This window comes from Pseudoalteromonas sp. DL2-H2.2 (genome assembly GCF_021532535.1).
In the GTDB taxonomy this organism is placed as follows: domain Bacteria; phylum Pseudomonadota; class Gammaproteobacteria; order Enterobacterales; family Alteromonadaceae; genus Pseudoalteromonas; species Pseudoalteromonas rubra_A.
Map to the genome: position 1 here is coordinate 1 of NZ_JAKGBD010000023.1, position 47,353 is coordinate 47,353.

At 50.4% G+C, this 47,353-nt stretch carries 37 protein-coding genes and 1 other RNA gene; 20 read left to right on the top strand and 18 right to left on the bottom strand.

Annotated features, from left to right (window positions below):
* The coding region (locus tag L1285_RS22665; RefSeq protein ID WP_235414436.1) for a transposase at positions 1–812 on the bottom strand (812 nt) is incomplete at its 3' end.
* 452 nt (positions 813–1,264) lie between these two features.
* Here L1285_RS22665 and L1285_RS22670 point away from each other — a divergent pair.
* Complete coding sequence (locus L1285_RS22670) at positions 1,265–1,669, top strand: hypothetical protein (RefSeq protein ID WP_235414437.1); 405 nt, start codon at positions 1,265–1,267, stop codon at positions 1,667–1,669.
* Positions 1,670–1,779: 110 nt separating this feature from the next.
* Positions 1,780–2,268 (top strand): YcxB family protein, encoded by a 489-nt coding sequence (locus tag L1285_RS22675; RefSeq protein ID WP_235414438.1) that lies wholly within the window; start codon positions 1,780–1,782, stop codon positions 2,266–2,268.
* 96 nt (positions 2,269–2,364) lie between these two features.
* Here the strand turns inward: L1285_RS22675 and L1285_RS22680 are convergent, their stop codons facing one another.
* Entirely contained in the window at positions 2,365–3,027 is a 663-nt protein-coding gene (locus L1285_RS22680) for a cupin domain-containing protein (RefSeq protein ID WP_235414439.1), read from the bottom strand.
* 25 nt (positions 3,028–3,052) lie between these two features.
* Entirely contained in the window at positions 3,053–3,826 is a 774-nt protein-coding gene (locus L1285_RS22685) for an SDR family NAD(P)-dependent oxidoreductase (RefSeq protein WP_235414440.1), read from the bottom strand.
* A 106-nt stretch (positions 3,827–3,932) separates the two neighbouring features.
* On the opposite strand from L1285_RS22685, the gene L1285_RS22690 reads away from it, so the two are divergent.
* Positions 3,933–4,274 (top strand): winged helix-turn-helix transcriptional regulator, encoded by a 342-nt coding sequence (locus L1285_RS22690; RefSeq protein WP_235414441.1) that lies wholly within the window; start codon positions 3,933–3,935, stop codon positions 4,272–4,274.
* Positions 4,275–4,500: 226 nt separating this feature from the next.
* Here the strand turns inward: L1285_RS22690 and L1285_RS22695 are convergent, their stop codons facing one another.
* The 3 genes from L1285_RS22695 to L1285_RS22705 form a co-directional block, all read right to left on the bottom strand.
* On the bottom strand, positions 4,501–5,589 hold the full coding sequence (locus L1285_RS22695; protein ID WP_235414442.1) for an alkene reductase: 1,089 nt from the start codon (positions 5,587–5,589) through the stop codon (positions 4,501–4,503).
* Between the two features lie 31 nt (positions 5,590–5,620).
* Positions 5,621–6,544, bottom strand: a complete 924-nt coding sequence (locus L1285_RS22700) for an EamA family transporter (protein ID WP_235414443.1) — start codon at positions 6,542–6,544, stop codon at positions 5,621–5,623.
* A 541-nt stretch (positions 6,545–7,085) separates the two neighbouring features.
* Positions 7,086–8,231, bottom strand: a complete 1,146-nt coding sequence (locus L1285_RS22705) for an acyltransferase family protein (RefSeq protein ID WP_235414444.1) — start codon at positions 8,229–8,231, stop codon at positions 7,086–7,088.
* 277 nt (positions 8,232–8,508) lie between these two features.
* On the opposite strand from L1285_RS22705, the gene L1285_RS22710 reads away from it, so the two are divergent.
* Positions 8,509–8,811 carry a hypothetical protein gene (locus L1285_RS22710; protein WP_046007224.1) on the top strand — a complete coding sequence of 101 codons (303 nt, stop codon included), beginning with the start codon at positions 8,509–8,511 and terminating at the stop codon, positions 8,809–8,811.
* Between the two features lie 61 nt (positions 8,812–8,872).
* Here the strand turns inward: L1285_RS22710 and L1285_RS22715 are convergent, their stop codons facing one another.
* From L1285_RS22715 to L1285_RS22735, 5 genes are all read right to left on the bottom strand, one after another.
* A complete protein-coding gene (locus L1285_RS22715; RefSeq protein WP_235414445.1) occupies positions 8,873–10,168 on the bottom strand; it encodes a sensor histidine kinase in 1,296 nt (431 codons plus the stop codon).
* On the bottom strand, positions 10,168–10,848 hold the full coding sequence (locus tag L1285_RS22720) for a response regulator transcription factor (protein ID WP_235414446.1): 681 nt from the start codon (positions 10,846–10,848) through the stop codon (positions 10,168–10,170). The genes L1285_RS22715 and L1285_RS22720 overlap by 1 nt, the downstream gene beginning before the upstream one ends.
* The gene (locus tag L1285_RS22725) at positions 10,826–13,975 is read right to left on the bottom strand and encodes an efflux RND transporter permease subunit (protein WP_235414447.1); all 3,150 of its coding nucleotides are present in this window, start codon (positions 13,973–13,975) and stop codon (positions 10,826–10,828) included. The genes L1285_RS22720 and L1285_RS22725 overlap by 23 nt, the downstream gene beginning before the upstream one ends.
* Positions 13,968–15,167, bottom strand: a complete 1,200-nt coding sequence (locus tag L1285_RS22730; protein WP_235414448.1) for an efflux RND transporter periplasmic adaptor subunit — start codon at positions 15,165–15,167, stop codon at positions 13,968–13,970. The genes L1285_RS22725 and L1285_RS22730 overlap by 8 nt, the downstream gene beginning before the upstream one ends.
* 218 nt (positions 15,168–15,385) lie before the next feature.
* A complete protein-coding gene (locus L1285_RS22735) occupies positions 15,386–17,656 on the bottom strand; it encodes a cytochrome c peroxidase (RefSeq protein ID WP_235414449.1) in 2,271 nt (756 codons plus the stop codon).
* 305 nt (positions 17,657–17,961) lie between these two features.
* Here L1285_RS22735 and L1285_RS22740 point away from each other — a divergent pair, with 305 nt between their 5' ends.
* Entirely contained in the window at positions 17,962–18,120 is a 159-nt protein-coding gene (locus L1285_RS22740; protein ID WP_235414450.1) for a hypothetical protein, read from the top strand.
* 483 nt (positions 18,121–18,603) lie between these two features.
* Here the strand turns inward: L1285_RS22740 and L1285_RS22745 are convergent, their stop codons facing one another.
* From L1285_RS22745 to rapA, 3 genes are all read right to left on the bottom strand, one after another.
* Positions 18,604–18,840, bottom strand: a complete 237-nt coding sequence (locus tag L1285_RS22745) for a hypothetical protein (protein WP_235414451.1) — start codon at positions 18,838–18,840, stop codon at positions 18,604–18,606.
* A gap of 27 nt (positions 18,841–18,867) precedes the next feature.
* Positions 18,868–19,485, bottom strand: a complete 618-nt coding sequence (locus tag L1285_RS22750; protein ID WP_235414452.1) for a hypothetical protein — start codon at positions 19,483–19,485, stop codon at positions 18,868–18,870.
* Positions 19,486–19,697: 212 nt separating this feature from the next.
* The gene (gene rapA, locus L1285_RS22755) at positions 19,698–22,592 is read right to left on the bottom strand and encodes an RNA polymerase-associated protein RapA (protein WP_235414453.1); all 2,895 of its coding nucleotides are present in this window, start codon (positions 22,590–22,592) and stop codon (positions 19,698–19,700) included.
* A gap of 386 nt (positions 22,593–22,978) precedes the next feature.
* On the opposite strand from rapA, the gene L1285_RS22760 reads away from it, so the two are divergent.
* The 3 genes from L1285_RS22760 to L1285_RS22770 all read left to right on the top strand — a co-directional run bounded on the left by L1285_RS22760 (position 22,979) and on the right by L1285_RS22770 (position 29,108).
* The gene (locus L1285_RS22760) at positions 22,979–24,379 is read left to right on the top strand and encodes a PhoH family protein (RefSeq protein ID WP_046005540.1); all 1,401 of its coding nucleotides are present in this window, start codon (positions 22,979–22,981) and stop codon (positions 24,377–24,379) included.
* A 117-nt stretch (positions 24,380–24,496) separates the two neighbouring features.
* Positions 24,497–28,201, top strand: a complete 3,705-nt coding sequence (locus L1285_RS22765; RefSeq protein ID WP_235414454.1) for a response regulator — start codon at positions 24,497–24,499, stop codon at positions 28,199–28,201.
* Between the two features lie 4 nt (positions 28,202–28,205).
* Positions 28,206–29,108 (top strand): GGDEF domain-containing response regulator, encoded by a 903-nt coding sequence (locus tag L1285_RS22770; RefSeq protein WP_235414455.1) that lies wholly within the window; start codon positions 28,206–28,208, stop codon positions 29,106–29,108.
* Between the two features lie 42 nt (positions 29,109–29,150).
* Here the strand turns inward: L1285_RS22770 and L1285_RS22775 are convergent, their stop codons facing one another.
* Together L1285_RS22775 and L1285_RS22780 are read right to left on the bottom strand one after the other, a co-directional pair.
* A complete protein-coding gene (locus tag L1285_RS22775) occupies positions 29,151–29,513 on the bottom strand; it encodes a DUF3192 domain-containing protein (protein WP_046005542.1) in 363 nt (120 codons plus the stop codon).
* Positions 29,514–30,152: 639 nt separating this feature from the next.
* On the bottom strand, positions 30,153–31,100 hold the full coding sequence (locus L1285_RS22780) for a D-2-hydroxyacid dehydrogenase (RefSeq protein WP_235414456.1): 948 nt from the start codon (positions 31,098–31,100) through the stop codon (positions 30,153–30,155).
* A gap of 138 nt (positions 31,101–31,238) precedes the next feature.
* Between L1285_RS22780 and zntR the strand changes: the two genes are divergently transcribed.
* The 3 genes from zntR to L1285_RS22795 all read left to right on the top strand — a co-directional run bounded on the left by zntR (position 31,239) and on the right by L1285_RS22795 (position 34,090).
* Complete coding sequence (gene zntR, locus L1285_RS22785) at positions 31,239–31,652, top strand: Zn(2+)-responsive transcriptional regulator (protein ID WP_235414457.1); 414 nt, start codon at positions 31,239–31,241, stop codon at positions 31,650–31,652.
* Positions 31,639–32,859 carry an SO_0444 family Cu/Zn efflux transporter gene (locus L1285_RS22790; protein WP_235414458.1) on the top strand — a complete coding sequence of 407 codons (1,221 nt, stop codon included), beginning with the start codon at positions 31,639–31,641 and terminating at the stop codon, positions 32,857–32,859. Before zntR ends, L1285_RS22790 begins: the two co-directional genes overlap by 14 nt.
* 133 nt (positions 32,860–32,992) lie before the next feature.
* The gene (locus L1285_RS22795) at positions 32,993–34,090 is read left to right on the top strand and encodes a lysophospholipid acyltransferase family protein (RefSeq protein WP_046005546.1); all 1,098 of its coding nucleotides are present in this window, start codon (positions 32,993–32,995) and stop codon (positions 34,088–34,090) included.
* A 101-nt stretch (positions 34,091–34,191) separates the two neighbouring features.
* Here the strand turns inward: L1285_RS22795 and ssrS are convergent.
* Positions 34,192–34,374, bottom strand: a non-coding RNA gene (gene ssrS / locus L1285_RS22800) — 6S RNA.
* A gap of 220 nt (positions 34,375–34,594) precedes the next feature.
* Between ssrS and L1285_RS22805 the strand changes: the two genes are divergently transcribed.
* From L1285_RS22805 to L1285_RS22820, 4 genes are read left to right on the top strand one after another with little or no spacing between them, the layout of a single operon-like run.
* Positions 34,595–35,152: a UPF0149 family protein gene (locus tag L1285_RS22805; protein WP_046005547.1), complete on the top strand. Its 558-nt coding sequence runs from the start codon at positions 34,595–34,597 to the stop codon at positions 35,150–35,152.
* Between the two features lie 5 nt (positions 35,153–35,157).
* Positions 35,158–36,474 carry a Xaa-Pro aminopeptidase gene (gene pepP / locus L1285_RS22810; protein ID WP_235414466.1) on the top strand — a complete coding sequence of 439 codons (1,317 nt, stop codon included), beginning with the start codon at positions 35,158–35,160 and terminating at the stop codon, positions 36,472–36,474.
* 19 nt (positions 36,475–36,493) lie between these two features.
* Complete coding sequence (gene ubiH, locus L1285_RS22815; RefSeq protein ID WP_235414459.1) at positions 36,494–37,666, top strand: 2-octaprenyl-6-methoxyphenyl hydroxylase; 1,173 nt, start codon at positions 36,494–36,496, stop codon at positions 37,664–37,666.
* Positions 37,667–37,675: 9 nt separating this feature from the next.
* Positions 37,676–38,842 (top strand): FAD-dependent oxidoreductase, encoded by a 1,167-nt coding sequence (locus L1285_RS22820; protein WP_235414460.1) that lies wholly within the window; start codon positions 37,676–37,678, stop codon positions 38,840–38,842.
* A gap of 426 nt (positions 38,843–39,268) precedes the next feature.
* Here the strand turns inward: L1285_RS22820 and L1285_RS22825 are convergent, their stop codons facing one another.
* Positions 39,269–40,114 (bottom strand): LysR family transcriptional regulator, encoded by an 846-nt coding sequence (locus tag L1285_RS22825; protein WP_235414461.1) that lies wholly within the window; start codon positions 40,112–40,114, stop codon positions 39,269–39,271.
* A gap of 129 nt (positions 40,115–40,243) precedes the next feature.
* Here L1285_RS22825 and L1285_RS22830 point away from each other — a divergent pair, with 129 nt between their 5' ends.
* From L1285_RS22830 to L1285_RS22850, 5 genes are all read left to right on the top strand, one after another.
* Positions 40,244–40,834 (top strand): hypothetical protein, encoded by a 591-nt coding sequence (locus tag L1285_RS22830; RefSeq protein WP_235414462.1) that lies wholly within the window; start codon positions 40,244–40,246, stop codon positions 40,832–40,834.
* An 80-nt stretch (positions 40,835–40,914) separates the two neighbouring features.
* Positions 40,915–41,997, top strand: coding sequence for a glycine cleavage system aminomethyltransferase GcvT (gene gcvT / locus L1285_RS22835; protein WP_235414463.1), 1,083 nt, complete (start codon positions 40,915–40,917; stop codon positions 41,995–41,997).
* 62 nt (positions 41,998–42,059) lie between these two features.
* A complete protein-coding gene (gene gcvH / locus L1285_RS22840) occupies positions 42,060–42,449 on the top strand; it encodes a glycine cleavage system protein GcvH (protein ID WP_054016478.1) in 390 nt (129 codons plus the stop codon).
* Positions 42,450–42,638: 189 nt separating this feature from the next.
* Positions 42,639–45,536, top strand: a complete 2,898-nt coding sequence (gene gcvP, locus L1285_RS22845; protein WP_235414464.1) for an aminomethyl-transferring glycine dehydrogenase — start codon at positions 42,639–42,641, stop codon at positions 45,534–45,536.
* 452 nt (positions 45,537–45,988) lie between these two features.
* Positions 45,989–46,954 carry a hypothetical protein gene (locus L1285_RS22850; RefSeq protein WP_235414465.1) on the top strand — a complete coding sequence of 322 codons (966 nt, stop codon included), beginning with the start codon at positions 45,989–45,991 and terminating at the stop codon, positions 46,952–46,954.
* The last annotated feature ends 399 nt before the right edge of the window (positions 46,955–47,353 follow it).

Consider the following 47,353-nt stretch of genomic DNA (forward strand, 5'->3'; position numbering starts at 1 on the left):
CTGGCGAGGGTAGGCTGGGCATCGCAGATATGGCCTCGCTTGTCTGCACGAATACACCGGCCTGTTAGCTCAACCAGTTCAATATAGTATTCAAGCTCAAAGGGTAATCCTTTGGGCATGTTTTGCCTGGGGTTCCCGGCAAATCGCATAAGGCTCTTTGGTTGTTTGCCGTGCTGTACGTGTTCAATGCGTTTTTTGATGCTGGTGAATTCAGAGGTTTCTGGTGTGGCGGCCATTTTGGCCCGGACAGGGTTGAGGTCAACGTAGGCCATGCAGGCTGCCAGGGCTGCTTCATCGAGCAATGCCTGAGACTTAAATCGACCTTCCCAGAAGCGGCCTGTACAGCCATCTTCTTTATTCGCACGACGAGCAATGTCTTCATTCAGTACGCGCATAAACCAGCTAATGCTCGCCAGCCGTTCGCGATATTTGTTGAGAATATCGTCGAGCATCATACGCTCGGACGGAGTAAGTTTGTTATTTTCAACGAACTTGTGCGTCAGCCAATTTCCCTTAAACAGTTTATGCCAGCGTATGACGATAGCTTTGTCATGCAATCGATTGGCTTTTTTATCGTCCACATACAAAACAAGGTGAGTATGGTTGCTCATCACAGCGTAAGCGCAAATATCAATGCAGAAAATGCTTGCTAGCAGAAGTAGTTTTTCTTCAACCCATTCACGACGATGTTCATAAGATTGGCCTGTTAGCGGGTCTTCACCGCATAAAAAGGCACGCCTTACACAGCGAGAGATGCAATGATAGTATTTTGTGTCAACTAAGCTGACCTGGCTTTTCCGTGCCGCTGGCATTTGCTTCGTCCTTATCCTTGGAGCTAATGAAAAGCATAGGCGAGGGTTGTATGACAGACAAGTTTTGGAGTGGGTGTCTTCAATTTGGTGTTTTGATGTTACGTTGCAGCGCTCACCGCTCGGGTTCTGTTTATTTATACAGGTATAAGTGAATGCGGCTATTTATCAAGTCAAATTTCTCGTTTTCTTCGTGCTTGAAGGTCTCGTTTAAGCCAGTCATCATTTTTAGTTTATTAGATTCAAAAGGTTAGTAGCTTTACATAACGAGACCCCCAAGTCTCGCTATGATCACGGCTCGGTTTTAACAGCGCTGTTTTGGCTTGAGCAACTAGTAAAATAGTGGTAGGTTATTGTTCTTAATATGAATAAAATAATTTAGCTGTGGATTTTTACGGTTTTAGGAACTGGATCTAACCGGTATTCACGCTAATACACTGTTAGGCATCTAGAGTATGGAACTACAAGAAGTCTGTGAATCTCTTTTAGACAATGCTGATATGAGTATCGACTTAAGTGCTTATCCGAAAGTTACTCTGGATATATTGGTACAAGGCACAGTAAACGATAAATTCTGGAAAGTAGTATTTGAGTGTGGCCAAGTGGTGTACATGGATGCAGAGTTCGATGACGACTCATCAAATAATGATCTGTTTATGGTTTTAGAAGCAAGCGTTAAGGAAACAATCAAAAGTAAAGTAACGCCTGCTGTTCAACATAGAATGGAGGGATTAAACGATAAAGATCCTGTTTGGAACGTGCATCTTTACGGCAGTATGTCACTCACAATGGTTACAACAAGGTTTAATTGGCAGCTCATTGAGCTATCTGAAAAAGAGTACGAGGCGGTCTATGCCTAACAAGGCAATTATATGCGGACAAATTTTACTGTGTCGCTTTTTGCAATCCCGCTTCGCCGGCAAAAATCAACCCAATAAAATTTGCCGTATATTGCGGCGTTAGCAGCCAAATGAATATGCGTAAGAATTTTAATATTACAAAATCAAGTTATTACTTAGCATATCGTGAATTGTTTCATGCGAATAATGTAAGCTGGACAATCTATGGTGTAATGGCCTGCTGTGGTCTATTTATTGGGGCAGTGCTTTATTGGTTCAACTTAGATTACATCTTTCCTAATTGGTTAATTGCTTTAATGTTTCCGGCTTTAATGTATTTAGTTATTTTGTTCGTTCATAAACTCACTGTGAATGCATCATTTAAAGAAAACCCAGAACGTTTTGGTGAAAAGGTGTTTGAATTTTCAGATTCTGGTATATATCAAGGTGGATCTAATCAGCTTATAAGTTGGGGAAAAATTAATAACTTTAGAAAAAGTAAAAACTATATACTCCTGTATGGAGCGAGTGAGGAAGCATTTATCATACTACCTAATAAGATTTTCAGTGCGTCTGAAATTTCGAAAATAGAAAATTGGGTTGGTGGTAGAGGCTGCTAACAAGGCCGTTAAACAAAGGACACAAAACAGCAGGCTGTGCTCCTTCGTCGCTAATTTTAGCCTGCTATTTTATGCCGTTTACGGCAAGCGTTAAACTTACAAATGACCCACCTTCACATAAATCAATGCGCCATCCTCTTTCGTAAAAGGCATATGCTGGCTCATGTGGGGGCTACGAAGCCAGGTGCCTTTGGGGTATTGGCCATGCTCATCATAAAATGTGCCTTCCAAAACAAAGATTTCCTCTCCTCCCCAGTGGGTATGCAATTGAAATTGAGTGTTAGGTGACCACTTTACTAAGGCGACCTTCTCACCTTTAAACTCATGCAACGGCATTACCGTGAGCCCATCAACAAGCCCTTGGTGCCAAGGGGGGTTCTGAGTGTCTATCACTTTTTGTTCTGTGTCGTCCTGAGCAAATTGATGTAGCTTTACCAATATAGTTGCGCCTTCTTTACCTATATTGGGTGTGTGAGACGTACCAATTGGATTGCGCACATAGCTCCCCTTTGCGTAGTTTTGATGCTCGTCCGAAAACACCCCATCAAGGACTAAGAATTCTTCGCCACCACTATGAGTGTGTGACGAAAACGTAGAGTATGGGGCATAACGCACGATAGAGGTCGCTCGTGCGACTTCATCTCCAATGCGATCAAGCATCATGCGCTCAACGCCAGGCATCGGAGAATCAACCCACTTATAGTCGGCGGGTCGAATTACGATACGTTGCTTGAAATCAGCATTGATTAAAGTAGTCATATTGACCTCCAGTAAAGATGGTTGCCTAATTTCTGCCAGCCATAACACCGCCGTCAACGTCCCAAATCGCGCCTGTTATCCAGCTTGCACTCTCGTTCAATAGAAACATAATAGTGTTGGCAATGTCATCTGGTGTGCCAATACGACCAATGGGATGGAAACTGTCAAATCCTGCAAGGGCATCGTCCACTTCTGCCGGATCGATAAAAGTTTCGTAAATTGGGGTTTTCACTACCGCTGGTGACACTGCATTTACCCTAATATTATGGTCGGCCAGTTCCATTGCCATATGCTGCGTTAGCGCGTGTAATCCTGCTTTTGCCATGGAATAAGCAGACGAAGGGGTTGCTTTGATAGCCTGCTTAGCCCACATTGAACCAATATGAACAATGGAACCTCCGCCGTTGTTACGCATATTCTGGGATACGGCTTGGCTTATAAAAAAGGTAGCCCGATTCAGTGCAGCATAAGCATCATAATCCTCAAATCCGTGCTCTAAATAAGGCTTTGGATTGAAGTAACCTGCCGAATTAACAAGGTACTGGATATGTCTTTGATCCGCGTTTATCGCTTGAATGACTCTATCAACATCTTGTTGCTCATAGAGATTGGCTTGTAATGTCTCAATAATAATGTCATTGCTCGCTATTGCGGTTAACTGAGACTTGGCCGACTCCAGCTTGTCAACGTTGTTGCCTAAGATAATAACACTGGTTCCTTGAGCGATGAGTTGTTTTGCTGTTGCCAAACCCATTCCACTTGAACCGCCGATGATTAATGCAATATTTGAAGTTGTCATGGATTTTCTCCGATATATGTTAAGGTACGGAGATAATTTATCGAACCACTGTCGCGTTAAAAAGTAAGTACAAATTGGTAAGGTAGGTACTTTTTGGTACATCTTTATGAAAGATAGAGAAAAAAAATATTTGAGAAAAACTGCACCGACTGAAAGTGCAAAGATAGTGGAGACTATTTATGGCTGTAAATGGTCTCTTACGGTTTATCAGCTCTTGGCAGATGGGATCAATCGCCCTGGTGAAATGGTCCGCAGCATTGAAGGTTTAACCACGAAAGTTCTGAACCAGTGCCTGCGTAAAAATACGGAGTTTGGGATCCTGGAGCGAGTTTCTTACAGCGAGGTGCCACCGAGGGTAGAGTACAAAGTAACTGACTTCGGGACTAAATTTATGAAAGTCCTCGATGAGCTTGAAAAACTACAACATGAAATTGAAAACAAGATATAAGCAGAATACGGTCAGTTAATTATGAATTTTGAAAAACAAGACGAAGTATTTGCGTATATTGGCTTGTAACAAAGGCCCCAGAAAACCCAAAACACCAAACCCCCTTTATTCGGCGATTATGTCGCACTTATTATCTGAAATCAGGTTCTTGTTTTTAAGAGCAAAACAAAAAGGGTGATAAATCACCCTTGCGGTCGGTAAAGGAGAGTCAGACCGTTAATCAGACTCAGGCGGTCATTGCTGCCTCTTCCAGTGTCGGGTAGTCGGTATAGCCTTCGGCTCCGCCACCATAAAACTTGCTGTCATCCACTTCGTTATAGTCGGCGCCCACTCTGGCTCTTTCTACCAGGTCGGGGTTGGCAACAAACAGGGCGCCAATTCCTACGCCATCGCACAGATCTTGCTGTAAAACCTGAGTGGCAATGGCTGGTGTTGTCGGGCCGTCTTCCCATGACTGATGCGGGTTAAGGATCAGAGGGCCTTGCCACAGATCACGGACCATTATACTGGTGTCACGGCAGGCCGCTTCCATAATGTGCAGGTATGCCAGGTTTGTCGGTAATGCTTTAATCAGCGCCTGATATAGCGGCTGAGTATCGGTTTCGTTAATGTCATTGAACTGGTTATGCGGTGAGAGCCTAAGGCCCACCTTGTCTGCGCCGATGGCATCAGTAACCGCTGCAATCACTTCCAGCGTAAAGCGGATGCGGTTTTCTATGCTGCCGCCATATTCGTCGTCGCGCAGGTTGGTGTTGCTGGCTAAAAACTGATGCGGCAAAAAGCCGTTACCAGCGTGGATCTCTACGCCATCAAATCCGCCGAGAATGGCAAATTTAGCGGCCTGCGCAAAATCAGCAATAGTGGCCTGGATCTCTTCATATGTTAGTGCTCTTGGCGGCGCAAAATCTTGCATGCCCTCAGGAGTAAATGTCTGGCCATTTGCGGTGACGGCGGATGGCGCAACGGACTGGTGTGCACTTGGATACAAGCTGGGGTGGCCAATGCGGCCGCAGTGCATAAGCTGGGCAACAATTTTGCCGCCTTTTTCGTGCACTTTGGTTGTGACTGGTAACCAGCTTTGCGCCTGTTCATAGGTGTGCAGGCCGGGTGAGTTCATGTAGCCCTGGCCAACCTGGTTCGGTTGTATGCCTTCAGTAATAATCAATCCGGCCGTGGCCCGCTGGCTGTAATACGTGGCCATCAAAGGGGTGGCCAGACCAAGTTCAGTGGCGCGGTTGCGGCTCATCGGAGCCATTACAAAACGGTTGCTGGCTTTAATGCTGCCGTATTCAGTTGCGTCAAATAGAGTATTCATCGTTATGTCCTTAATGAGTTTGAATTCTGAGTTACGCTTTGGATAGCGCTTTATTAGTTGCCGGGCTTGCAAGTGCCCGGTTAAACAGCTGTTGTTGTGAAATGGTGATGGCCAGCACGATGACACAGGTCCCCAGTATTTGACTTAAGGTCAATACTTCCCCGAGTACCAGGTAGCCCAGTAACGTGGCCGATAAAGGGCTTGCAAATGAGATAAAAGACACAGTGACCACAGGCAGTTTTTCAATTGCGTTAAACCACACTACATAAGCGACCAGCGCGCCAATCAGGCTCAGATAGGTGTAACCGATCAGATTGTTGAGCGTTAATGCGCTGGGAAAGCCCTCCTGGACAAGCGCAATGGGCAGTAAAAACAAGCCGCCGACCACCAGCTGCCAGCCGGTGAAGGTGTACACAGACACATCTGCCGGTTTACCCCATTTTTTAGTGAGCACAATGCCGGTTGCCATAGAAATTGCCCCTGCCAGTCCAGCCTGTACACCGGCTGTGGGGAGCGACATATTTGGCTCTAGTACCAACAAGGACACACCCAGCGCACCTATCAGGCAGGCGACAAACTGTCGGGCCTTTAGTTTGTTCTTTAACAGCAATGCGCCAAGTAACATCACTATGATGGGCTGGCACGACATGATCAGTGCAGCAACCCCTCCTGGCAGCAGGTACGCGGCAACAAACAGGCAGTAAAAGAAGCCACCAATATTAAGCAGGCCAAGTACAATTGAACGCATCCACCACACGCCTTGTGGCAGCTTGCGGCCCAGTAGAACCAGCAAAATACCTGCAGGCAGAGCCCGTAAAACCGACGCGATAAGCGGCTTGTCGGCCGGTAACAGTTCAGTGGTCACAATGTAAGTACTTCCCCAGATTATGGGGGCTATCATTGCAATCATCATCCAAAAAATCAGTTGTTTGTTACTTAAATTTATTGCGGGCATGGTTTCTCTCCTTAGTGATAAAAGTCAGGCGCGTTAAATTGCCACCTGGCGCAGGCTAGTGGCGTAAGCTTTGGTTTGTGCAAAAGCGCTTTGTTCTTCAATGTTAAGCGTCCGGGCTTTAGCCGGGTTTTATCAATCACTTGGATCTGCCTGTACATCATTCTACAAAGTTAAGCTTATGCAAAGAATCTTGATGTAAAGGTATTGGTTATTTATGGTGTCGTCAAGTATCTTTGTGTAGAGATACTTGTTTTTTTAACCGTGCTTTTTTCTTTTTTTTTTATATTCAATAGGTTGTGTGTTTGCAGGGATAAAAAAGATCCGTCACGAATTGACGGCGATAACGAGGGCGTAGCGGATTGATCGTAGCTAAGCCTACTTTTTGTGCCACAAAACTAGGCGAGATGTAAAGGGTAGTGCGGCATCTGTAAAGCACTGGAGATATTTGAAAGCAAGCGGGGCTATCAGAATAAAAGGGGTGATAGCCCAAATTATGTGTGTCATAACAATCAGTCCGGGTGTACCTATGTGCCGGTTGTGGTCATCGCTCTTCAGACACTGCGACGCTTTGCAAAGGTTTTGGTTTGGCGGTCTTTAAGCCAAACAGGTAGCGCGTCAGGTTAAACGGCCTGATAACAAAGAGACAAATAACAACGCAAATGAGCAGCGACGAGCATAGCAGGCTGAGTGATTTAGTCGCAATGCCGGCATCCCACTGCACAATGTAAAAGGCAAGCGCAACAATCACGGTCTGATGCACAATATAAAACGGATAAATCAGTTCATTGGTCACGTGCAGCCATTTGGGGGTTTGTTTGCACCATGCACTGGCATAACCGACTAAGGTGAGTAAGCCGGTCCAGGACACGAGTGCACTGATAAGCCACCATAGTTGCCAGCGCATATCCAGCGATACATAGTCGCTAATGTCAGGTTTGTAATACCAGGCGTAAAATGCGATAGAGCTGGCTATCAACCACTTAAAATTGGTGGCGCGGTTGTCTGCCAGCGCTTGCCAGATTTTAGGGTTTTTCATAAAACACATACCCGCCACAAAAAACAGTAAGAAGAACAGCGAAACAGACAGATTGAATAAGCTTGTATCTTGAGAGCGCATAACGCTTTTGAGGCACAATCGTATCCCTATGACCACCAATCCCAGTAACAGCAAGCCGTGTTTTCGCACCGCGATGCGCTGCATCACCTGAAGTAAAGCGTGCCCTGATGACGTGCCAAGCATCACATTAATAGGCACAGCCAGCAGCATAAAGATAAATAGAAACTCCACAAACCAGAGATGGTTTGCATTAAAGGCAAACATCAGGCTGCTATATGCCTGAGCTAAATTTTGATATTCCTGAATGTTTTCAAAGTAATTCTGTGGCGGTACCACAATCATCATCGCGAAGATAAGCGGAATAAACAACCGATGCACTTTGGTAGTAAGGAATGCGCTTGCCGATACTTTGTGGAGCAGTAACACCGACCCGGCACCCGCGATGAAAAAGAGGGTGTGGAGCCTGACTTGCTCAAAATACACCATAATATCATCAAGCACCTTACTCGATTCAGAGTTCATTATGTGCCAGCCATCTCCGTTAAACGGCATAAACACATGGTGCAGAAATACAGCAAAAATCAGCAAAACTCTGAGCCAGTCGAGCTCCGAATATCTGGATTTATACATTTAAATTAGTCCTTTATAATTAAGTTTCCCAACAGTCGGCTATTCATATTCATGTGCTGAGGCGGCGTCATGTTGTTGCAGTGATTAGCATATTATGAAAAAGCCAGTGGAGCAAAACCGAGATTGTAACGGTCTATGTACTCGAGTCAGGCACATAGCCAGGTCAAAATGCCTACAAATGCGAGTATTTGTGCGCTCAGCCAGCTGTGATTTTAAGATCCAAACTGCAACCGCACTCGTAGTAAAAAATGAACTATTTTCTGACCCAGAGGTAGCTATGAAACAGTTCGCACTCAAAGTATATGACGGTTACACCTATATCTTTGACTCCACCAGAAACCCGCTTCGGCACATTCCAGATCCAGTGAGCCGCTTCCACATTATGACTGTATTAGCCTGTATGTGGAGCTTTGCCTTTGCCACCTACATCGGCAGTATGATTGTGTTTGGGGTAAGCCTTGCTGCACACATTATTTTGCTTTTGATGTTCTTTTTTACCATGTCTGTGTTCTATGATGCGCAGAAGAATAAGTCGTCATGGCTGTTAAAGTTGCGCCGCGAAAAGCTGAAACAGGGCTAAAGCCCTTTGTCGATAGAGAGTATGGCTGCAAACAAGGTCGCGCACCTTGCTTGCAACAGCCTCAGTAGCGCTGCGACAAAATTAAAGTTACACAAAAACGCTGCGCATCATGGGTGATATTCAGCTGCCAGCCGAGCTCGTCGCACAGCCTGCGCGCCAGGTCCAGGCCCAGGCCGTAACCAGAGGCATTATTTAACTCGTCCGGTGCGTGCGTGTTTTGCGCATTATCCTCAGTGCTATGATCATACTCGCGGTTTTCAATCTCCAGGATATGTTGCGTCTGGGTCACTGAAATCGCGCCATGATGGGTGTGCTGAATGGCATTTCTCAACAGGTTGCCAATCACAATGGTGGCGCCAGAGTGGGACAGCTCGCAGTGATAGTCGTCGGTATGCATCGCGACATCAACCTGCTTGCCCTGTTTAAGGTAGGCCAGGTCCTGCATCAGTGCGTCTATTAGCTCGGCCAGTTTAACCGGTTTTAAATCCCGCAGTGGTTGCCCCTTGCGGCTTAGCCACAATAGGGTTTCGGTGAGTGCGACCATGGCCTGGCTGGCGTGGTCTATGCGCATTAGTGCTTTTTGGCCTTTGTCGTTGCGGGGGTCGTCCAGACGGTGCAACAGCTCTACGCTGCTGCGGATCACGGCGATGGGCGTGCGCAGTTCGTGGCTGGCGTAGCTAACAAACTCCTGCTCTCTGTCGAGGCTATGTTTGACCTGTTGCAGGCTTTGCTGGATAAGTTCCGCCAGTGTGGTCAGCTCGCGATATCTGAATACCGGTGGTGGTTCGTCGAGCGAGTGATGATCCAGCTCGGCCGCCCATGCGTGCAGCTCTGCGACGGGCCGGGTCACGGTGCGCATTAGCATCACCAGGATCGCAGCAAACAATGCGAGCGTGCCCAGCGCAAAGAGTATTCCCAACATTTCAGGCCCCTGAAACCAGGATTTGGGCGGTGTTTTTGGGGCGGTAAAATGATGAGCCACAAAGCCGGACTGGCCATTGGGCGTTTCAAAAAACATTACAAAGCGGGCTTCGCTGGGCCTTGTCAGCATATTATCCCGGGTAACCAGCTTGTGTAATGTGTTGGTCTCTATTTCCTGGCGGGTAAACGCCGCACGGATGGGCTCGGGTAAATCCTGCCACTGACTGGCCACCACAAAGTTGTGCGCCTGGATCGGATAACCGGGCTGCGGATGATGGGCCTGAGCCATATTCAGCATAGTGCCTTTCATCATGTCATCGAGCCCGGTAAAAAAACTGTTGGTCCAGAGCACTGACAACAGACTGATCACCAAAGTGGCCAGCACCAGCAGGGCGGCAAGGATATAGCGGCGCAAGCTCATATGTATGGGGGCCATTAAACTTTCTCCTCATGGCAATGCAGCTTAAAGCCCTGTCTGGGAATGGCGTCGAGGGTGATATGGGTTGTGCATGCCGCCAGCGCTTTGCGCAGGTGGTGAATATGCACTTTAAGCGCGTTGCTGTCGGGTTGTTCATCGCCCCAGATAGCCTGTAACAGCACTTGCCTGGTAACCAGGTTAGGGTGGGCACGCAGCAGGGTTTCAAGTATTACCATGCCGGTGGGGCTGAGCTTAAGTCGGCTGCCTTGATACGTGGCGTCACGGCCATCTATATCCAGGCACAGCCCGGCCAGCTCCAGCCGTTTTATTTCGCCGCTTTTGCGTTTGGCCAGGATTTTTACCCTGACCACCAGCTCCATCATGGCAAAGGGTTTGACTAGGTAATCGTCGCAGCCGGTGGCAAAACCGGCCAGTTTGTCTTCGAGCTGATCTCGCGCGGTGAGCATGATCACTGAGGTATCGTCGCCTTCGTCGCGCAGTGCCTGACAAGTCTGCAGGCCATCCATCCGTGGCAGGTTTAAATCCAGAATGATCACCTGATAGTGGTTGTCGCGGATCAGGTTGAGCGCGGCGACCCCGTTGGCTGCGTGGTCGCAGATGATGTTTTCCAGCTCAAAGTAATCAATGATGTTACCGGCCAGTGCCAGGTCATCCTCAACTAAAATGACGTTGATCATGGGGGACATGCTCCGTACGAATGGGGCTGGATCGGCTCATCAGGTTGGCAATATCGTGGCTGATCAGCAGTAAAACAGGAATTAAAAACAAGGTGATGGCAGTGGCAAACAAGATGCCATAGCCCAGCGATGCCGCAGCGGGGATCAGAAACTGCGCCTGCTGCGAGGTTTCACCCAAAATAGGATACAGTCCGGCAAAGGTGGTCAGTGACGTCAGCAGTATTGCGCGCAGGCGACCCGTGCAGGCTTCAAGTAGCGCATTTTGCATGGTTTTCCCCTCATTGCGATAGCGATTAAACTGGCTGACCAGCAGCAGGCTGTCGTTGATCACCACGCCACTGAGCGCCAGTATGCCATTTAAGGATAGAATACTGAGCGTTAAACCTAAGCCCCAGTGTCCTAAAATCGCGCCCACAAAGCCAAACGGGATCACCGACATGATGATCAGGGGCTGCCAGTAGGATTTCAGTGGGATAGCCAGCAATGCATAGATGGCCAGCAGCGCCAGCAGGTAAGCCGAGCTCATTGAGTCGGTGGCTTCTTTTTGGTGCTCGGCTTCTCCGGCAAAGTGCAGCGTCAGTGTAGGGTACTGCGCACGTAGCTCTGGGACCACGCTTTGTTCGAGTTGGGCCACTAATTCAGTGGGGGTCAGCTGGGTTTTATTCACCGCAGCGGACACAGTGACCGCTCTGACGCCGTTGATACGGGTAATGGACTGTACTTCGCTGGTGTAGATCACTTTAGCAACGTTGCCCAGCGGCACGGTTCGTCCGTCCGGGGCACGCACCCGGGCTGCAAGCACATCCCCTTGTTCGCTGCGCTCATCCAGCGGGTAGCGAACCCTTACTTTCACTTCATCTTTGTTGCGCATATAACGTTGTACCACTTCTCCGCCAAAGGCTTGCAACAGCTGGCGTGCCAGTAGCTGAGTGGTAAAACCGCGCATTTCGCCTTCTTCGGTGACTTCAAAGCGCATCGTCGCTTCGCCCGGTGCCAGCGAGCTGTCGATGCTGTGTACGCCACTGATATCGCGCAGCGCCTGTTGCAGGGTCGCTTCGGCGGCCTCTAACGTTTCGTCGCTGGTACTTTTTAGCTCCAACTTAAAGTTGGACACGCGCGCCAGTTGCGCCTGAATGTGCAAGGTTTTACTGGCCTCCGGGGTGCCTGCGATGGCGCGCCAGCGCTTCGCCAGTTCGCTCAGGGTGTAGGGCTGGGTGCCGGCCAGCTCCACATTGAGTGTGCCGCTCTGATCGCCGGTGGCGCTGACCGACACGCTGGCGATGTGGCTGATGTTTTGCTCGTCCAGTAATTGCTGCTCGGCCTGATATAGCTGGGCTTCCAGCTGATCCAGGTTGCGGGCAGTCTGGCCAAAACTGGCGTCGTTGTATAATGTCATGGTGGCGGTGATGGTATCGGCTGGCAGTCCGGGGAAAAAGCCCACTCTGACCATGCCCTGGGTGATCAGGCTGATGGCCAGAAAAAACAGTGCAACAAAGCCCATCAGTGCGGCGTAGCGAAAATGCATCACGTGCTCCAGTGCCGGCTTGTACAGGCGTTGATTAAAGCCGGTCAGTAGACCGTCTGCCTTTTGTTGCACGCGATGCCACAGCATCGCGATGCGGTTTGGTTGTTGCTGGGTTTTTTGTCGGGTGCGAACGTGCGCCAGATGCGCCGGTAAGATCAGTTTAGATTCCACCACAGACAGCAATAAACATAAGGTGACCACAGTGCCAAACTGCGCATACAGAACGCCCAGCCCGCCCGAGATATTGGCTAGTGCCGCAAAGGCTGCAACGGTCGTTAATACGCCAAACAGGGTAGGGACTGCGACCAGGTGGGTGCCTTTGATGGTGTTACTGAGGGTGTCGCCAAAGCGTTTTCGGGTGGTGTAAATGCTTTCACCCACCACCACGGCATCGTCCACGACTATGCCCAGCGCCATAATAAAGCCAAAGGTGGTCATTTCGTTGAGGGTCATGCCCGTGTAGGGCTCAGTCATAAAATACAGGCTGCCAAAGAACACAAAAGGCAGGCCCGCAGCAACCCAGAAAGCCACCTTCAGGTTTAAAAATAGTGCCAGAACCATAAACACCAGGGCAATCCCGCTCAGCGCGTTCAGGCTCAGCAGGCTCAGGCGCTCGGTGATCAGCTTAGAATTGTCGTACCAGGTGATAAGCGAAGCGCCTTCAGGCAGCTTGCTTTGCCACTTGGCCACCACGGCTTTGGCCTGCGCCACGCTTTTACTCATATCGCCATATTCGTCCATCACTATGGTAATGCCGTAGGTGGGATGACCGTTAAAGCGGGCCAGATGAAAGCTGTCATCGGCAAAGGTGTCTTGTAATGTGGCAACGTCACTGAGTCGAATGCTTTTGCCCGCAGCTGTAGTCGCGACCACAATCGAGGCAAAGTCGCTGGCATAAAGCGCCTGCTCGGCAGCTTTGAGGCGCAGTACCTTATCCGGGTTACGCAGGCTGGTGGTCAGTGCCGTGCCGGAGTACTGATTAATGGCCTCGGCCACGTCGCTGAAACTGAGCTGATAGGCTTGCAGGCGTGCCTCGTCGATTTCAATGGCCACCAGCGGATCGCGGTGATCGTTTTGGTTGAGCGTGGCGATATTGGGCTGAGCCAGTAAGTCGTCGGCAAGCTGGCTGCCCAGGGTTTGCAGTGTCTGAGTCGACAACTCGCCAAACAGCTGCACCCGGATCACTTCCTGCTCCCGCTGGGCCGTGGTGATCACGGGTTTTTCGGCATCTTCTGGCAGGTTGTAGATGGCATCAACCTGGTTTTTAATGTCTCTTTGTAAGGTATCCAGGTCATGTTGCGAGGTTTTTTCTACCAGTACCTGCACACTGCTGGCGCTGGCTGTGGTGGTAACGCGTTTGATCCCTTTGACGGATTCCAGCGCGTTTTCTATGGCGATTGCAATGCCCTGCTCAGCCTGAGCGGCGCTGCCGCTTGGGTAGGCTACGCTGATCTGTATTGTGTCCGGGTCTTGTTGCGGAAAGCCTTCTTTGCGCAGACTACCGGCGCTGCTTAGCCCCAGCAGGATCACTGCCAGCATAAGCAGGTTGGCCGCAACCGGGTTTTTGGCAAACCAGGCAATGATTAAAAAACGTTCAGTCATGGGCGTGCTCCTCTGTTACTGGGGTGACCTTCATGCCGTCGAGGTAGGCACTGAGCGGGCGTAGCACAATGTTAGCCTGGTGCATGCCTTTACGCGCCTTGATATAAACGGCGCCGTGCTGGCGAAACTGGAGCTGCGGGGTAAAGTGCGCCAGACGATTTTCTTCATCGACATACCAGACATGATTTTGCTGCGACAAGGCTGACGCGGGAATGCGCCACAGGTCGTTTTGCTCCGCGCCCTCAATGTGCACCTCCACATAGCTGCCAAAGTACAACGGCTGAGCCTGATCTAGGGGGTTGTCTACGCTGACAATGGCCAGACGCTGGCGCGACTGAGGGTCAATGTGCTGGCTCAGACGCGTCACTTGGCCATGCCATTGTGTATCTGCGGTAGCGCTTGTGGCATCGTTGAGAGTAACCGACCAGCCGCCCTCGGGCATCGCCTGAGTGGGCAGGTGCTGCCATTGCTCGGCGCTGAGTTCGACGGACACTTCGGCCTGCGCTGTGCTGTAAAGTGTGGCAATGGGGCTGCCCGGTTGCACATAACTGCCAGGCTGCACCGAGCGCGTGACTATGGTGGCATCAAAGGGCAGGGTAAACTGGCTGGCAGCCAGGTTGTACCGGGCACTTTGCAGCTGCGCTTTCGCTAAACTTAGCTGCGTGGCCACAACGTCTTGCTGCGGTGCACGTAAAGAAGACAAGATCCCATTACTGTCGGTGCTGGCCAGCTGGCGCCATTGCGCCTTGTTTGGTGAGCTCTGTAGCTTTTCTTCCTCCGCATCCAGTTTGGCTTGTGCCAGTGATACTTCGGCACTGGCCAGCGCCTGTTGCAACTGGGTGTCGTCTATACGTGCCAGTACGGTTCCCGTCGGCAGGCGTGCGCCTTGCTTAAAGTCTGGGTGTAGCTGAGTCACCCGGCCGCCCACTTCGCTACTGAGCGTCAATGCGTGAGTGGCCTTGACTGTGCCATGCGCGGTAATGACCCGAGTGTAACTGGCTGCCTGCACGGTCGTGACCGTGACCTGAGGCAGGCTCAGGGCTGCGCTCGTTTGTTGGCGTTGCTCAGAGCCAGGCTGAGGCTGGGCCTGCGCTTCGGCACCACCCAGCGAGGGGATTGCAAAAACAATGGCAGCACACAGGCCACAAAAAGCCAGCTGGGTAATGAGTAAACGGTTGTTGAGTAACGTCATGATGAATTCTCTGAATAAGCACTTAGGTTTGCCCGCCGATTTTTGATGCGGGTAAAAAGTAACCGTCAGTCTAAAGAGTGTGCGGTTAAAGGCGGGTTAAAGAGATTTGTATGCGCTGCAAGTCTTTGATTAAACTATGAAGAAGAAAAAGCCGCAGGTAGGACTACGGCTTTGGGGGTTGATATTAGATATCAACTGGGCAAAACAGAGCGAGGACGCTAGTTTAGCTTGCGGTTCTGTTTATGATCTTTTGGGTGGTCAGGACGAATGAGGTCGGCCTGAATACTCACGCCCTCATTCTGGCCATCACCTGAGAGCAAAAAGTAATACCAGCCGGGGGCTGCGCCGTCGATGCGCAGAAACTCGGTGTTATCTGCTGAGCGTGAGGCAAAGGTATACATGCTGGTGCTGGGCCAGAACGTGCTAACAAACAGGTCGCTATTGCCAGCGCCGTGTCGGGTACGAACTTCCAGCGTGCTACCCGGCTCAGTCACTTTGATAAAAAAGTAACTATCACCAGGCGCTGCACATTGGGCGCGGCCAGGCATAAGCTCAGCGTAGCCACTGGGCAGGCCCTGCTCGCAGGCATTGACGATATCGCGGGGTTGCTCACCCGGCTCACGCAGGGCGCTGTCGATACCCGCTGCAATGGTCAGTCCTTCATAGCCCTGCGGAGCCAGTACAGAGACAAAGTGGTGGCCACGATTGACGGTTACTTTCAGCACCTGCTCGGTGCCTGTGCCACGCGATATTGCCTGAGCATTGGCCGGGTCGGCCCATTGGTCGGCGTTGTAAAACAGGCGAGGGCGTCCTGCGCCACCACGGCTGCTGAAGTACAAGGTGGTGTTATCCTGTGCGACATCCACATAAAAATAATGGGCTTTGCCCGAAATACACTCACCCTGCGCCAGCAACAAGCGGCTGCCAGTTACCGCCGTATCGCCCTGACGGCAGTCTGCGGGCAGATATAAGGGCACACCCTGATAGTTTTTGGCAAACAGTTGCAGGCCATCCGGATCGCCTTCCTGTGGTTGCGGCAGCCAGGCCGTGAGGCACTCTGCTTGCTTTACACATGGATCGGTCAGGGCCTTCATAAAGTTGACCAGATCCGCTTTTTCCTGAGTGCTCAGCTCCAGCTTGCGCAGTACCGGGGCACCGTCGGCAATTTCATCATCAATGATTTTCGCGGCGGCATCGGTGTGCTGTCGGGTGTCGGGGAACAAGTCGACACAGTTTTCTATGTCTTTGAATTGGGGTTGTCTGCACCAGCCCTGATTGTCTATGTAGTTATCTAATACCGCATGGTAATCATCGTAATGCTCGACCACTTCCTCCAGCGTATCGTAGCTGCCCGCATGTCCGTATGGACCGGTGACCTCGACGTTCAGCAAGGTCGTGGAGCGAAAGCTGTAGATATCATCCAGGTTCTGGTTGCGCAGCATACGGCCACGGTCATTGCTTTCATCGCCGGGCTCACCAGTGCCAGGCCCAATTTGTGGAAACGCCAGGCGGTGGTGGTTGGTGCCTTTGGTCTGACTAAAGCTGTCGGTGTTGTGACAGCCAATGCATTGGGTGGGCAAAAAGTCTGGCTCGCTGCCACCATCTGATGGCGGAGGAGGCATATACAGATACAGGTAGGCCCCGCGTTTTTCGGATTCACTCAGCGCGTTTTTATCACCCTGAACGTAGCGGTTCCAGGGGTTGTCAGTAAAGTTCATCGATTGCTGGTAAGCTGCCAGTGCGCGGGTGATATTATCGAAAGTAACGATTTCTTCGGCGCTTTTATCGCCATAGACCGCGGCAAAATAATCCCGCCACTGGTTGCGAAACAGCTCGTCCTGGGCGCTGCCATAGTTGCCGATACGCGCTGCCAGGTGGGCCCTGACAGCTTCATTGGGCGCGCCTTTCATAAACTCAAAGCCCTGCATTTCTGAGGGGGTAACGACCGGAAAGCGCGCTTGCGCCGCTAACAAGGAGTCACCTGCATTGGGGTCGGCTTCACCATGTGGCACATCCGGCGTGCTTATTCCCTGCTCGGGGTTCAGCCAGTCCAGAAACTCCACCCGGGCATCACGAAACAAACTGCGTTTATGTACCCAGGCATTGAAAAGACTGGGCGAGTTGCGTGGCACATAAAATTGCCCTGTGGTGGTTTTACGGCCCGGCCCGAGTACATCCGGGTCTTGCGCGAGTGTGCCCACGGGCAGGGAGAGGCCATCACCGCCGCCCAGGTAGGGGTGGTGACAGCTGGCGCAGGCGACTTGCTTATCGCCACTGAGCGCTTTGCTAAAAAACAGCAGCTTACCCAGTTTGACTTCGGGGTCATCGACGCCGGGTAAGTCAAAGCCGTTATCGGGCTTGCCTGTCAGGCCATGCTGAGCAATAAGCTCAGTGAGCGCCTGATCTAAGTCATCGGGAATGGGCAGCGCGTGTGCGTTAAACGCGCTGCCCACTAAAAGTGCAATGGCACTCGTTTTAACCTTTCTCATGTTGATCTTCCTTTCACTACAGTTGCTTTAGTACGGACGGGCCGGCTCAGAGGTTAAGCTAACGTGTTTTGGGTTAAATAAAGGTTAAAGCTGATGTGGGTATAAATATTCCCAATTGGCTAATAATGCACTTTGGAAAATGGAGTGATCAAAGTATGAGCTATTTTTATAAATGTTTTTTAATGAATGATTATTTATTAATCTCGGTTTGATTTAAATAAATATTTCATCAATTTCGGCTTTTTGCGACTATAAAAACCTGATATTGTTATCGCGAATTACGTAACTAACCAAAGGAAATTAAGATGTTACTTAAACTAAGCAAAAAGACGGTAAAAAACCTTAACACCACTTCTGCTAAACTTAACCCACAGCAAACTCCACAGGTTGCTGGTGGTACTAACCTGGACACGCTTATGTGTCTGAAAACCATGCAGTGCCCGCAAACCTGGCAGTGCGCTTAATTGCTATTGTATGACCTGAACAGGCGCCCGAGAGGGTAACCTGATAAGGTGATATTTTTAGTTTCTTGCTAGACAATGTTGTTGATCGTAGGTCAGTTTACTGGCCTGCTTTATGTTTCTGAGCGCAGTGCGGTGATTCAGAAATGCCCTTTCTCCATCTCATCTTGAAGCGCTAATTTGGTAAAACCTGCAACACTCATGACCTTGGTTACATTGCTTAATCACACTGAGTATCCGCTCATATGTGAATGAGTAGATAGATACGCATTAAATTGAATTGCAGTGACTAATGAGGTTCCTTTTACTCATTATTTGCAGGTGTACCATATAATGAGTAAATTTCTGCACATTACTGTCAGTGTACTTTATTACGAAAGAAGTGATTTTACAGGCGTTTGTCGAAGCGCAATGGCATGACATAGCGATTTATAACCTCCTGCATTTATGTCTGAATTACTCAGCGTGAGCATAATAGCGTATTACTTAGCTATCTTTATGCTCTTTGGGTAGCGCCTTGCGAGAGTTCAGAATAACAATCGCAATATAAACCAGGGTGACATAAAAATTCACGAACGGGATCAGTGAGGCTCCCAGCGCCACTTTCTTACTGTAGTGGTATTTATGTGCAATGGTTAAATTCACGATAACAAACAAGATAGCCTGAACTGCGAACACAAATGGGGCGAGCGATAACTCGCCGTTTCTGAGCATGTCTAACATAGTCGGGTCTTCATTCTTATAATGGGTTTAATTGATAGGCGTTATTTCAATACGCAGATGCTGCGCCGTGTCATCCAGGTGTTTCACCCTGAAATCTGAATGATACTCAGCCGCTTTTTCCAGAAACTGTTGCTGCCTGGCGTGCGAAGAAAACGCATAAATGCCCTGTAAAGTCGTGCCTGCATCAGCAATTGGGTTGCCGTCTGCGTCTGACGCGCTGCCGGGCACATAACTGAATCTCAGTCTGGCACTGGCAAGCGTTGGGGCTTTCATCAAAATATGAGAGCCGTCTGCAAATTCAAACCGCAATTCCATGCCTGCCAAATCGATGAATGGATTCAATGCGCCAAACATACTATCCATGATAGACGTGATTTGAGTGCCATAATACGTAACCGTCTCATTGTCTTTTATCCAGTCGTCAAATCTTTGCCGGCTGCTGGGGTTTCGTGCCAGCTCCCACGCTGAATTAAACGGGTAATATCCGGGTCCCGCACTGGCATTACCCGGCACCTTGATTTTAGCGGTCATCCGAAGGTTATTGTCTGTGTGGGCATTAGGCGTAGCTGCCGTCATAACAACCGGGGCGTTTATGCCTGCGGTATTGTGCTCAGATGCAGCAACAGGGCCTGCAAGTGAGAGCATAACGAGCACGGGGAGTCTGTTTAAAATCATCGTTGCTTTTTTTAGTATTCTTAGTGGCATATTAACGGGTAATGTTACTGGTTTGTACCAAAAACATCAAAGACCATCGCTCACCATTTCGAGCTGTGGCTTGAGGCGTATTATTTGACTGATGGAGGAGAGGGTAGGGCACGCACAAAGCCGTGCCCCGGATGGTTTTTAAAGGCTGTGCCTTAGTGTGCTACTACAATCAGGCGAATGGCGTCCAGTTTAACCTGCGCCTTGCTGATGTGCTCGCTCAGTGCGCTGCGCTGTTTGTCGAATACCTGAATTTCTTCGTCGCGGATATTCGGGTTAACGGCTTTCAGTGCCTGCAGGCGGGCCTGTTCATCACCCAGGCGGGTTTCCATTTGTGCCTGTGCCGCCTGTTGCAGCTCAGCCATCTGTGCTTTGGCCTGCTCTTCGGCTTTGCTGATCAGCGGGTGAATACCTGATTGCAGGGCATTGGCCAGCTTACTGGCGGTTTGTCTGCCAACCGCAGAAAGCTGGTTGTTAAAGGCATCAAAAGCCACGTTCTGTGCCAGGTCGTTACCGCTTTTGTCCATCAGCACTCGGATAGGCGTTGGTGGCAGGAAGCGACCAATTTGCAGTGATTTAGGCGCTGAAGTTTCGGCCACAAAGATCAGCTCAACAAAGAAAGTACCCACCGGCAGCTTGTTGTTTTTCAACAAAGCAACGGATGCACAACCAAAATCGTCGTCACAGATCATGTCCATTACGCCTTCAACCATAGGGTGGTCCCAGCTGATAAACTGCGCGTCTTCCTGTGACAGCGAGGTGCCACGGTCAAAGGTCACGGTAATGCCATCGTCTTTCAGACAGGGGAACGACGGGTTCAGCATATGCTCTGTGGGTTTCAGGATGATGGTATTTTCACCTTTGTCTTCCTGATTGACACCAAAGATATCGAATACATTGATCATGTAAGTTGGCAGCACTACGTCGTCGTCCAGCGTTTCGATTTCTTCAACGATACTGTCCGCTTTGCCCATACCACTTGAGTGCAGTTCCAGCAGGCGGTCACGGCCTTGCTCCATCTTGGCGCGTAGTACCGTGTTTTGCTTGGCAACCTGTTCAAGTAGCGGATCGAGCGCTTCTTCGTCACAGTTGTGCGCAGCTACCAGTTCCAGCAAGTCGTCAGAGAACTCTTTGTACAGCAGCTGTCCTGTGGTGCTGGTGGTTTCGAAGGCATCCAGCGCTTCGTCGTACCAGCGCAGTAACACTTCCTGTGCGGTATTTTCGAAGTAAGGCACGTGAATGTTCACATCCTGTTGCTGACCAATGCGGTCAAGGCGGCCAATACGTTGCTCCAGCAGATCCGGGTTGAGTGGCAAGTCAAACAGCACCAGGTGATGGGCAAACTGGAAGTTACGACCTTCCGAGCCAATCTCTGAACATAACAGCACCTGGGCAGAGTCATATTCGTCGGCAAAGTAAGCCGCCGCACGGTCACGCTCTATGATTGACATTCCCTCGTGGAACACCGCCGACTTAATGCCTTCGCGCTCGCGCAGGGTTTGCTCCAGACTGATGGCGGTTTGTGCTTCGGCACAGATCAGCAACACTTTTTGCTGTTTCAGCTCTTTGAGTTTGTCGATCAGCCAGGCAACGCGCGGGTCAAACTGCGTCCAGCTGGCGCTTTCGCCTTCAAACTCCTGGAAGATTTTTTCCGGGAACAGGGCGCGCAGGGCACTTTTTTCAGCGCTCTGAATACCGCCAATATTACCCATCACAGAAATGGCGGTTTTGTACTGCTTTGGCATTTCTACCGGGCAGGCGTGTAATTTACGGCTTGGGTAGCCGTCGATGCCACTGCGGCTGTTACGGAACAAAATACGGCCCGTGCCGTGTCTGTCTAACAGGTTGTTTAGCAGCGTCTGCTTAGCAGTCTCTTCGCCTTGTTCAACCTGACTCAGCAGGTCGCTGATGTCGGTTTCTTTTAACAGCTCACTCAGGGTTGCCTTGGCTTTGTCGTCAAGTTTGCCATCCTGAAGCAATTTATTGGCAGCATCGGCCACTTCTTTGTAGTGACTTTCTTCCTCTACAAAGGCGTCGTAATCGTAGAATCGGTCCGGGTCCAGCAATTGCAGACGCGCAAAGTGGCTGCGGTGGCCAAGCTGATCCGGTGTGGCGGTAAGCAGGATAAGGCCGGCAATGTCCTGACTCAGCTCAGCAATACGCTGATATTCTGTGCTGGGTTTGTCTTTTTCTACCGTCAGGTGGTGGGCTTCATCCACAACCAACAGATCCCAGTCGGCCAGTGTAGCCTGCTCAAACCAGCGGCGTTTCTTGGTGATAAACTCCAGGCTGACCAATACCAGTTGCTCGGTTTCAAACACGTTGGGTGAATCCGCGAAAGCTTCGTCGCAACGGTCTTCATCAAAAATAGAAAAGTGCAGGTTAAAGCGGCGCAGCATTTCAACCAGCCACTGGTGTTGCAGGCTCTCTGGCACCACAATCAGTACCCGGCTGGCACGGCCAGTGAGGATCTGTTGATGTAAGATCATGCCCGCTTCGATGGTTTTACCTAAGCCCACTTCGTCCGACAGTAACACCCGTGGCGCGAAACGTTTACCCACTTCGTCGGCAATATAGAGCTGGTGTGGGATCAGGCTGGCGCGCTGACCTATTAACCCTTTTAAATGAGACTGCTGGCGGCTGAACTGGTGCTGCCAGGTTTGATAGCGCAGGGTGTAGCGGTCGAAACGGTCAACCTGGCCTGCAAATAAGCGATCCTGTGGCTTATTAAACTTAATGAAGTGATCCAGAAAGGTCTCTTTTAGCGCGACTGGCTCTTGTGTGTCCAGGCGTTCGCCGTGGTAGCATAGCAGGTCGCCTTGTTCTTCAACTTTTTCAACACGCATTTCCCATTCGTCAACACAGCGGATCACATCACCGGGATTAAAAATCACGCGGGTAACCGGGGCTTCCTGCACAGAATATACGCGGTTTTCACCGCTGGCGGGAAACAATATAGTCATCTGGCGACCTTCCAGTGCCACTATGGTGCCCAATCCTAAATCTGATTCAGTATCACTGATCCAGCGCTGACCTAAGGAAAAATTCATGCTTGTCTCGTCTCGCGGAAAAAAGGCGGCCATGGTACCGAGAAGCACCGCCTTGTTCAAGGTTGTGAGGGGACGAGAAACATGCTTAAAGTGTGATTTTTTTCACTTTAAGCTATTGACCTGCGCGATTGTTTCAGCAGGGGAGATGTATGGTCCTGTTTAGCGCCATTCCGGGCAAGCGTGTTCACGTCTTCACAGCAAAAAATAAGCATAGCTCAGTTGCTCAAAATTGACGTATTTAACTCAAACCGTCATCTGGGGTGCTTATCTTAACTGTCATAAAAACGACTTTTGTGACAAATAGACTAAACTTAAGGTAAGGACACAGGCTTGCGTGGCGACCAAGTCTTTGTTCAGTAGTAGTTTTCACTAAATAGGAACGCACTATGGGAAATGATGACCTCGACCGGAAAATGTATGTGTTAGATACCAACGTACTCCTTCACGAACCCCTCGCTTTCTTTTCATTTCAGGAACACGACGTAGTAATCCCCATGACAGTTCTGGAAGAACTGGACCACATAAAAGACAGAAAACGCGATGTCAGCAGCGATGCCAGGGTGGCGATCCGCAGTCTTGACGACGTGTTACGTGATGCATCACCTGAGCAAATGCTCGAAGGTGTTGCCTTGCCTAAAGTGCAGCGCGATACCCATAAACCCGCCAGCAGTGGCAAGCTCATTGTGATCAATGACCACTTGTATCCCGATAGCATCTCCGGGTTGCCTGGCAACGAAAATGACCACCGCATTATTAACTGCGCCATACAGTTACAAAAGCAATACTCAGACAAAAAAGTGGTGCTGGTCACCAAAGACATCAATATGCGCCTGAAGGCCAAAGGGGCCGGGCTCAAGTTTGTTGAAGATTATCGTACCGATCAGTTGATCGACGACATTAACCTGCTGACCTCAGGATACAACAAATTTAGCGGCGACTTTTGGGCCAATGTAGGCGAATGCCAGACCGAGCAGCAGGGGCGTTACACCTTGCACCAGGTGCCCGCCAAACTGATGCCTGAAGTGTTTGTTAATGAATACCTGATAGACGAGGGTGAGCACTTTGCCGCTCGTGTGACGGGTTACGACGCGGAGCACGTCACCCTCAAGGACATCAGTGTAGAGCGATTGATGCACCAGCAGGCCTGGGGCGTTTCTCCTAAGAATGTGTATCAGGGCATGGCGCTCGATGCGCTGCTTGACCCTAACATTGAACTGGTGATCCTGACCGGTCCGGCGGGCTGCGGTAAAACGCTGTTGGCACTGGCCAGTGCGCTGGAAATGATCATTGAAAAGGGCGTGTATGACAAAGTGATTGTAACGCGTAATACGCCGGAAATTGCGGAAAGCATCGGCTTTTTACCCGGCACGGAAGAAGAAAAAATGGCTCCGTGGCTGGCCGCTATCACAGATACCCTGGAGGTGCTCCACAAGCACGACGAGAGCCCCATTTCGAGTCGTAACTACATCATGGAAAAGGCTAACATTCAGTTTAAGTCGGTCAACTTTATGCGCGGGCGCAGCATTCAGAATGCGGTGGTGATCCTGGATGAAAGCCAAAACCTTACGGCCTCGCAACTGAAAACCATTATTACCCGCTGTGGTGAAGGCACCAAACTTATCTGTACCGGCAATCTTGCACAGATAGACAGTAACTACCTTACCCCGGTTACCTCGGGGCTGACCTATATTGTGGAGCGCTTTAAGGACTTTGAAGGCTCTGCCACCATTAACCTTAACGGCGTGGTAAGAAGTCGTCTGGCTTCATTTGCCGAGCAAAACCTATAACACCGGGCGGGCCTGTGTGGCCCGCTTTTTTCGCTTTGTGGCGAACCAAACTCACTTGAAAGATTGGCAACTGCTCGTTACTCTTGCTAAAACAAGGAACTAACGTCGAGCTGCTGCGTGCCGCAATTTCTCCCTCTTAAGAACTATCGTAAGGCGATCAGTGTTGCCTTGCTGGTACCTATGCTGCTGGCCGTGGTGCTGTGCTTTCACCTTTATCAGATTAAGCTTGAGCGCCAGTATCAGGTCTATCAGGCGCAGTTTTTTGTGCTCGCCGGGCAAGTTGAGCAGGAAACCCTGGCCGCACAAACCGTCATCACCAGTATTCGCAATAGCCTGTCTGAGCCCATACGCTATGAGCTGGATGCCGACTGGCAGCAGAACATTCGCCAGCAGGCCGGTTATTTTTATCGCCAGCTGCCCGATAACGGCGGCGAGGTGGTCGGGCTTGGCCGCTTTGTTCCAACTCCGGAGCTGGTTGCGCAGTGGCAGCAGATCATGGCGCTGGGCCCCAGTTTTAACACGGCACTGGCACTGATCGATGAGCTCGAAGCGGTTGTTTTTGTTCAGGACAATGGGTTTGCCTTTGTGAAGCGTCGTGATACCAGTCAGAGCAACCTGCTGACGGCCATTGTTGAGTCGCGTTTTACACCGCAATTCAGTCAGGGGATCACCGCCACCAGCATGCCAACCCGGGTTTTTGGTAAGCGCTATTTTGCACTGGGTCAGCGTCTGGCCAGCGGCTCGCTGTCGCAAATTTTGCTGATCTACGATGTAGATAAATTGGCAGGCCGGTTGCAACATATGGCTTTTGGCGGCGGAGGGTTGGCGTTAAAGGGCACCCAGCCGGGTGTGACGCTGGCTACCAGCAAAGACTACCAGGAGATTGCAGAAGCTGAGGTACGCGCAGCAAAGTTGCCCTGGGACGGTGGTGTGCAGTTTAGCTATCGCCCTGCGGCTCAGCCTTTCACCCTGAACTTTGCGCAGGACGAAGCCAGCTTTTCTGCACCGGCTCGATACGAAGTGCTGCTTGAGCTGGGTTTTCTGATCCTGTTTATTGTCTTCACGTTCGCCGCTTATGTGTGGCTCAACGCGCAGGTGTTTATCCGGCCACTTAAGCACTTTGTGCGATATCTGACCTACCAGGAGAATACTCCCCAAGCGACTATGGACTATGCGGTTCCTAAAGACTGGCAACCCTGGTTTTTAGAGATTAAGCGGGTCGTGACACAAAAGCGCAATGCGCTGCAACAATTGCAAGACAATAACGCAAAGCTGGATGAGCAGGTGCAGCAGCAGAAGAAAGCCCTGTCACGCAGTTTAGAGGCCAAAGAGCGCCAGGCTGCTTTACTGAAAACTGTCCTCAACTCAGTGCCTGATCTGGTTTACTACAAGAATATCGATGGCTCTTTTATTGGCTGTAACGAGGCTTTTGAGCGCTTTATCGGGGTTTCTCAGGTTGACCTGGTGGCCCGTGAACATCAGGAAGTGACCGAGCGACACCTGGCTTTGCTGGATCTGGAACAGACCATGAATCGCCAGGGGCAGAGCCTGACCGATACCCTCGAGCTGGAGGGCAGTAGTTACCTGATCACGGTGTCGCCTTTGTATAATGACTTGCGCAAGCGTATTGGTACTTTGGGGGTTGCACGGGATATCAGCGAGCAGCAACAGGCTTTGACTGCATTACGGGCATCGGAGCAAAATTTTAAAGCCGCTATTGAGTATGCGCCTAACGGGGTGATTTTATTGTCTGTCGATCGCCTGGTGCTTGAACTGAATCGGGCGGCGCGTAAGTTATTCACGCGCGTTGATATTGGCAGCAGCCTGTATAGCGTATTCGAGGATGCCGATGTGGAGGCGCTCAATGATGTGCTGGATCATTGTCTGCAGGAGCGTCAAGGCGCCAGCGAGTTGAGCCTGGCTCAGCAAGACCCCAAACGCTGGTTGCATCTCAGTGTCTCTTTGGTCTGGGACAAGCAAAAGAACCCTAAATATTTTGTGATCCACATTCAGAACGTCACCGCGCTGATCCGTGCCCGATTGGATGCCGAGCGGGCCAACCATGCCAAAAGTCGCTTTATTGCCAATATCAGCCACGAGATCCGCACACCCATCAATGCCATTTTAGGTATGGTAAGCATTCTTAAGAGTGAGCTGGACGCCAGTAAAGAGCAGCAGAAACTGGAGCAAATAGAGCGCGCCGCCCAGCAATTACTGGCGATGCTCAATGATATTCTGAATTTTGCGCGGCTCGAAAGTGGTCAGGGTAAGCCCAACAACCAGCCGTTTTGTCTGGTCGATTTGGTAACCAGCCTGAGTGGCTTTATTACCCCGCTGAGCAGTGCCAAACAACTGGCGTTTGAGATAGAAGTAGACCCGTTTATCTGGCCAAGATTGATTGGTGATGAGGCGCGTATCAAGCTGGTGCTGATGAACCTGCTGGGTAATGCGGTGAAGTTTACTGAGTATGGCAGGGTTGGCGTAAGCCTGTCTTTGCAACCCGACATGCAAGCGTCCGGGCAGGCCATTAAATTTTGCGTCTGGGATACCGGCCCTGGGATCAGTGAGCGCGATCAGGCGCGTTTGTTTGATGCCTTTACACAGGGCAATGAGAGTAGCTCGCGAACTCATGAAGGGATCGGACTTGGTCTGGCAATAGTGAAGCAGGTGATCCAGTTATTGGGCGGGGAAATTACGCTGTGCAGCAAGCCCGAGGTTGGCAGCCGCTTTGAGTTTACCCTGCAACTGGAGCGCGCCGCATTGCCCGATGATGAACATCAAAAGTCCCTGTTTGTGATCTCTGACGAGCAGGCACCTTTGCCCTACCTAACTCACCAAGGGATCCGCCAAGGCAGTGTGGCTGATCTCAAAGCGCTCAGTGCAGCCGCTTCAGTTCATTATCTGGCGTGTGACAATCCTGCCCATATTGCGGCATTGAGTCAGACTGAATCTGGCCTGCATGCACATTGGCTGGTGCCCGACACCGCCGCATGTACTGACGTTTTACCAGCTAACTCCGACGCCCTCAGGTTATTTGCGCCGGTGTTTTATCAAAGTCTGAGCACCTGCTCACTGGAAGCGCCCAGAGCAGCGCCGCCAGAACCCTGCTTGTTATCGCCCTTGCTGTGTATTGTGGTCGATGACAACCCAGTGAATCTGGATATCAGTACCACAGTTTTGCAGCAGCGCGGTGCAACTGTGGTTGCGCTCAGCAATGCAGAGCAAATTGTCGATATTTGCCAGAAGCTGCGCCCCGATGTAGTGCTGATGGATTTATACATGCCCAATATCGATGGTTATGAAGCCAGCCGGCAGCTGCGTCGCCACTTTGACCGCGACACTTTGCCCATTATCGCCTTGACTGCCAATGCCCATGAACAGGAAAAACAACAGGCCATGGCGACCGGTTTAAATGGCTTTTTGGTCAAGCCTGTGACCCCTGCAGACTTGTGTGCGGCGCTACAGAATTACGTGCCGGACAGCGAGGTTATCTTTGATCACCCCTTTGCACTGGCCCAAATGATGGGGAAAGAGGCGCTGGTGCGCACAATGCTGGAAAAGTTTGCTAAGCTTTGTGAAGAGTACGTGAACACTTTGCACAACACACACAGTGCGCCTGAACTCGTTAGTCTGGCACATACCATTAAAGGCTCGGCAGCCGGACTGGGGCTGCGCCGTTTAGCTGCTCAGGCGCGGGAGTGCGAAACGGCTGCAAAGCAAGCGCAGCAAGCGGCGTTTGAGCAGGTGTCTGATGAACAAGCGCGGTTGCTGGCAGCCGCAGAACAAACTTTGTGTTTTATTTCGTTTTGGTTAAAAGGATAAGAAAATGCACAAATCGGCCCATATTCTGGTCTTAGATCCGGACCCGCTTAACCGGGTGGTGCTGCAAAATACCCTGGAAGAAATCTACCTGGTGACACTAAGTTCAACACCAGAACAGGCCCTGACCCAACTTAAAGGTGCGGGGGTTGATTTGATCATCATGGACAATCAACAACTGGGTAATGCTGGCGAGGTATTTTTGCAGGCGTTAAAAGCCAATGCAGAGACCGCTCAACTGCCTGTGATAGTGATCTCTGCAAGTGCCAGTTTTTTGGATGAAGCGCAGAGTCTTCAGCAGGGCGCTGTCGACTATATTACTAAGCCATTTAACCCCAATATCGTAAAAGCCCGGGTAAAAATTCATCTGGCCATCAAGCAGCGTAATGATCAGCTCAGCCAGCAAGCGCTGATAGATGGCATGACATCACTGCCCAATCGTCGGGCGCTGGATCAAACCCTGGCAACCTTCTGGCGACAATGCGCGTCGGGGGTTCGGCCGCTGGCGGTATTTGTGCTGGGGGTAGATCACTTTGAGCGATATAACCAGCTGTTTGGCCATATCCGGGGCGATGAATGCCTGTATAAGATTGCGCAGGTTGTTGCCGGGCTTATCAGTAATATGGATGGGTTTACGGCCCGGTATGATGGCGGACGCTTTGTTGCATTGCTGCGTGATATCAGTGAAATAGAGGCGCAAGAGGTCGCAGAGGCTATGCACAAAGCGGTGGCAGCGCTGGCTATTCGCCATCCTCAATCGCCAATTTGTGCGCATGTGACTGTGAGTGTTGGGATTTGCTACACCAAAGCAGACTTCTCAAGAGTGCACCGGGATCCGCTTGATTTGGCCGCAACCGCACTGAACGAAGCACGCGAACGGCAACAAAAAGGGGTGCTAAGTGTGATGTGAACGGTTCAGAGCGCGTTTACTCTGAACCGATAGCACAGCAGGTTATAGCAGGTGTGCCATAGCTGTATCGCCAAATCCAACGAGTTTGCTGTCTTTAAACAGTAAAGGTGTGCACTCATCTTTAGTAACAACGCCGTCTGAGTGCTTACTGTTGGTGGCAAAGTAAAGTACCTGATAAACGGTATCTCCCTTCGACACCATGTCTGTGTATTCAGGTGTGCCCAGCTTGCTCAGCACGCTCTGGTATTCAGTGCCGATTTTTAGTTGGCTGATCTTTTCGCGGTTTTCTCTTTGTTCTTTCTTCCAGCTGTGGTGACCGTTATATTCGCCATCTGTGACCGCAACGACACAGCCTGTCAGTGCGGTTGAACTTAATAGCGCAGTTGCGAGTAGTAGTTTTTTCATTTTTATATCCCAGGCTTAGCCGTCTTTATTTTCTTTGAATTATAGTTAGCAAAGAGTTTGCCATATTTTAAATTATTATAAATCAATATCTTACGTTTTGCGATAAAGTGGTAACTAATATATGGCACTAAATTTTGAATAAATTAACCATTAGTTAGTTAAAAGCACGAAGTGGCCCCTGCATCTCATCATGCACGCAATGGGGGAACTATCATCAGACGACTTGTTGTTTAAAAGATACACCTGCGCTGGATTCAAATAGTTCCCGGCTCGAAGGCCGGGATGACGGAGTGTGGGCATGCCGATTAGGAGCGGTAATAGATAAAGCGCAAGAGAGCCTGACGACTCAGTGCTGCCTTTAAGCTACAACTCTTACATCCAACTCCAGTCATCCCGCACTCGATGCGGAAACTACTTAAAGGCGACTCGGGAGTGACATTAATTGCGACATTCTCACATACACCGCCCGTCATCCCGCACTCGATGCGGAAACTACTTAAAGGCGACTCGGGAGTGACATTAATTGCGACATTCTCACATACGCCGACCGTTATCCAGCACTCTATGCGGGAACTACTTGAAGCGACTCAGGAGTGACGCCAATTGCACCTATTCCTATATACGCCGTACGTCACTAGGTTACACCAGGCGGTTGTGCTCGCGCCCCTGTAAAAAGCTATCAATATTCTCGGCAATACCCCGGATCAGGCGGGTGATCGACTCCTGACTGGCCCAGGCCGTGTGTGGGGTTAGTAACAAGTTATTGCCCTGATACTGCACCAGCGGGTTATCAGCTGCAGCCGGCTCCACGCTGAGTACATCTACGCCGGCGCCGAGTAGCTGCTTGCTGGCCAGTGCATCTGCCAGTGCCTGCTCATTGACAATGCCGCCGCGCGCCGTATTCAGTAAGATGGCATGCGCCGGAAGCTGCGCCAGTGTGTCGGCATCAAACAAGTCGCGGGTGGTGTCGGTTAAAGGGCAATGAATAGAGACAATATCGGCACTGCGCAGCGCTTCGGTAAATTCAACGCGCTCGGCACGCACTGTTTCTTGCCCCGGGCGCTCTGCAATCACGACTTCGGCGCCAAAGGCGCTGGCGACCTTAGCAACCGCCTGGCCAAGGTTACCATAGCCGACTATCACAAAGCGTTTGCCCGACAGGTCGTGAATTGGGTAGTCCAGACGACAAAACAGGTCGCTGCGTTGCCAGGCACCATTGGCACAATCCTGCGCATAGCGGTGAATATTACTCATCAGGTTGCCAAGCAGTGTAAAAGTGTGCAAAACCACAGATGGCGTAGAATAGCCAGCCACATTGGTCACCGCGATATTGTGGGCACGTGCAGCCTCCAGGTCGATATTATTGGTGCCGGTTGCGGCCACGCAGATCAATCTGAGGTGCGGTAGCTGGCTCAGCGCATCGGCATTGAGCACCACTTTGTTGGTCACAACCACCTCAGCGCTGTGAATACGTGACATCAGCTGTTCAGCTGAGGTGGTATCGTACTCGGTGACTGTGCCAAATTTTCTGAGCGGGCTCAGGCTAACACCCGCCAGCGTGGCGGCATCTAAAACAACAATATTCATGGTGAGCAAACACTCCTTACTATCAGTTGGCGCCGAGTGTATCATTTTTATTGTCAAAGTTTATCTTTGTGCTTGACCTTGAACTCAACTCTAAGGTTTATACTGTGATCAGATTCATAAAGGACGGCAAAACTGACTATGTATAAGATTGGCCATATTGCAAAACAATTGAATGTGTCTACCGACACACTGCGTTATTATGAGCGTCAGGGTCTGTTGCAGGCCAGTGTTCGCAGCCAGGCAGGTTATCGATTATATGACGATAGCGCGCTTGAGCAGATGCGGTTTATTGTGCGGGCAAAGGCGGTGGGCTTCAGTCTTAAAGATATTCAGGAACTGCTGACCATTAAAATTGATAAACACAATCACAGCTGTGAAGAAGTGAAATCGCTGACGTTACAGAAGCTGACGCAAACCCGGCAAAGAATTGAAGAGTTATTGAAATTCGAGCGCTCACTGAGCGTGCTGGCCGAACGCTGTTGTGGCGGCGAAGAAAGTGCTGATGATTGTTCCATTTTAACCGCGTTGGAGGATGTAGATGGCTCTGCTTGATAATTTTTGGCAACTCTTTTTGGTTTCAGCGCCCTGGCTGATGCTGGGTCTGTTACTTGCTGGTTTGCTTAACGTTTTTATTCCCAAAGATTTTTTAAAAAAGTACCTAGGTAAAGAGGGGCTCTGGACGACCGTCAAGGCGGCTCTGATAGGTGCGCCTATGCCGCTTTGTTCCTGCGGGGTCATCCCGGCTGCCATCGGGTTGCGTCGTGCTGGTGGGTCCAAAAGTGCCACGACAGCCTTTTTGGTATCGACACCCGAAACGGGGGTAGACTCCATCTCGGTTTCTTACGCACTGCTTGGGCCATTTATGGCCGTGATCCGGCCCATTGCTGCGGTAGTCAGTGCGATCACCGCCGGTGTGTTGGTTGGTAATGACGAGGGCAACACACAGCCTGCTGCGTCAGACGCATCAGACAGCGGGTGCTGTGGCAGCTCAGCCAAAAAAGCAGAGGCAGAAAAAAACAGTTGCTGTGCCACTGAGCCTAAACCGGCGCCAGTGCAATCCAGCAGCTGTTGCGCAAGCCACACTAAGGCAGAGTCTGCGCCGCAAAGCAGCTGTTGCGATAGTCAGCCTGTGCAAAAGCCCGAGGAGCAGGCCACATCCTGCTGTGCATCAGCGCAAACCAAGCCTGGGCTGTGGCAAAAGCTAGCGTCTGCTGTGCAATTTAGCTGTAACAAATTATTAGCCGATACTATGCAATGGTTGCTGATTGGTCTATTCTTTGCTGCCTTAGTACAAACCTATGTTCCCGAAGCCTTTTTGGCTCAGTGGGGCAATGGTATTCTGGCCATGATAGTGGTTATTCTGGTCAGCATTCCAATGTACATTTGTGCCACAGCGTCAACGCCCATTGCGGCCGGTTTATTGCTGGCGGGTGTGTCTCCCGGTGCGGTGCTGGTCTTTATGCTGGCAGGTCCCGCCACCAACGTGGCCACCATTGGTGTGGTGGCCAAAGAGCTGGGCCGTCGCGCGGTGTTTGCTTATCTTGGCGCGGTGATTGGTGTGGCAATTATTTTTGGATTTTTGACCGACTGGCTGGTAGCACAGTTTGGCTTTACGGTGGCGCCTATTATGGGACACGACCACGAAGTGTTGCCCTATTGGTTAACGCTGGGGTCAGGCGTGGTACTGGCTCTGCTGATGGCAAGGTTGATGCTGCAGGGTATTAAACAACGCTTTTTACCCGCTCAGGTGTCGGCATAACCTCTGGTGCCTGCATAATATCGCGAGTGATGCAGGCACTTCTGGTCAGACTTGATATTCTTAGCTTCCGATCAGGGGGCACGATAGAATAAGACGTTTTGATGACAACCACCCAATAATAAAGAGTAGTTTAGTGGATAAATACGCAGATATCAGACCTTACAATGACGATGAAGTCCCCGCAGCTTTGCAGCGTTTACTGGACGATGATCAGTTTATTGATGTGATTGCGGAGCATAACCTGCCCAAATGGCTGGCAGGATGGGACCTGATATCCCGGCCACTGGTGCGCAGCCGGTTGAAGAAAAAGTGGCAGTCAGTCACCAATGTTGAAGCGGTTCAGAATGAAGTAGCCGGTTATCTGTCTATGCTGGTTGAGCGTACCACCAGCAAGGTAACCTATTCAGGCCTGGATAAGCTCGACAAGCAGGGCGCTTATCTGTTTATCTCCAACCACAGAGACATAGTGCTGGATCCGGCGCTGGTCAACTGGGGTCTGCATCAGCAAAAAATGCAAACTGTGCGCATTGCCATTGGCGATAACCTGCTTCAGGTGCCTTATATCACAGAGCTGATGCGCCTAAATAAGAGCTTTATTGTGAAGCGCTCAGCCAAAGCGCCAAAAGAGATGCTGCGTGCCTTGTCTCAGCTGTCTGCGTATATTTATGACTCGCTGGACGAGGGCAACTCAATCTGGATCGCACAAAAAGAAGGCCGCGCTAAAGATGGCGTCGACTTTACCGATCCGGCATTGCTGAAAATGTTGCAGTTGAATGGGCGTAAGCTAAAACTGCCGTTTGCCGAATATGTGCGCCAGCTCAAGATTGTCCCTGTGTCGATTTCTTATCAGTATGAACCGTGCGCCGTGTCAAAAGCCCGCGAGCTGTACCATAAACAGCAGTTCGGTGAATATGTGAAAGCCGAAGGCGAAGACATCAGCAGCATCATCGAAGGGTTCAGCAGCGATAAGGGTCATGTACATGTGGCGTTTGGCTCACCGATAGACGAAGAATTCGAAACGCCTGAGCAGCTGGCCGAAATCATCGATCAGCAGATAGTCAGCAATTACTATCTGCATTCGAGCAACTATCTGGCCGCCGGCGATGAAAGCCAGAGCAGTGAGCTGGAGAAGAACCGTTTTATGGAAGCGCTGGAGCAAGTACCGGAAGAGTTACGCCAGCTGGTACTATCTATCTACGCGCAGCCCGCCAAACGTAAATTGTCGCAGTAGTAATCTAAAGCGCCTTTCGGGGCGTTTTTTTATGCCTGGCTGGTTTTTAATATCTGAATGATGGTGCAAGGAATGGCGGTGCTTTTGCAGCAAAAGGAAAAGGTGTCCCCGGCAACGCGGATGCAGATGTCAGTCCTTGAACCCTAAGGTTCAAGGCGGAAAGCAACAGCCTACCGTAGGCTTCTCGGTACCTGCCGAGCCTGCGCAATAGTAAGCAAACTGCGTTCCTAAGAAAAAGTTATCGGCTCAGGGACATCATCCACTGTCCAACGTGCTAGGGAACGATTTCAGTATATAAGACCAAACCGCATCTAGAAACCTTTATCGGCAAATATCCGTAAAAAGTCGTCCGACTGGCGGTGATTTATGCACTTTTTGTATGGCATCTGAACAACGCAAAAAAGTGCGTAGATTATTTGTACACAAACCGACAAGTCGTTGCTGTTGCTATACTTCGGGTGGTAGCATTAACTTAGCAGATCAAAGCAAACGAGAACATTATCCATGAGTGAATTAAGAGATTATCAGCAAGCACAGCTACTGCTGGAACAACACGATATCTACATTGCCCCGGCTGAAGTGCACGGTACCATCAGCGGCTTACTGGCATGTGGCCTGAATATCGAAGAGCAGGAGTACCTGGGGCTGCTGAGCGATGTCTTTAACGATGGTCAGAAGTTTGCTGCGCCACTGAAAGAATTTTTTGCCGAGCTATATAAACTGGTCGTTGCGCATTTTAATGATCCAGAGCACCTGTTTGAGCTGTATCTACCCATGGAAGAAAGCCTGAGCGATCAGGCCAATGCCTTGGTAGCCTGGGTGTCCGGGTTTTTACTGGGCTTCGGCCTCAAGCAAAAAGACTATGGTAAGTTTTCGGCCGACGTAAAAGAAGTGATTGGTGACTTTAGCGAAATCACTAAACTAGATACCCATTTCGACGAAAGTGAAGAAGACAAACAGGCACTGCATGAGGTGATTGAATACATCCGTGTGTCGGCCCTGTTGTGTTTTGCTGAGCTAGGCAAAGACGCCGCTTCACCGACCTCTAAAACAGTGCATTAATTATGATGATAGCCAACCAGGAATTTGTAACGCGCCGCACTGAGCTGCTGGCGCAAATGGATAACAATGCGGTGGCGGTGATCCCCGCTGCTGTTGAGTTGACCCGTAGCCGTGATACTGAGTATCCGTTTCGCCAGGACAGCGACTTTTTCTACCTGACCGGGTTTAAAGAGCCCGATGCGGTACTGGTGCTTTGCAAAGACAAAGACGGCACCACACAACAAACGCTGTTTTGTCGTAATAAAGACAAGCTGGCCGAGATCTGGCATGGCCGCCGCATGGGTCACGAAAAAGCCAAAACCGCCTTAGAGCTGGACCAGACCTTTCCTCTGAGTGAACTGGATGAAGAATTGCTGAACCTGGTCAATGGCCGTAAGGCACTTTACTACGGTCAGGGCACATACACCGCGTTTGACGATAAAATTTGGGCCCTACTTGGTACTTTGCGTGGCGCGCCGAAAAAAGGCTACCGGGCACCAGAAATCATCAAAGATGTGCGCCCGTTACTTCACGAGATGCGTCTGTTTAAGTCAGAAGCTGAAATAGCGGTGATGCGCAAAGCGGGCGAGATCAGTGCAGATGCTCACAAACGTGCCATGCAGTTTGCAAAGCCCGGTGCCACCGAGTTCCAGCTGGAAGCCGAAATTCACCACCATTACGCCATGAATGGCGCCCGTCATCCGGCCTATGGCACCATAGTGGGCTCGGGTAACAACGCCAATATTTTGCACTATACCGACAATTGCGACGAATTAACCGACGGCGATTTGATCCTGATCGACTCAGGCTGTGAACTTGAAGGGTATGCTGCCGACATTACCCGTACTTTCCCGGTAAATGGTCGCTTTAGCGCGCCGCAAAAAGCCGTGTATGAGCTGGTACTGGCCTCTCAACAGGCCGCTTTTGAACAGGTTAAGCCAGGCGGCACTTTGGTCAAAGCCAATGAAGCCGCGATGCGGGTGATGACTGAGGGGCTGATTGAGCTGGGTATTTTGGCTGGCGAAGTTGATGAATTGCTCGACAAGCAAGCCTGCAAAGCCTTTTATATGCATGGCCTGGGCCACTGGCTGGGGCTGGATGTGCACGATGTGGGCGAATACAAGCTGGATGAAGCCGACAGACCCTTTGAGCCGGGCATGGTGCTGACCATAGAGCCGGGCCTGTACTTTGACGAAGATGCCGAAGTGCCTGAGCAATTTAAGGGCATTGGCGTGCGCATTGAAGATGACTTGCTGATCACCGCAGATGGCTTTGAAAACCTCACCGCTGGGGTGCCTAAAACCATTGCCCAGATTGAAGCCTTAATGCGCTCAGGCGAATAAATACAAGCAGGAGCAACACTTGCAACACTTTGATGTGTTAATCGTGGGTGGTGGTATGGCCGGTGCCACCGCTGCCGTCACGATCAAAAAACAGCTTCCCGATAGCCGCATCGCGGTGATTGAAGCTTTTGAGCCCAAAACAGCTCATCACCCCAGTTTTGACGACCGCAGTCTGGCACTGGCCGAGCAGTCGGTCTCTTATTTGCGTGCACTCGGGTTATTTGACCCGCACTGGGATTTTGCAGAGCCAATTACTCAGGTACATGTTTCAGACCGCGGCCACTTTGGCAAAACCACCATCACCTGTGATGAGTTCGCGGTTGAGGCCTTGGGTTATGTGGTTGAAGTGAATCCTTATGGCGCGTATTTGCATCAGCAACTAAGCAAGCTGGATATCGCCTTGTATTGCCCGGCCAAAATTACCCGTTTGCATCAGCAGCAGACACAGGTTGATGTGGTGCTCGACAGCGGCGAAACACTGTCGGGTAAGTTGTTGGTGGTGGCCGATGGCGCGCAATCGCCGACCCGCAGCAAGCTAAATATTGGCTTTGACAGTGTGGCTTATGAACAGGGTGCCCTGATAGCCAATGTGCAGATAAGCGATAAGCACCAGGGGCAGGCGTTTGAGCGTTTTACCGAGCATGGCCCGATGGCCCTGCTGCCGATGAGCAACAACCGCTACTCTCTGGTGTGGTGTATGCCGCAGCAGGACCTCGATACGTTGCGAGAATGTGATGAGGCAAAGTTCCTTGCGCGTCTGCAAAGCGCATTTGGCTATCGCGCCGGGATGTTTGAACGGGTTGGCAGGCGCACCAGTTATCCGCTGGTGTTAGGCCGCGTTGAGCAGCTGGTGCATCATCGCTGTGTGCTCATTGGTAATGCCGCGCATGCCATTCATCCCATTGCCGGGCAGGGCTTTAACCTGGGATTGCGCGACATTCAGGCGCTGGTTGCGCAGTTGCAACAGACTGACCACAAGCAGTGGGGCAGTCATGCGTTCACACAAGGCTACAAAACCGCGCGCGAGTCAGACATAAACCGTGTCATGACGCTGACCGATTCTTTGGTCAGACTGTTTTCTAATGATTCTCGTATGCTGGCATTGGGGCGCAGTTGTGGCCTGCTGTCGATGAGCCTGTTCTCACAACTGAAAGCGCCACTGGCGCGACAACTCATGGGACGAACCCTGTAAGGAATAATCATGCAGCAAGTACAAGTGTGCATAGTCGGTGGTGGGTGTGTCGGCCTGGCGTTAGCGCTGGGTCTGGCAAAGAACAATATCTCGGTGATGGTGCTGGATGCCGGTCCTGAGCCGCAGCCACTTGGCGAGGCCTATGGCGCGCGAGTCAGTGCCATCAGTTTGGCCAGCCAGAGCCTGTTTGAGTCGTTAGGCGTGTGGGATGCCATTAAGGCGCAGCGTGCTACGGCTTATCGTAAAATGTCGGTGTGCGACGCCGACAGTTTTGGCCGTATTCAGTTTAACGCACAGCAGCTGGCTTTGCCTGAGCTGGGCCATATTATCGAAAACGACGCTATCCGTTTTGCCCTATATCAGGCCTTACAACAGCACAGCCAGGCGAGCTTACTGTTTGGCAGCCGTTATCAGTCTATCCATCAGACCGACAGCGATGTGCTGATCACCTTGGAGCAGGGCACACCGGTGATGGCCAAATTGCTGGTTGCAGCAGATGGGGCTAACTCCGGGGTACGCAGCCAGTTTAACTTGCCGATCAGCTTCTGGGATTACGACCACCACGCCATTGTGGCCACCATCAAAACCGAGCAACCGCACGATGCGACTGCGCGTCAGGTGTTCCTGCCGGATGGTCCGCTGGCGTTGTTGCCTTTGTCAGATCCTCATACTCAGTCAATCGTCTGGTCTACGGCACCTGAACACGCTCGCGAGTTGATGGCCATGGACGAGCAAAGTTTCAATAAAGCCTTGAGCGCAGCCAGCGACCTCCAGTGTGGTTTGTGTACGGTGCACGGCGAGCGTGCGGTATTCCCGCTGACCATGCGCTACGCACAGCAGTGGCTGACCGGCAAAGTGGTGTTAATGGGCGATGCCGCACACACCATCCACCCGCTTGCGGGACTGGGGATGAACCTGGGCCTCAAAGATGCCGCACATCTGATCAACGCACTCAGCGAAGACAACGAGGAGTTTGCCGCTCACCGTACATTGCGCGAGTACGAACGCACCCGCAAACTCGATGCGCAAAAACACATTGCCATGATGCAGGGTTTAAAAGAGCTGTTCAGCGGCAGTCACCCACTGAAAAAGTTAGTCCGTGGCGTGGGTTTGAATGTAGTAGACAACCTCGGCCCGATCAAAGACCTGTTTGTACAACAAGCCATCGGCGAATAACTATTATTGAAGGGCTGCTTTATGCCAAACAAGCAGCCCGCTTACACCTGTAGGGTTGAGCATCAAACACAACTTTTGAAACTCAACTCCCGTCATCCCGCATACACCCCAGTCATCCCGCACTTGATGCGGGAACTACTCACAGGCAACCTGGTATCAAAAAGGTACACTTAAGCTGAATTCAAATAATTCCCGGCTCGCATGCCGGGATGACGGTGTGTAGGCATGCCGGTTAGGAGTGATAATAGACAGAGTGTAAAGGGGTCAGGCGACTCAGGAGTGACACCAATAACATCCATTCCCACATACACAGCCTGTCATCCCGCACTCGATGCGGGATCTGCTAACAGGCGACTCAGGAGTGACACTAATAACACCCATTCCCAAATACACCACCTGTCATCCCGCAGGTCTCAAAAGCAATGTTTACCCCAAGCGCAGTGCAATAAACTCGGCCAGCTTATTCACCGCGTGCGCAGACTCCTGGGTGTTTTTAACCAGGCTGATCCCAATCTGGCCCAGCTCGGGCAAAAACGCTGTCTGGGCCTGGTAACTGAGCGTAGCCGGCACGGTACTTTTAGCCAGCACCGTAATGCCCAGGCCTTCTTTAAGCGCGGCCGTCAGCCCCGTTAAATCGGCGTTACTATACACAATACGGTATTGCAGCCCGGCTTGTTGTAGCGCCTCGATGGCACGGCGGCGATAAATGCAGCCCTCCGGCGCCGTGACCAAAGTGACGATCTGCTGTTGCGCCAGAGACAGGTCGCCTACCCATACCAGCTGGTCCTGCATAAATACCGGGTAGTTAGACGAACTGAGATCTTCGTTCAGTGCCAGCACCAGATCGAACTGGTCCTGCCGTGAGACCGACAGCAAATGTTTACTGAGTCGGGATTTCACTTCCAGCGCCACGTCCGGATATAAAGACACAAAGTCGCCGATGATGGCGGGCAGAATGCGTGCTGCAAACTCACTGGGAATGCCCAGACGCACCCGACCGGTGACGCTCTCTGAGGTAAATTGCTGAATGATCCCATCGTTGAATTGCAGCATTTGCTTAGCCTGAGGCAGCAGCAGCTCGCCATACTGGTTGAGCACCTGCCGCTGGCCCTGCTTTTTAAACAGTTTACAGCCCAGTTGCTCTTCAAGGCGTTTTATCTGCAAGCTCACCGCCGGCTGAGACAGGCCCAGCAGCTCGCCAGCCTTGGCAAAACCACCTACTTCAACCACAGTCACCAGGGTGCGCAGACCATCAATCGATAAGTTTTTCATATTAATAAAATCAATTTATAAAACCCAAATACATTAATATTATTTATCAAACGATAAATAAATACAATTTGTTGTTGCGATAGCGGATCCCTATACTTTTGGGCATCTTAATTTCATCAGGATAGTCGCATGATGAGCACGCCAATCATCTTCGCTAAGCACCGTTTAGGTACGGTGGCGGCGGAAAATCGCATTTTCTCGCCACAGGATCTGGTTGTACTGGATTTCAGCGGATTTGAAACCACACCTTTTTTGAATCAGGAGCTGGGGCTGAACCTCAACAAACTGATGGCACCCGGACTGGGTGTACAGGGTCAGCTGGCAGGCGGCCAGTCTTTTGCTGTGTATTACTTTAGCGAAACGGCCTACCGTTTTGTGCTGAGCGAAGACGCTGCACAAGCACTCACTGCGCTGGTAAGCAAACACGGCAGCGACTACGACATTGAATTAGTGCGGCGCAGCGACTTAGCCATTACGCAACTGAGCGGTGAGGCTGCGCTTGAGACGGTACTTAGCAGCTTTTCGCTGACGCCGGGCCTGCAAATTTCAGACATGCAGGCTTGCTATGGTAAACAAAGCGGCGAGGTGTTCGTCACCACGTTAGTCCAGCAGGACCAGCAGCAGTATCAGCTGATCGCACAACAAGACACATTAAGCCTGTGGCAGGCAAGACTGGCTGAGCAGGGTTTTGCTCATTCAGACGAACACGCACCAAATTAACCCCACTCACCGGTGTTACATCGGTGAACACGCATCCGGAAGAAACTGGATGGGTGATGACAATAAAGTGAAGGAAGAGTATGACTTCTAAAACAGTACTGCATGCCAAGCACCTAGAAGCTGGCGCGAAAATGGTCGATTTCCACGGTTGGGAAATGCCAATCAACTATGGCTCGCAAATCGAAGAGCACAACGCCGTGCGTCAAGACGCGGGTATGTTTGACGTGTCTCACATGACCATAGTTGATGTAAAAGGTGCGGATGCTCAGGCATTCCTGCGCAAGCTGGTTGCCAACGATGTGGCAAAACTGAAAGTAGCAGGTAAAGCACTTTACACTGGCATGCTGAACGAGCAGGGCGGTGTGATTGATGACTTGATCATCTACTTCTTCACAGAAACTGAGTATCGTCTGGTTGTAAACTCTGCAACGCGCGAAAAAGACTTAGCACACATGAACGCGGTTGCTGCCGACTTTGATGTGGCTATCACAGAGCGTCCTGAATATGCGATGATTGCGGTGCAGGGTCCAAATGCCAAAGCTAAAACAGCCACTATCCTGAGCGAAGCACAAAACGCTGCAGTAGAGGGCATGAAGCCGTTCTTTGGCGTGCAAGCCGAAGAGCTGTTCATTGCAACTACAGGCTATACAGGTGAAGACGGCTACGAAATCGTTGTACATAACGATGACGCAGCACAACTGTGGCAAAAATTATTAGACGCGGGCGTCCGTCCGGCTGGCCTAGGTGCACGTGATACGCTACGTTTAGAAGCGGGCATGAACCTTTACGGCTCAGATATGGACGAAAGCGTTTCTCCACTGGCTGCTAACATGGCGTGGACCATTGCGTGGGAGCCGGCAGAGCGTGACTTTATCGGTCGTAAAGTGATTGAGCAGCAACGTGCTGACAAGAGCACTGACAAGCTGGTTGGCCTGGTACTTGAGAGCAAAGGCGTGCTGCGCGGTGGCTCTAAAGTTATCGTAGAAGGTGGCGAAGGTGTTATCACTTCTGGTACATTCTCGCCAACGTTAGGCTTTAGCGTAGCTTTGGCCCGTGTACCTCGCTCTACGGGTGACACAGCTCAGGTTGAAATGCGCAAAAAGCTGGTAGACGTTAAAGTGGTTAAACCTTGCTTTGTACGCAATGGTAAGTCGGTTCTGTAACGCACAGAGCACAATAGAATAACGGGCGATGGCCCACATAAATCGACCAAAGGAACAATAAAATGAGCAACATTCCTAGCGAGTTAAAGTACGCAACGTCTCACGAGTGGGTTCGCGCTGAAGGCGACGGCACTTACACTGTCGGCATCACTGAGCATGCGCAGGAACTTTTGGGTGACATGGTATTCGTTGACCTGCCTGACGTAGGTGACGAAGTTGACGCTGGTGAAGACTGCGCGGTTGCTGAGTCTGTAAAAGCCGCTTCTGACATCTACGCGCCAATCGGCGGCGAGATCGTGGCTATCAACGAAGAGCTTGAAGACTCTCCGGAATCAGTCAACAACGACCCTTACGGTGACGGCTGGTTGTTCCGTGTTAAAGCGTCTGACGAAAGCGAACTTGAAAACCTGCTTGACGCAGAAGGCTACGAAGCCAACATCGACGAAGACTAATTCGTTGTAGATACCATAAAAGCCCCCTGCGTGGGGCTTTTATAGTTGCGCCACATACTTAAGGCGTGGCAACACCGTTAAACTCTGTGACTGTTACCAAGGTATTTTCGTCGCACTGTGCATCAAGGTGCAGGTCGTCGAACAACAGTGACACCCCCATTTTTACTTGGATCATAGGAATCTGGACACATGTCAAACGCCAAATCTCTTGAACAACTAGAGCAAAAGCAAGACTTTATTCGTCGCCATATCGGCCCGAGCCCGGCTCAGGTGAGTGACATGCTTGCTGCGCTTGGAGTATCGAGTGTTGAAGAGCTGATCGGTCAGACAGTACCTAGCTCAATCCGTTTAGAGCAAGGCCTGCAAATTGGTGAAAGCCGTACCGAAGTAGAAACGCTGAGCTACCTGAAATCAGTAGCAAGCAAAAACAAAGTCTTCAAATCTTACATCGGTCAGGGTTACCACCCGACACACGTGCCTAACGTTATTTTACGTAACGTACTGGAAAACCCAGGCTGGTATACAGCGTATACGCCGTATCAGCCAGAGATTGCACAAGGTCGTCTTGAGTCTTTGCTTAACTTCCAGACTATGACCATGGACATCACCGGCCTTGACCTGGCCAGTGCGTCATTGCTTGACGAATCAACCGCTGCTGCCGAAGCCATGGCGCTGGCTAAGCGTGTGTCTAAAGCGAAAAAAGCGAACCTGTTCTTCATTGCTGAAGACGTACACACACAAACCATCGACGTCGTCACAACCCGTGCCGAGCAGTTTGGTTTTGAAGTGGTAGTGGGCCCTGCAAGCGAAGCGGCAAACCACGAGATCTTCGGTGCCCTGTTCCAGTACCCCACCACATCAGGTGAAGTGGTCGACATCACAGACATCATCGCACAGGTACAAAGCAAAAAAGCGATTGCCTGTGTGGCTGCCGACATCATGAGCTTAATGCTACTGAAAGCACCAGGTAAACTGGGTGCAGACGTGGTACTGGGCTCTGCACAGCGCTTTGGTGTTCCTATGGGTTACGGTGGCCCACACGCTGCGTTCTTTGCAACACGCGATGCCTACAAGCGTTCACTGCCTGGCCGTATCATTGGTGTATCAAAAGACCGTTTAGGTAACGACGCACTGCGTATGGCAATGCAAACGCGCGAGCAGCACATCCGCCGCGAAAAAGCCAACTCAAACATTTGTACAGCGCAGGTACTGCTGGCCAACATGGCTGCATTCTATGCGGTGTACCATGGTCCTCAGGGCCTGAAAACCATTGCCGAGCGCATTAACCGCTTCGCCAGCATTCTGGCAACTGGCCTGAAAGCCAAAGGCGTGGCACTGAAGCACGACACCTGGTTTGACACCATCACAGTGGTTGCGGGCGACGCAGATAAAGACGCAGTAGTCGCGCGCGCCGTTGCAAACGAAGTCAACTTTGCCATTAACCACGCTGGCGAGTACTCGATTGCGCTGAACGAAACCACCACCCGCGGTGACATCGCTGAACTGTTCGACATCATCCTGGGCGAAGGCCATGGTTTAGATGTAGCAGCACTGGACAGCGAAGTTGCAGCAAACAACATCACTGGTATTCCGGCAAGCCTGGTACGTGATGACGAAGTACTGACACACGACAACTTCAACAGCTACCACAGTGAAACTGAGATGCTGCGTTACATCAAGCGTCTTGAAAACAAAGACTTGGCACTGAACCACTCTATGATCTCACTGGGTTCTTGTACCATGAAGCTGAACGCGACCGCTGAGATGATCCCGGTTACCTGGCCTGAGTTCGCTGAACTACACCCGTTCTGCCCGTTAGAGCAGGCACAGGGTTATCAGGTAATGATGACTGAGCTGCACGACTGGCTGGTTAACATCACGGGCTATGATGCAGTATCACTGCAACCTAACTCAGGTGCTCAGGGTGAATACGCGGGTCTTATCGCGATTCGTAAATACCACGAGTCACGCGGCGAAGGTCACCGTAACGTGTGTCTGATCCCAAGCTCTGCGCACGGTACTAACCCGGCGTCGGCGCAAATGGCCAGCATGAAAGTGGTTGTGGTTGGTTGTGACAGCGACGGTAACATTGACCTGGATGACCTGCGCGCGAAGGCAGAAGACGTATCTGAAAACCTGTCTTGTATCATGGTTACTTACCCGTCTACTCACGGTGTATATGAAGAAGCCATCCGTGAAGTGTGTGACATTGTTCACCAGCACGGCGGCCAGGTTTACATGGACGGCGCGAACATGAACGCACAGGTTGGCGTAACCAGCCCGGGCTCAATTGGTTCTGACGTATCGCACCTGAACCTGCACAAAACATTCTGTATCCCGCACGGCGGTGGTGGCCCGGGTGTTGGTCCTATCGGTGTTAAATCGCACCTCGCACCATTCATGCCTAACCACAGCGTGATCAAAGTAGCGGGCACCAACGAAGGTAACGGTGCAGTATCTGCGGCACCTTACGGCTCAGCAGCTATCCTGCCAATCTCATGGGCGTACATTGCCATGATGGGCAGTGAAGGTCTGAAGCAGGCTACTGAAATGGCCATCGTGAACGCCAATTACCTGACAGAGCAACTAAGCAAGCATTACCCGGTACTCTACCGTGGCCGCAACGACCGCGTTGCCCACGAGTGTATTATCGACCTACGCCCACTGAAAGAAGCCTCTGGCATCACAGAAATGGATGTGGCCAAGCGCCTGATGGACTACGGTTTCCACGCACCGACTATGTCATTCCCGGTTGCCGGCACGCTGATGATCGAGCCAACGGAATCTGAGTCTAAGGTAGAAATCGACCGCTTCATCGAAGCTATGATCTCTATCCGCGCTGAAATCGCCAAAGTAGAAAACGGCGAATGGTCAGTAGAAAACAACCCACTGGTGTTCGCACCACACACCCAGGCAGACGTACTGGGCAACGAGTGGGATCGCGCCTACGACCGCTTTTACGCTGCATTCCCGGTAGCATCAGTAGCAAAAGACAAATTCTGGCCAACGGTAACCCGTATCGACGACGTATACGGCGACCGTAACCTTATTTGTTCTTGCCCAGCTGTAGAGACTTATGCTGAGTAAGTGATGTTTGTAAGCCTTGTAAATACAGGGCTGACAAACGATAAAAACCGCTCGTTTTAGGACGAGCGGTTTTTTTGTGGGAGGGGTTTAGAAACTTAATATTCTATTTATATTACTATTCATGACGGCAGTTATAAAGCTGGTGTAGTTGGGTATCCTCGCATCCATGAATCATTCTAATATCAGTTCTAACCTCCAGGTTATAGTTTGTCTCTCATTTCGATGAGTAATTACAGCTTTATTCCATACACAGTGTTTCGTGTGTCATCCACTACAATTATCGTGTTCAAATTATGCGTTATTTCGTCACTCAGTTCTTTACAAGTGTTTGTTTTAGGTTTATTTTTTGTTTTTAGTTCGTGTTTCATGGTATCGCTCATATTGTAACTGTTTTAGGTTTGATTGTTAGAATTACCCCATTTAATTGAGTTAGTTAGATAAGGAATTAAGAAATGAAAAGAATTCAACTGTCAATTCCCTTCTCTGTGGATCTTACGGAAGAGAGTGCGTGGGAAGCATTGAATGAGAAATGTACTTCATTCGGAATAGTCAGGTGTCATTTTCAATTAAATGAGCGAATACTGAACGAACCACACCAAGTAGGTGAGTCATTAGCTGTATACAAATCACCTAAAGGCGTAGGCTCCCAGCATGTAATATCTTCTAGTTTTGAACTAGAAGAGGTAAGGCAGATTAACTCAATCGAAAAGTTTCTTTTTGAGAGTGAATCTACTGCAAAGTTCGCATCGGAATTAGCTGCAAAAATAGGTTTTTCTAAAGAAAACTCCATAACCGGAAAGCTAAAATCAGAGCTTTCCGAAAAACTGAAGCAAAGTGTAATGAGTAGTGTAGAAATAAATGAAAGCCAAAAAATTAGAGAAACTACATCCTTTGAGATAACAAATACTATTGATCCAAATGTTACGGATCCAATAGTTGCTGTGCCAGTTTTTAAAAGAAAGTCATTTGATTTGCTTCTTGGGCATGTTGACTTTCTGAGAGTGGATTATGAAAGGGAAATGCTGGGTCTTAGAAAAAAATCAAAAAAAACACCTAAGATTATTGACTTTAATAGTCATCCAAACAGGATAGAGTTTGGTATACCTTTAGCGACCATCAAATATTGGGAGTTTTTGCCTAAGAGTTCGGCGCTTATGTTAGAAGATGAACATGAAGTGCAAGTTGAAAACTCTGAACAATTGTCAATTGAGGCCCCTCATTGTGAAAAAAGAAAGTTTGTTAAATTCCCTGATGTACCAAGTTTGTACCAAATAGCAAATGCAGCGTTTCCGCTGAAATGGATTTTAAGAAAGGCGCCTGATAATCAGTGGACTGAAGATAAGCTAAGGAAAATTGAGCTGGATGAAGTAAAGAATACGAATAATGGATGGTGGCGTAAATATGGTAGAAGCAGCTAAGCAAACTGGTTGTGGTATCTATGAAAAATGATAAAAGGCACCGCTGGAGCGCTTATATATCGTTAGAAGGTTTTGCCTCGCACTATGTAATTGATAGCTATCCTATAAGAAACAACTTATACAGCCCGGTGCAATCATTCGTGCATATTGCTGAGGGTATATTAGTTCTGACAATCGCAAATCGATTTAGAAAGGAAAGATATGAAACAACTAATGGAGCAGCAGCAAAGAGCTGTTAGTGGACATGGTGGCGGCACAGGGTCTCCTATTCCGAGGGTGTTCATAATTCTGTGTCAGTCTACTGAGCTCAAAGCTCGATGTAGTCATCCAAGCGCCCTGGAAAGTGGATGGCCATCTGCGATAGCGTGAGATTCCAGTTCTGGATAGGATGTGTCCAGC

Bases quoted from the DNA above. Each gene is read 5' to 3' on its own strand.
- pepP (WP_235414466.1), top strand. From the start codon at position 35,158: ATGATAGCCAACCAGGAATTTGTAACGCGCCGCACTGAGCTGCTGGCG.
- L1285_RS22680 (WP_235414439.1), bottom strand. From the start codon at position 3,027: ATGACTACTTTAATCAATGCTGATTTCAAGCAACGTATCGTAATTCGA.
- L1285_RS22725 (WP_235414447.1), bottom strand. From the start codon at position 13,975: ATGACTGAACGTTTTTTAATCATTGCCTGGTTTGCCAAAAACCCGGTT.
- L1285_RS22700 (WP_235414443.1), bottom strand. From the start codon at position 6,544: ATGCCCGCAATAAATTTAAGTAACAAACAACTGATTTTTTGGATGATG.
- L1285_RS22735 (WP_235414449.1), bottom strand. From the start codon at position 17,656: ATGAGAAAGGTTAAAACGAGTGCCATTGCACTTTTAGTGGGCAGCGCG.
- L1285_RS22690 (WP_235414441.1), top strand. From the start codon at position 3,933: ATGAAAGATAGAGAAAAAAAATATTTGAGAAAAACTGCACCGACTGAA.
- L1285_RS22750 (WP_235414452.1), bottom strand. From the start codon at position 19,485: ATGCTCTCACTTGCAGGCCCTGTTGCTGCATCTGAGCACAATACCGCA.
- L1285_RS22720 (WP_235414446.1), bottom strand. From the start codon at position 10,848: ATGATCAACGTCATTTTAGTTGAGGATGACCTGGCACTGGCCGGTAAC.
- L1285_RS22710 (WP_046007224.1), top strand. From the start codon at position 8,509: ATGAAACAGTTCGCACTCAAAGTATATGACGGTTACACCTATATCTTT.
- L1285_RS22775 (WP_046005542.1), bottom strand. From the start codon at position 29,513: ATGAAAAAACTACTACTCGCAACTGCGCTATTAAGTTCAACCGCACTG.
- L1285_RS22790 (WP_235414458.1), top strand. From the start codon at position 31,639: ATGGCTCTGCTTGATAATTTTTGGCAACTCTTTTTGGTTTCAGCGCCC.
- L1285_RS22675 (WP_235414438.1), top strand. From the start codon at position 1,780: ATGAATATGCGTAAGAATTTTAATATTACAAAATCAAGTTATTACTTA.
- L1285_RS22850 (WP_235414465.1), top strand. From the start codon at position 45,989: ATGAAAAGAATTCAACTGTCAATTCCCTTCTCTGTGGATCTTACGGAA.
- L1285_RS22805 (WP_046005547.1), top strand. From the start codon at position 34,595: ATGAGTGAATTAAGAGATTATCAGCAAGCACAGCTACTGCTGGAACAA.
- L1285_RS22820 (WP_235414460.1), top strand. From the start codon at position 37,676: ATGCAGCAAGTACAAGTGTGCATAGTCGGTGGTGGGTGTGTCGGCCTG.
- L1285_RS22830 (WP_235414462.1), top strand. From the start codon at position 40,244: ATGATGAGCACGCCAATCATCTTCGCTAAGCACCGTTTAGGTACGGTG.
- gcvH (WP_054016478.1), top strand. From the start codon at position 42,060: ATGAGCAACATTCCTAGCGAGTTAAAGTACGCAACGTCTCACGAGTGG.
- L1285_RS22740 (WP_235414450.1), top strand. From the start codon at position 17,962: ATGTTACTTAAACTAAGCAAAAAGACGGTAAAAAACCTTAACACCACT.
- L1285_RS22695 (WP_235414442.1), bottom strand. From the start codon at position 5,589: ATGAATACTCTATTTGACGCAACTGAATACGGCAGCATTAAAGCCAGC.
- L1285_RS22780 (WP_235414456.1), bottom strand. From the start codon at position 31,100: ATGAATATTGTTGTTTTAGATGCCGCCACGCTGGCGGGTGTTAGCCTG.
- L1285_RS22685 (WP_235414440.1), bottom strand. From the start codon at position 3,826: ATGACAACTTCAAATATTGCATTAATCATCGGCGGTTCAAGTGGAATG.
- gcvT (WP_235414463.1), top strand. From the start codon at position 40,915: ATGACTTCTAAAACAGTACTGCATGCCAAGCACCTAGAAGCTGGCGCG.
- L1285_RS22715 (WP_235414445.1), bottom strand. From the start codon at position 10,168: ATGGCCCCCATACATATGAGCTTGCGCCGCTATATCCTTGCCGCCCTG.
- L1285_RS22705 (WP_235414444.1), bottom strand. From the start codon at position 8,231: ATGTATAAATCCAGATATTCGGAGCTCGACTGGCTCAGAGTTTTGCTG.
- L1285_RS22730 (WP_235414448.1), bottom strand. From the start codon at position 15,167: ATGACGTTACTCAACAACCGTTTACTCATTACCCAGCTGGCTTTTTGT.
- L1285_RS22825 (WP_235414461.1), bottom strand. From the start codon at position 40,114: ATGAAAAACTTATCGATTGATGGTCTGCGCACCCTGGTGACTGTGGTT.
- L1285_RS22770 (WP_235414455.1), top strand. From the start codon at position 28,206: ATGCACAAATCGGCCCATATTCTGGTCTTAGATCCGGACCCGCTTAAC.
- L1285_RS22670 (WP_235414437.1), top strand. From the start codon at position 1,265: ATGGAACTACAAGAAGTCTGTGAATCTCTTTTAGACAATGCTGATATG.
- zntR (WP_235414457.1), top strand. From the start codon at position 31,239: ATGTATAAGATTGGCCATATTGCAAAACAATTGAATGTGTCTACCGAC.
- L1285_RS22760 (WP_046005540.1), top strand. From the start codon at position 22,979: ATGGGAAATGATGACCTCGACCGGAAAATGTATGTGTTAGATACCAAC.
- gcvP (WP_235414464.1), top strand. From the start codon at position 42,639: ATGTCAAACGCCAAATCTCTTGAACAACTAGAGCAAAAGCAAGACTTT.
- rapA (WP_235414453.1), bottom strand. From the start codon at position 22,592: ATGAATTTTTCCTTAGGTCAGCGCTGGATCAGTGATACTGAATCAGAT.
- L1285_RS22745 (WP_235414451.1), bottom strand. From the start codon at position 18,840: ATGTTAGACATGCTCAGAAACGGCGAGTTATCGCTCGCCCCATTTGTG.